We start from the raw sequence: 57,671 nt of genomic DNA on the forward strand, positions 1-57,671 counted from the left end.
CTAGTTGTTTAGGCATGGTCGGATTAGGGATAATGTAGTACTTTTACCGGTTTTATTTGGTAGCAATATACTAATGTCACTTATATCCGGTGGATTTACTGATATGACGAGGTATAATGGAGTGCATGAATAATGTGAAAGATTACACGTTATTGCTTCGGGCATTTGGGGATAAACTGCGTTATCTGAGGAAAAAACAGATGCTGACACAGGAAGAGTTGGCTGGCATGGCGGGTTTTAATCGATCGTACTATTCCGATATCGAAAACGGAAAGCGGAATATATCTTTTATAGGCATCAGTAAATTGGCGATAGCACTGAATGTGGAGATGACAGAATTATTACCTACAAAAGAGGAATATAATAAGCTGCTGGATTTGGAAGCTAGGCACAGCCAGGAAACCATTACATACATATATGACAGCACTGTTGAAAGGCAGTTTCGCAAAACCTGAGGGGCTAAAGAAGTGCCATGGTGAGGCAGTCAGTGGCAAAAAAAGAAATTTCAGGCTGTTAGATAGGGCAGTTTTTTAAAGGAGAATGGAATTGATTTTAAAAAGAAAACGCATCCAAGACATACTGATTGGTGACGTCATGGGCAGTGATATCATTCTGGCGGATAAGACAAGCGTGAATAAGGGGACAGTCATTACAGCCGCGTTGCTCGATCAGCTGAAACAGAACAAGGTTCCCTCTGTCATCGTCGAGACCGAAGAGGAAGCTGCTGCTGATCTGTTCAGCAAGTCGGATCGCCTTCAGCAGATGATCCAGAAACTGCAAGGGAAAGAAACCGATCACCAAGCCACTTATAAGCGGAGCATGGAGAAGCATTTCTATACGAATCTATCGTATATAGCATTCGAGTATCGCTACGGGAAATTGCTCTATGAAGAAGAGAGCATCCGCTTCTTGAAGGATCTTTATGTGAAAAGCTTGAAGACGATGGGGCGCAGCAGTCTCTGGCATCTTCTTGAGCAGCGGGATCCATATGCTTTCATCCATTCCTTGGATGTTTTCGTCATCGGTACGATGCTTGCTTATCATATGAATGTCGTCCAATTGGATCTTTGTGCAACAGGGTATTTATTCCATGATATCGGAAAGCTGGAAATTCCCCGCGAGATCTTGGATAAATCATCGACACTGACGAAAGAGGAATACGAAATCGTTCAGACTCATACGGTCAAAGGAGAGGCGCTGCTGAGCCAGGCGGGGGAATCTCTGCTTGGTCGCTATGCCAGAAGCCATCATGAACGGCTGAATCGCAAGGGCTATCCTGATGGTGCATACTTGCCGGAATTGGGAGTGGATCTGCAAATATTGGCGGTAGTCGATACTTTCTCAGCCCTTACGCTATCCCGGACTTATCGGGAGGTGCTGCCAGCTACGGAAGCCATTCAGCTGATGCTGGAGATGTCGGAAGCATACCCGAAAAAAATCGTTAAAAAACTGGCGCAGCTTATGCATATATTCCCAAGCGATATGAATGCAATCCGGCTGGATGATGTCATGATCGATAAGTATACGAATGAAGCGCATATGGAAATAGGATGGAAGCAGAAGCCGTAAGCGCCGTTTATGGAATTGCTGGCATGATAGCTGAATCCCAGGCATACATTAAGGTAATCGCCTTTTGTCTAACAATGCCTGGGAGGTTAATGAATGATGAATATATTGGATAAGGTACAGCAGTATCGCCAGGAACAAGAGAAGCTTCATTGGGAAGGAACGCTCGCCGATTATCTGCGTTTGTTGAAGGACCGTCCTTATCTTGCTCAATCTGCACATTCCCGTGTATATAATATGATCAAGCATAAAGGCATTGAAGAGGAAGATGGGGTAAAAAGCTACAGCTTCTTCAAGGACGCATTGTTCGGTTTGGAGGAGCCGCTTGAGAAGCTGGTGGAAGAATACTTCCACCCGGCAGCTCGGCGACTGGACGTACGGAAACGGATCCTGTTGCTCATGGGTCCTGTGAGTGGAGGGAAATCCACACTTGTCAGCTTGCTCAAACGAGGGCTGGAAGAATATACACTGACAGATGAAGGAGCCGTCTATGCAATCAAGGGCTGCCCGATGCATGAAGATCCGCTTCATTTGATCCCGGTCCATCTGCGCAAGGATTTCGAGGAAGAGTATGGTATTCGTATAGAAGGAAATCTATCACCTCTGAATCTGATGCGGCTGGAAGAAGAATATGATGGCAGAATCGAAGATGTCCTCGTCGAACGTATTTTCTTTTCCGAAGATAAACGAACTGGAATCGGGACGTTCAGCCCTTCTGATCCGAAATCGCAGGATATTGCGGATTTGACGGGTTCCATTGACTTCTCCACCATTGCGGAATATGGATCGGAATCAGATCCGAGGGCTTATCGTTTCGATGGAGAGCTGAATAAAGCCAACCGCGGATTGATGGAATTCCAGGAGATGCTCAAATGTGATGAGAAGTTCCTTTGGCATCTGCTTTCGCTGACGCAGGAAGGCAACTTCAAGGCTGGCCGTTTCGCTTTGATCAGTGCGGATGAACTCATCGTGGCTCATACAAATGAATCTGAGTATCGTTCCTTCATTTCCAATAAGAAGAACGAGGCCTTGCATTCCCGGATGATCGTCATGCCGGTTCCTTATAATCTCAAAGTGGATGAAGAAGAGAAAATCTATCAGAAGATGATTTCCGAGAGTGATATCAAGGATGTCCATATCGCCCCGCATACACTGAAGATTGCTGCAATGTTCACGATTCTTACTAGACTGAAGGAATCGAATCAAGGTGGTATCAGCCTGCTGAAGAAAATGCATCTGTATAACGGAAAGATGCTGGAAGGCTTCAGTGATGCGGATATTCAGGAGCTCAAAAAAGAACACAGTGATGAAGGTATGAGCGGAATCGACCCACGGTATGTGATCAACCGTATTTCGAGTACGATCATCAAAAAAGAAATGCGTTCCATCAATGCATTGGATGTACTCCGCTCCTTGAAGGATGGCCTCAGCAGCCATGCATCCATCTCGAAAGAAGATCGGGAACGCTACTTGAACTACATTGCAGTGGCGCGCAAGGAATACGATGAGATAGCGAAGAAGGAAGTGCAAAAAGCATTTGTCTATTCTTATGAAGAATCTGCCAAGACATTGATGGATAATTATTTGGATAATGTCGAAGCTTATTGCAATAAAACAAAGCTGCACGATCCGCTGACTGGGGATGAAATTCCTTCTGATGAAAAATTGATGCGCTCGATAGAGGAACAAATCGGAATTTCCGAAAATGCCAAAAAGGCTTTCCGTGAAGAAATTCTCATCCGAATCTCAGCTTACGCCCGAAAAGGAAAGAAATTCGATTATCAATCCCATGAGCGGCTGCGGGAAGCAATCCAGAAAAAGCTGTTTGCCGATTTGAAGGATGTAGTCAAAATTACGACGTCCACCAAAACTCCTGATGAACAGCAATTGAAGAAGATGAATGAAGTAGTCGCTACATTGATCGATGAATATGGTTATAATTCCACGTCGGCCAACGACCTTCTCCGTTATGTAGGAAGTCTGCTGAACAGATAAAACAAACCGCCGGGTAATCCCGGCGGTTTGTTTGCGTGCTTATGCGGTTAAAAGCAGAAATCCTGCAAAAATAGGGAGCAGTACCATTGCTGTCTTTAAATAGACAGGACGGACACGTTTTGTGAATTTGGCCCCTATATAGGAGCCGATCATGGTCCCGGCCACTACTTCCACAAGTAATTTGATATCAAGGAAACCAAGCTGAGCATAACCAACGCCGCCAGCTAAAGCAATCGGGATGATGATCATCATGGTTGTACCGGCAGATTGCCGGGCGGATAGGCCGAGCAGGATCAGCAGACCGATTTGAATGAATGGTGCGGAACCAATCCCGAATAATCCGGAGAGTGCCCCGGTTAGAATACCAAGCAGCGCAGCTGCAATGAAGTAAACAATGTTGTTCTTGTAAATGAATGCACTCACCGTAGTTCCTTTGTCAGTGGATTTGCCCATGAGCAGAAGGCGAATGCAAAGCACCGCACCGGATAGGACGAGCATGCCGGCTGTAAGATAGTTCAAGATATCCTCTGGGATGAGTCCGGAAAAATGGGAGCTGATGAATGCACCCAATGCACCGAAGATACCGATGATGACGCCTGCGCGCAATGTCACATTCCCCTCCCGGTAGTGACTCACTGCACCTGAGAATGAAGAGAACAACATGGATGCAAGCGCTGTTCCCAGGGCAACATGAATCGGAAAACCGAATAGCACCGTCAAGATGCTGATGATGAATCCCGATCCGCCAGCTCCGACAAAGCCGATGATAAGACCGGCTGCAATCATGATTAAAATAATTTCAATAGCCATACTAATACTTCCCTCATTTCTAGTTGTAATTATATTTAACCATAGTAAAATGCTATTGTATAATGCATAAAAATCATACAATCAATGCAGAAAGGTTATGGGTGGTTCGATGGAATGGCAGCAGCTCGTTTATTTTAAGGAAGTGGCGGAGCGTGAGCATTATCTTCAGGCGGCAAAAGCATTGGCAATATCCCAGCCGGCATTGAGCAGGTCGATCCAGAAGCTGGAGGAGCAACTGGGCGTCCAGCTTTTTGAGAAAAGAGGAAGAGGCATTGTGCGGAGCCGCTATGGGGAAGCCTTCTATGCACATGCAGTCAAAATACTGGAGGAAATGGAGAAGGCCGAGCGGCACATACGTAAAATGAAGGATCCGCAATATGGGGAGATTACACTTGGATTCATGAGATCGCAGGGACTCCAGCATATCCCGCGGCTGTTAAAGCATTTTAAAGAATGTTATCCATCAGTGGAAATTTCCCTGTATCAAGGCTCGACACAAGAACTTATCGATCAGTTGAAGGAAGGGAAGCTTGATTTGTGTATTTGTAATATGGATCAGGGGGCGGAAGGTTTGTCCTGGAGGAAATTATGGACAGACCAGCTCTATGTATTCGTCTCCGATACACATCCGCTCGCAGAAGAAAAGCAGCTGGCACTCAAGCAAATAGAAAAGGAGCCCTTCCTGCTCATCCGTCCCGGCTACAGTGCCAGGGTGATGTTTGAACAGATAGTGGAAAAGTATGGTTTGGAGCCGAAAATCGCATTTGAAAGTGAAGATATGATGACCATACTAGGCCTTGTCGCTGCCGGACAGGGTATTGCCTTGCTTCCATCACTGGAAAGCCTTCATATGCATCATGTAAAAAGCATTCCTCTGATTGAACCTACCGAAAGGCAAATCGGCGTGGCCTGGCGGGAAGGCAGTGTACGTTCACCGGCTAGCGAACACTTTATTGAACAGCTTCTTACTTATTCGACACGGTTTTAGGAAATAAACAAGCGGCATATTGTCGCTTTATTTTTTTCTGGTTAACCATTTAGCGATTTTTGTCGAAGTATTATGACAACAATTTACAGCTTCTTTATAAATCCTTAATACATAAACTCTAGAATGAATGCGGGAGAACGATTCCAATAAAAGATAGGGGGAGCTGTATGAAGCGTTCATATCGAGTGGCTGCCGGTCTCAGTGCATGTTTGCTGCTGATGCAGACAGTTGTGCCCGCATCCATTCCAGTCGCAAAGGCAGAGGAGAAACTCCAAGAGAACAAGGTTTCAATCACGGAAGTGTATGGAAGCGATAAACAAGGTGCCGAAGGTTTCTCTTTTATCGAAGTACATAATGGAACGGAAGAAGCAAAATCCTGGAAGAATCTGGAGCTTACATACACAACGGACCAGGATCAAAAGCTCGAATTCCAAGAACCGGATGAACAAATCCCGGCCGGAGGCTATGCAGTACTCGCTTTGGATAATGAGACGACAGTCGAAGCTTTCAATGGTCATTTTGGAACTGAGCTGACTGAGTCTGCATTCACTAATGTAACAGAGCCTTACATATTCCAGGATGAAGAGCAGCAGCTGTCCATCACCGATAGCGCAGCCGAGCAAACTTCTGTTTCTGTATTCCACTTTCAGGATGTGGGACAGGCAGAAAGCATCCATTTCGTTGATGATCAGAAAACACCAACCATACTTGCAGCGCCATCACCAGGATCCGAAAAGATAGAGCAAGATCAGAAAGAAGATGAACAGGAAGATACAGCGGGCAGTCCGCAGCCGGATGCCTCGGGGGATGATGTGAAGGAAGCACCTGCAGATAAGGAAGAAGAGGATGATCAGGAGACGGCTGATCAAAAGCAGGACAAGCAAGCCGAGGCAGCAGATGAACAGAAGCGAGTCGAGGAAAAAGAAGAACGATTGGCAAAAGAGCAAACCACGGAAAGTGATGGAGGGCAAGCAGATGAAAAGGATGAAGAGCAGCAAGAGGAACGGCCTTCCTTGATCCATGAAGCTATCACCAGCGCCGATGGAAGCAGCGACCTTATAATCCGCGCTTCCATTGAGAATGGCGATGCAGATTCCGCCGTCCTGACTTATATTACTGCTCCGGGCATGGCAGAACAGAAAGTGGATATGACGGATAAAGGCGATGGAACTTGGGAAGCGGTCGTTCCTAAAGAAGAGCTTTGGAGTCCTTCCTTCCAATACAGTATCGATGCGGTCAGCGAAGGTACTCCTCTGCGTTTTCCTGAAAGTGGTTTGCAGCAAATGGAAATAGCGACCGTTGAAGCCGATCCGCAGATACAGCCGCCGGTCCTCATCACGGAAATGGTTCCTGATAGTGATAATATCAGTGGTTCGGATGCGTATGAGTTTATCGAAGTGTATAACAACTCGGATCAGCCTATGGATCTCAAGGACTACAAGCTATCCTATCAGTATCCTGATGGCAGGCAGACAGATTGGGATATCGATCGCTCTGTCATGTTGGAGCCAGAAGGCACAGCGGTGATCTGGATCAAGAATGAGGCCAATCAATCGCTTGGCCTGGCTGATTTCAACAGTCATTATCAGACTGATCTGACGGAAAATCAACTTATCGAAATCCATAATGATGGGATGGCAAATGGCTCAGCCCGAACGATTGCATTCCAGGCGGACAGCGGAGCGCAGCTCGCTGCAGCGAGTTACAATGACGCAGAAGGAATCGATGACACATATCCGAATCAAGGCATCACTTACAAAGCTTCGGGTACAGCACAAATGACAAAGGTGGGGCTTCAGCTGGAAGCCTCTCCGGGCAGTTTGATCGATGGACAGGTTCCGTCGGAAACGGTGAAGGTTGAAAAGGATGAAACTCCGCCGGAAATCAAACACGAGCCTGTGAAAACAGTTTCCATTCCTGCACCGCTTCACATCGAAGCGGAAATAACCGAAGAGAGTTTCATTCAGCATGTCACACTTTACGTCAAGAAAGAAGGCGCAAGTGATTTTGAGCAATTCAGCATGCAGAAAACAGGGGACTCCTACCAAGCAGAGATTCCGACAGCTGAACTGGAAGCAGGGACGCTGGAATATTACATCGAAACATCCGATGGTTTCAATAGCTCCAAAACAGATACGTTCAAGGTGGAAGTGAAGAAGCCGGATACGGATTATACCACTCTTCCTTCCTTATTGGTGACAGAACTGGTCCCGGATTCCTCGAATGTGAATGGTGCAGATGGTTATGAATTCATCGAAGTCTATAACAACACGACAGCACCGGTCGATATGCAGGACTATGAGTTGGCGTATGTGTATCCGGATACGAGAGTGACTGCTTGGAGACCCGATGAAAGTCCAGTTATCCAGCCTGGTGAAACAGCTGTATTCTGGATTATCAACGGCTCCAATAATGATTTGACGGCAGATGATTTTAACGCGAATTACGGCACGAATCTCACACTGGGTGAAAACCTGTTCAAAGTTCAGTCAGCCGGGATGGCGAATGGCAGCCAGCGCGGGGTTGGTGTTGCCACAAAGGCAGGCAATACGATTGCCATGGCAACATATAACGAAGTTGCTGATGTGAAGGATACTGCTGCCAATATGGGAATCAACTACAAGTATCCGCTCGATGGATCGACGAATATGCTGAAGCTGAACGCCGGTTCCGTTTTTGGTACTCCGGGAAGTGTTACTCCGGATCAAGTGCCAGGTGAGCCTATACAGGTTGAAGAAGACACTGCAGCACCGGAAGTGAAGGATCTGACGGAAATAGACACCATCAACCAAACAGAAGATTTACAGCTTACGGTCGAAGCTTCTGATGATAAAGATGTAAAACGTGTTACGGTATATTACCGAACGGATGAAAACGGTGATTTCAAGCAAGTCGACCTCATCAAAAATGAGCAGACCGGCTATTATCATCACACGGTTTATACGCCAGAGCTGATAGCAAAGGACTATGTGGAATATTATGTGACGGCAACGGATGGTTTCAATGAAACAAAGACGGACACAAAACGAGTCAGTATAGAGCGTGATCAAAAGGAAACGAGTCCGCGATTGAATGTGGAGGAGGGACAGCTTCTATCTGGAACCTACAAGCTGAAAGCGACCTCCGACACGGAGCAGGAAACGACACTGCTGATCGATGGAAAAGAAGTCGATCAGACAGATAAAGCATTGGAAACGGAAGCTTATTTTGCATTTGATGTGAATGGCATCAATACGTATTTCCAAAATGCAGTTGTACAGGATGGAGAAGTGCTGCACATATTCGATGATTGGATCGATACGTATACGACCATTACCGTGCCGGTCGATCCGGATACCTTGAAGGCTGGGGAAAACACAATCAGCATCCATGCCGGAAACAAAGCTTCCCCATTCCAGCTGGAATCCCCGGAAAACCGGGATGACTTCGATGCGAAGAATGTCCGTCTTGTCCTGGGCGATGGCACTGTCTTGTACGATCCGGATTTTGCTGATCCCGATCAAGTGATTGATATTGGTGATAACGGAAATTACCGACCAGTCCAAGATTTCACTTTCACCATCGATCCGGAGAAATTCCAAGCTAGCGCCTATGATTGGGATACGACAAAAACGGATGATGGTACGCATACGATAGAAGCAAGAGGTAAAGAAGCTTCAGACAAAGTATCCGTGACTGTCGATAACACAGTACCTGTCATTGAAACGTCGATAGAGGATGGGAAATCATACAAAGGCCCATTCACGATCGAGGCAAGTGCAGAAGACGCACTGAGCGGCCTGGATAGTCTTACGGCAGAATTGGATGGGGAAGAAATCAAGCTCCCATATGAGACTTCATCTGCGGCTTTATCTGCTGGTGATCATAAGCTTATCCTGCGTGCTGCTGATAAAGCCGGGAATGAAGAAGTTCGCACAATTAATTTTTCCACACCGAAAGAGCAGCCTGCTGCGCCGGAATTGATCAAACCTGAGGATGAAGCAGGCAATGTCGGAAAGAATCCGGAGCTTGAAGTGAAAGTGACTGATCCGACTGGTGATGATATGGACGTCACTTTCTATCAAGGGCATAAATACAAAGTGAGCCAGGATAGTGAAATCAAAGCATATAAGAATGCTGCTGATTATGAGCCGCCGTCCGATTATGCGCCTGAGGGGGAAGAAGCATTCAGCAGCGAAGATATTGATAAGGTTGCAGATATTGATGATAAATATCTGATCAATGACAGCGAAACGCAGTTCCCTTATCATCGCTTCGAGGTTCCTGTATCCAAGGATGTCGACGATAAAAATGTAGTTGAAGTCAATTGGAGCGGAAACTCCCTGCCAGGCCGCAAAGTTTCCATGTATGCATGGAACCATCAAGAAGAAGATTGGCAGCTTATCGATTATAAAGTAGCGGGGGATGAGGACTTTGATTTGCAGGGTTCCGTAAGTGTCGATGCCTTTGTGAAGGATTACAAGATCAACGTCCTGATTCAGGATGAAATTGCAATCGAGGATGAAGATTATGATTATTCCTTCGTCTGGATGTCCGATACACAGTATTATTCTGAAAGCTATCCGCATATCTACAATGATCAAGTGAATTGGATCGCGGAAAACAAGGACAAGTACAATATCGACTATGTCATCCACACAGGTGATTTGGTGAACTTCTCAGATCAGCCATATCAATGGGAAGTTGCGGATAAAGCGATGCAGGTATTGGATGACGCAGGCATTCCTTACGGTGTCCTTGCCGGCAACCATGATGTGGAACAAAAGAGTAACGACTATACGGAGTACTACAAATATTTCGGTGAGGACCGTTTCGCCGATAAGCCTTGGTATGGCGGTTCCTACAAGAATAACAGGGGACATTATGATTTGATATCCTCGAATGGGAATGACTATATCATGGTCTATCTTGGCTGGGGTATCGAGGAAGAAGGAATTGCATGGGCGGATGCAGTGCTGAAAGCACACCCGGATCGAAAAGCCATCCTTAATTTCCACGAATATTTGCTGTCTTCCGGAAACCGTCATCCGGTAGGTGAACAGCTCTATCAGGAGCTTGTCCTGGATAATCCGAATGTATTTGCAGTGCTTTGCGGTCACTATCACGCTGCCGATATGCTCGTCGATGAAATCGATGATGATGGCGATGGCGTGACTGATCGCAAGGTATACCAAATGCTAGCCGATTATCAGGCGGGTCCTGAGGGTGGACAAGGTTATATGCGAATCCTGCTTTTCGATGCGGAGACAGATCAAATCAAAGTAAAGACGTATTCTCCATACATGGATGATTACAATTATTATGATGAAGATGAATTCCCTGGTGTAGACGAATTCTCCATCGGACTTGAATTGGATGCGCAGAAAAAACGCGTAGCAACCAACTATGTGGAAGTGAACGTCTTTGGTACGAAGGAAATCGGGAAAGTCGAAAATGTGAAAAGCGGAGAGAATGCATCGGTGACTTGGGATGGGCTGAAGTCCGACCATGAATATGCCTGGTATGCCGTAGCCGAGGATGCACATGGCGGAAAAATGAAATCCGATCTGTGGACCTTCACTACCGGAGGAGGAGCTCCTGCGCCTGGGGACAATGGCAATGAACCGCCGGCAGAAAACCCGACGGGCGGAGACGATAACGGACAGGAGGATCCAATCGTCGACGGAGGAGATGACCCTCCTGGCGAGGATGAGGAGAATCCGTCTATCGATAACGCAGAGGACCCACCGGCGGATAAGGGCAGTAATGGGAAGGGTGACAATGGACAGGATGATAAAACTGTTGCACCTGTGAATCAGACTGCACCTACTGCAGGCAATGCAGTCAATGTGCCTTCGGATTCCAAAAAAACGACACCATTCGGCGGAATCCTGCCTGATACGGCCAGTCAGCTGTACAACTATATCTTGGCCGGAGCTGTACTTCTGGCTATAGGTGCGGCATTATACTGGTTCAATAAAAGAAGGACAGCCAACAAATGAACATGGAGGATAATTGGAAATTATATTTCCAATTATCCTCTTTTTTAATTAAAAAAGCAAAGATTTTTTCTTCTTGAAACAAAAATGTAAAAACGCTTTCAAAATGATGATATTTATGAAATGCATTTGGATAAATCCTTATATATCAACAAAGAAAGCGTTTTAAAAATTTTCTTGTTTTAGTTGTAAGTTTTGTCTTGTTACGGTATATTGGGAGTGTGAAAACGAATCAAGCCACTTTATTTAATTTCCAATTACTAAGCCATGAGCAATTTAAAAAAGTTACTTCTATTGGGGGGAACAGTCGTGGGACAAAAGGAATCTAGTGAAAGATTCTGGGAGAACTTCCATGGACCGAATATGGGTTATGTGGAAGAGCAATACGACAAATACAGGCAAGATCCGGAATCAGTGGAAGCATCATTGAAAGAATTGTTCGATACACATGGGGAGCCGCGGCTGACACAGCGTCAAGGGGAAGACGCTCCATCTGCAGGACTTTCCGAAGTATCCATCAAAAAAATAAAAGCTGCAATCCAGCTTGTGGAAGCCATCCGCCGCCATGGGCATCTCGAAGCGGATATCTATCCGGTAGGCGGAGAGCACGCGGAGTCTGCAGTGCTCACCAAAATGGAAGATTTCCAGCTGAGTGAATCCGACCTTCGGGAGATCCCGGCAAGCTTTGTGTGGGAAGATGCTCCGGATCATGTACATACGGCATTGGATGCCGTGCAGCTATTGAAGGAGAGATATGCAGGGACGACTTCCTTCGAGTATGATCATGTTGCTGATAATGAAGAGCGTAAATGGCTCCAGGAACAAATTGAGACGGCCTCTTATATTCCTGCTTGGAGTGCAGCTGACAAAAAGGAAATTTTGAAGCGCCTTACAGATGTAGAAGGATTTGAATCCTTCCTCTCACGTACGTTCGTCGGCCAGAAACGCTTCTCCATCGAGGGTCTTGAATCGATGGTGCCGATGCTTGATGCCATCATCAAAGAAGCATGTCTTGCTGATACGGATGAAGTGATGCTTGGCATGGCGCACAGGGGGAGACTTTCCGTTCTTGCGCATGTTTTAGGCAAACCCTTCGATCTCATCTTTTCCGAGTTCAATCATACCGGTGAAAAAGAACTGCTGCCTTCCGAGGGATCTAAAGGGCTGCATGGCGGCTGGACAGGGGATGTAAAGTATCATTTCGGCGCTGTGGCGGAACATCATGAAGGACAAGAGAAGCACACGAGAATTACACTGGCAAACAATCCTTCCCATTTGGAGTTCGTGAATCCGGTTGTAGAAGGCTTTACGAGAGCGGCTCAGGATAATACCTCAAAGCCGGGTTATCCGGAACAGGATCCTTCAAAAGCACTTAGTATCCTCATTCATGGCGATGCGGCATTCATCGGGGAAGGGATTGTAGCTGAGACGCTTAACCTCGGAGATCTGCCAGGGTACAGCACAGCTGGATCGGTTCATATCATCGCAAACAATCAGGTTGGCTTCACGACGAATCGCCGTGATGGACGTTCCACCCGATATGCAAGTGATTTGGCGAAAGGCTTCGAGATTCCCATCGTGCACGTGAATGCAGATGATCCGCTGGCCTGCGTTGCAGCGGCAATGCTTGCTTTCCGATACCGCCAGCGTTTCCATAAAGACTTCTTGATCGACCTGGTCGGGTACCGCAGATATGGTCACAATGAAATGGATGAACCGCGTTCGACACAGCCGATCCTTTATCAGGACATCGATGCGCATGATACCGTAGCCAAAATCTTTTCCGGGAAGCTTGAAAAAGAGAAAGTCATCACCGGACAGGAAGGCTATGAAGTGCTGAGTGAACAAGTCGGTGAATATCTGAGGGATATCTTCCAGAATATGAAGGAAGAAGAGGCGAAAGAAAAAATGCCGAAACCGGAGCCGGAAGCATTGAAATGCGATCTGCCGGAGATAAAAACCAGTGTCCCTGCGGATACATTGTTCTCCCTCAATCGGCAGCTTCAGAAACGGCCGGAAGGATTCCAAGTCTTTAAAAAGCTGATCAAAATCCTTTCCAAGCGGCATCAGGCATTTGAAGAAGAGGGAAAAGCGGATTGGGCTGTCGGCGAAATTCTTGCATATGCGAGCATTTTACAGGAAGGCACTCCAATCAGACTGACAGGTCAGGATTCAGAGCGTGGAACATTCGCCCACAGACATGCGGTATTGCATGATATCGAGACAGATGCGACTTACTCTCCGCTGCATGGCCTGGATGAAGCGAAATCATTTGCCCTTCATAACAGTCCATTATCGGAAGCCGGGGTCATCGGCTTTGAATATGGCTACAGCGTGCACAATCCGGATGCTTTTGTCATTTGGGAGGCGCAATTCGGTGACTTCGCCAATACAGGGCAGGTGCTTTTCGATCAGTTCATTGCAGCAGGGCGTGCCAAATGGGGCGAGAAATCCAATATGGCAATTTTGCTGCCGCATGGCTACGAAGGCCAGGGACCGGAGCATTCCAGCGGCCGCGTGGAAAGATTCCTGCAGCTTGCAGCTGAGAATAACTTGATCATCGCGAATGTGACGAGTTCCGCCCAGCTCTTCCATCTACTCCGCAGACAGGCGAAACTGGGCGGAAGGGAAGAGGCAAGGCCGCTCGTGCTCATGACGCCGAAAAGCTTGATGCGAAGTGCCCGGTTGGCAAGCAAGCTGGAGGAATTTACGGAAGGAAGCTTTTCTTCCTTGCGAGTTCAGCCTAACAATGAGGCAACATCCGAAACGGCGAGAACTCTCGTATTAGGCAGCGGAAAAGTGATGGTGGATCTGGAAGAAGCGATGGAGAAAGAAACTGGTTCATTTGAAGAACTCCATATCGTCCGTCTGGAACAGCTTTATCCATTCCCTGCCCAGAAAATCAAACAGATCTTCAAGGACTATCCGTCTATCAGCGAAGTGAGATGGGTACAGGAAGAACCGCGTAATATGGGAGCATGGACATTTGTCCGCGACAGGATCGAAGCGATTCTGTCAGAGGATCAGACACTTGAATACATCGGCCGCCCGGATCGGGCATCACCGGCAGTGGGTAAGCCTGCCATCCATAAAACAGAGCAAAAGCAGATCATCAACCAAGCCTTAAAGCTGTCCAAGGGAGGAGTTAGCGTATGAAGGAACTAAAAGTACCAGAGCTGGCAGAATCAATTACAGAAGGAACAATTTCAGAATGGCTGGTCAATCCGGGCGATCATGTCGAAAAAGGGGACCCTGTCCTTGAGCTGGAGACAGATAAGGTAAATGTGGAAGTCAATGCCGAGTACAGCGGTGTGGTCAAGGAATTGCTGAAGGAAGCTGGCGATGATGTCGAAGTTGGCGATATCATCGCAACAGTTGATGAAAATGGCGCGGCGGCAGGTTCTGCTGCCGAAGAGACAAAAGCAGAAGCTGCTGCTGTAGCAGAGGCTCCGGCCCCGGCTGAAGAGAAGAAGGACGAAACGAAAGGCGAAGCCGCTGAGCCGGCCGCGTCCAACAAAAACACACTGGCTACTCCTGCTGCCCGCAAACGTGCCCGTGAGCTGGGAATCAGCCTGGATGAGATTTCATCACGTGATCCATTTGGACGGATTCGCCCTGAGGATGTCGAAGAGGCAGCTAAGCCGAAAGAGAAACCTGCCAAACAAGCAAAAGCCGAAAAACAGACGCAGCAGGAAAAAACGGAGTTTGATAAACCAATCGAGCGTGTGAAAATGACGCGCCGCCGCCAGACGATAGCTAACCGGCTGGTCGAAGCACAGCATACATCCGCCATGCTGACCACATTCAATGAAGTGGATATGACAGCTGTCATGCAGCTGCGCAGTGAACGGAAAGATAAATTCCTTGAAAAACATGACGTGAAGCTTGGGTTTATGTCCTTCTTCACAAAAGCAGTCGTCGGTGCACTGAAGGAATTCCCATACATCAATGCAGAAATTCAGGGTAATGAGATCGTATTGAAGAAATTCTACGATGTTGGTATAGCGGTATCAACTGATGATGGCCTGGTCGTACCAGTCGTCCGGGATGCTGATCGGCTGGACTTTGCCGGAATTGAAAGCGAGATAGCCCGTTTAGGCAAAAAAGCCCGCAATAAAGAGCTCAGCCTGGATGAATTGAACGGAGGTTCCTTCACCATCACAAACGGCGGTATTTTTGGATCGCTTGTTTCCACACCGATCCTGAATACACCGCAAGTCGGTATCCTGGGAATGCATGCTATCCAGAAACGCCCGATAGCAATGCCGGATGATACGATTCAGATTCGTCCGATGATGTATCTTGCCTTGTCTTACGATCATCGTATCGTCGATGGAAAGGATGCAGTCCAGTTCCTTGTACGCATCAAGCAATTGCTTGAAGATCCATATGATCTTCTTTTGGAAGGCTGAATTGATTGGAACCACCCTCAAGATGGAGGGTGGTTTTTTTGTGGTCTTTTTTCCACATATCTTTAGTGGCGCTGTGCAAACTACAGATATCCAATTACAGGAGGGGGGCGTCGTCATGGGTTTTTTTAAGCAAAGGAAGAACCAGCCGGTACAAGAGAAAGTCATACGGGAAGATAAGATGCCGCCGCATCGATCCACAGCGTCACTGGAAAAAAATATTCAATACTTGCAGAATGAATTGCGGAATTCAACTGATCTGAAAATACGCTTGCTGCCGGGAAATAAGCAGGCATTGGTTTACATAGATGACATTACGGATTCGGATAAAATGCAGCGTTATATATTCGAGCCGCTATTGAAGACGGATGGCAATATAGCGAAGGTCAAAGACCGGGAAGAAAGCGACGACCTAAATAAAGCAATAACTGCGCTCCTGGAGGGCAAGGCTGTCTATTTGGTGGAGGGAGACTCTGCTTTGTATTTTTTCAATGTCCAGCAGAATGTAGTCAGGGCAATCGATGAGCCGATGAACGAAAAGGTCATCAAGGGTTCGCATGATGGATTCAATGAAGATATCAAGCAGAATATCAATCTGATTCGGCGGCGCATCCAGCATCGCAGTCTAACGATAAAAAAACAGACGGTTGGCGACTATACCGAATCAGAAATCGCCCTGATCTATGTGGATGGAATAGCGAATCCGGAGGTGGTGGAAGAGCTGGAAAAAAGGGTGAAAAGCATCAAAATCGATGCGCTCCTGAGTGCGGGGGCATTCAGTGAATACATCGAGGATCGCAGTTATAGTATCTTTCCGCAATTCTTAAGTACGGAAAGACCGGATAAGACTGTTGCGCAGCTTATGGAGGGGAGAATTGCCATTTTATTTGCGAACAATCCTACTTGCCTGATTGCACCGGTTACATTTTATGCTTTTTATCAATCGCCGGATGATTATAATACCCGCTGGATTGTAGCAACATATATTCGTTTGATTCGCCTTTTCAGTTTCATTCTGGCCATTACGCTGCCATCCTTTTATATTGCCGTTGTCGGCTTCCATTATGAAGTCATTCCGGAAGAATTGATATCGCCAGTATTGGGGGCTATCAGGGACATTGCGTACCCGCCCATAGTCGAGGCTATATTAATGGTGATCGTCATTGAGCTTATCAGGGAATCGGGTATTCGGCTGCCGTCTCCCATTGGTTCGACCATTGGTATTGTAGGTGGTCTGGTTATCGGGGATGCGATTGTGACGGCAGGTTTAGTATCCAATTTGATGGTGATCGTCATTGCCCTCACATCCCTGGCCTCGTTTTTAGTGCCTTCGAATGAAATGAGTGATTCGCTTAGGGTGTTGACGTTCCCGTTGATCATCCTTAGTTCCATTCTCGGATTTATCGGTATCGCTTTCGGTTTGCTGATGGTGCTGATTCACCTTTGCCGGATGGAATCATTGGGGCTTAGCTACTTTACGCCGATACAATTCCGGGATCTAAAAGATACGGTAATACGTGTTCCGCAATTTTTGATGAAGCGCCGTCCAGATCAGGTGGAGTCACCGCGGCCATATATGTCCAATGAACTGGGTGATGATCATGGAGAAAAGTGATGCAAAACAAAAAATTACTTTATCCCAGCTTGGGTATATCTATATCCAGAGTCAAATTGGCGTCGATATCCTGAATTTATCCACTGTCCTGCATAAAGCGGCCGGGCCCGATGGCTGGATCCCATTGCTTATTGGCGGTTTCATTTCCATCATTTTTGTGTTGATGATGATGCATATAAGTAAATGCTATCCAGGTGAAGGTCTATTCGAGGTTCTGAAAAGCAGCTTCGGCAAAGTGTTGGGACGCGCAGCGCAAATCGGCTATTATGTTTATTTTTTGGTTGTGGCAATTTACCTTTTAACTTCTTATGGGGAACTGATCAATCAATGGCTTCTGCCTGAGACGCCGATCATTGTGCTGTATGCGTTACTGGTCATCAGTGCGCTTTATACTATATCGGGCGGTCTCACGCTTATCGCCAAAGTGTTTACCTTTTTCTCTGTCATCCTTTTCTTGCTGTCTGCGCTGTTCTTATTCGGATTCGTGGACGCGAAATTCATTTATTTACTGCCAATAGGACAGGCACCTTTTTCTGCTTATATCGAAGGGATCAGAGTCACCATCTATTCCTTGAGCAGCTATGTATTATTATTATTGTTCGTCCCTTATACAAAGGGATCCCATAAGCAAAAAATAAGGACGGTACTGGGAGCGAACCTGATTGTCAACTTTTTCTATTTATATACGGTGATCGTATCCTTCGCTCATTTCGGGTCGGATCAGATTGAACACATCTCGCAGCCGGTTCTTTATATGCTGAGGACAGCCGATTCTGTCATCATCACCAGAATCGACATTTTTGTACTTGCGATGTGGACCGTATTTGCCATGACAGCTTTCGCTTCGTATCTTTATGCTGCAGAAAGGGCTTTTGCCAATATACCAAAATCGAAGAAGAAAATGCTGATTGTCTATGCTGCTTCCTTCATTGTGATAGCAGTTTCCTATTGGGGCGGGCTTAATGAAAAGAATCTTGGGCACATTATCGATTTTCAGGATAAGATAACCGATTATTTCACCATGTACATCCCGACCTTGTTATTCCTGCTATCCTTCCTGCGCAGAAAAGATAAACCAAAGGGGGCTGCACAATGAAAAAGCTGTGTATCATCTTGCTGAGCTGTACGCTGCTTTTGTCAGGATGCTGGGATACGAGGGAATTCAAAGAAGTGAAGCTTGGGATAACGGCAGCTTACGATTTGTCGGATGATGGGGTTTATACAAATACCATCCTGATACCGAATGTCCAAAATAGTGCACAGGGGCCAGGAGAAGAATCCACGCAATTCCTTACGGCAACCGGAAGTACATCTTCCGAGGCAAGAACGAATATCGACAGACGATTATCCTCTACTTACAGCCCAGCCCAGCTTGATGTTTTACTTTTGGGGGAAAACCTTGCCCGTCAGGATATTTATCCATACGTCGATCCTTATTACCGGGATCCGAGGATGCATCTCGATGCCGTACCGGTGGTGGTGAAGGGGAATGCGCAGCAGGCGCTGAAAGTGGTCCCTGAATCCGAGATTCGTCCGAGCGAATATATAGAAGGAATAGTCGAATCGGAAGTGGAAACCACCAATGCGGTCGAAACCAGTCTGCAAGCGATAGGTTCGGAGCTTTTTGAAGAAGGAGAAGATTTTACCTTGCCGCTTCTGGAAGTCGGGGATGGCGGAAAGACAGTTTCTTATGAAGGAATGGCATTATTCCATGAATCAAGTTATAGCGGTAAGGATATCCCTTTCGATCATACGACTCTTTTTCTGCTGATGAAGCGGATAAAGGGAAAAATAGCTCGAATCACCCTTAAGATCTTTGATGGGGAGAAACAAGCCATCGATGACTATACGACGATAAATATCGAGGATTATTCGAGTGAAATCAAGTCGAAACCAGATAAACAGCATAAAGTCAGGACAGATATCACGCTGGATTTAACGGTAATGATCCAAGAATACCCGCAGGATCATCTCAGCCTGGATAAATTGCCTGAGCTTAAAAAGAATCTGGAGCAGGCATTGACTGATCAGGCCAAGGAAACGATCAGCATCATTCAAGAGGCGAATAGCGATGTATTTGGAATCGGACGCAGCATCTATGGCCATCATCCTGACTATTGGAGCAAGCTTGACTGGGACCGGGATTTCAAAAATATAAAAATTGTGCCGCATATCAATGTGAATGTACGATCGCGCGGAATTTTCAGATAATGAATCACTTTTCTGGAGTTTGTTTAATCAATGTCCGTCTTCCCGCATAAGATAGACTAATTATCTTAAGGGAGGCTGGCGAATGAGTGATTCCAATCATTTTGCAGTGTCGGAAGAAGACTGGTCCCTCCATCGAAAAGGATATGATGATCAAAAGCGGCATCAGGAGAAGGTCCAGGAAGTATTGAAGAACAAATTGCCCGATTTGATCACAGAAGAAAATATTATCATGTCAAATGGGAAGGATCTGATCAAAATACCGATCAGGTCATTGGATGAATACAAAATCCGTTATAGCCAAGACAAGAACAAACATGCCGGTCAAGGAAAAGGCGACAGCAAAGTAGGAGATGTGCTGGGCCGTGCCGGCGGTCAGCAAAAGGCACCTGGCAAGGGACAAGGTGAAGCAGGAGACCAGCCTGGTCAGGATTATTATGAAGCGGAAGTATCTTTTGAGGAACTGGAAGAGAATTTTTACAGCCAGCTGGAGCTGCCGAATCTGGAACAAAAAGATGAACAGCAGATGATCGTGACGGATATTGCCTTTCACGACATCCGCAAGACAGGACTTATCGGTAATATCGACAAAAAAAGGACGATGCTGGAAGCATTCAAGCGCAATGCGCTAAGCGGGAGTGCTTCATTTGCTCCGATTTATCCGGAAGATGTCCGCTATAAGACTTGGGACACGATTGAAAAGCCTGATTCGAAGGCTGTCGTCCTTGCTATGCTTGATACGAGCGGCAGCATGGGGAATTGGGAAAAATATGTGGCAAGAAGCTTCTTCTTTTGGATGACACGTTTCCTCCGGACCAAATATGAAACGGTGGATATTGAGTTCATAGCCCATCATACCGAGGCTAATGTCGTTGACGAAGAGTCCTTTTTCTCGAAAGGGGAAAGCGGCGGTACCATCTGCTCCTCAGCGTATAAGAAAGCATTGGAGCTGATAGATGAAAAGTACCCGCCATCGGCATATAATATTTACCCTTTCCATTTTTCGGATGGTGATAATCTCACTTCCGATAATAGCCGCTGCGTCGGTCTCATCAATCAGCTGCTTGAAAAATCAAGTATGTTCGGGTATGGGGAAGTGAATCAATATAATCGCCATTCCACATTGATGCAAATATTCCGGAAGATGGACCATCCCAAATTCAGATATTATGTCCTGCGTAAGAAAACAGATGTATTCTATGCCATGCAGCGCTTCTTCTCGAACGAGGAAACAGAAGTTTCAGTCTGAACAGCAGTGATTCCACTGTTGTTCTTTTTTGGTTTCTGGAAATAATCCTCCTTGAAAAAGCATATATTGGTCATATGCCAAAAAGCCCTTTCTTTTTTCTAAGATATCCTTTAGGATAGAGAAGGCGATACAATGTTTCGTTTATATTACAAATAAATTACAGATATATTAAATAGAGAAGTGCTTTTAATGGGAAAGGGAAGGATTTACAACATGAAGGAAAAACGGATTCTATTTACGGGGGGCGGCACGGCCGGCCATGTAATCGTGAACGTGGCCCTGATTCCTGTATTCAGACAGGAAGGGTGGAAGATCGATTACATTGGTTCAAAGAATGGAATAGAGCGTGACCTGATTGAGCCGATGGAAGGCGTGACATATCATAGCATTTCCACCGGGAAATTAAGACGTTATATGTCCAAGGAGAATTTCAAGGATCCTTTCAAAGTGATGAAAGGAACACTGCAGGCCTATCGAATCATGGGAAAAGTGAAACCGGATGTCATTTTCTCCAAAGGCGGATTCGTTTCGGTTCCGGTATTATTTGCGTCCTGGCTCCGTCATATTCCGGCTGTCATTCATGAATCGGATATTACACCTGGATTGGCGAATAAGCTTGCGATGCCATTCGCGAAGAAAATCGTGACGACATTTGCTGAAACAGTATCCCATGTCTCTGCCAAAAAAGCGGAATGGGTCGGAGCAGTCGTCCGGGATGAATTGATTCAAGGAAATCGGAGAGTGGGTTTGGAGAATCTCGGCTTTTCACCTGATAAGGCTGTTTTATTGATCATGGGAGGCAGCGGAGGATCCCAAGTAATCAATGAGGCGGTCCGCTCCAGCTTGGACACACTGCTGCAGGAATTCCAGATTATCCACATCTGCGGAAAGAATCAACTGGATGAAACAATCAAGAGAGATGGCTATGTGCAATTTGAATATGTGAACGAAGGTTTGAACGATTTGTTCGCAGCCTCTGATTTCGTCTTGTCACGTGCGGGTTCGAATGCTATCTTTGAATTTTTGGCACTCCGTAAGCCGATGCTTTTGGTGCCATTATCCCGGAAAGCAAGCCGGGGAGATCAGCTGCTTAATGCAAGCTCCTTCAAGAAACAAGGCTATGCCGATGTTTTGGAAGAAGAGGATTTGACAAGTGCTTCCTTGATTCAGCATTTACAGGATCTCAAGGAGCATAAAAACGAAATATTGCGCAGCATGAGTCATTATGAGAGCCAAGAAGCGAAACAACGAGTAATTGAAATCATAAAAGAACACGCAAAAAAAACCAACTGACAATCTGTCAGTTGGTTTTTTCGTATCCGTTACGAACGACAGTCAATTCACCAGTTGCCGGATCGATTACAAGGGCATGGACGGGTACTTGTTTTGGCAGCAAAGGATGATTCGCGATCAGCGATGCACTGTTTTCCACTGATTCCTCTACACTGTTGAATCCATCAAACCATGTATTGGCAATATCCTCACTGGATGATTGACGCAGATATGTTTCGACATCCCCGCCTTGCTGGCCGATTTGTTTCAGCATATCGGAACCATGCAGATGATGCATGCCACAGTCTTTGTGACCGATTACGAATACTTCTTCACCTTTCAAGGCGTGGATCGCCACTAAGATACTTTTCATCGCACTATCGGAAGTGTCGACGAGCATCGCACCTGCGTTTTGGATCATTTTTGCATCGCCATTTTTGAGGTTGAGCGCTTTTGGAAGCAGTTCAAGCAAGCGGGCATCCATACAAGTTAGAATGACAGCTTTCCTGGATGGGAACTTATCTGTTTCATATTTTGCGTATTCTTTATTTTCTACGAATTTTTGGTTATGAACCAAGATCTCATCTAATAACATGGATTACGATACTCCTTTTTAATTATCATCTCTAGTCTACCATATTAGTGCAAATGGTTAACAATTTCTTATTGATTAAATTGTTTGAAAATAACATTGACCTTTTTCGACCGGTATGTATATACTTATTATGCATAAAATTACAATTGGAAGGAGGGACCCAAGATGAACAACCGGAAAATAGCTTTTAACAGCCAATTTCATAGTGGGCGGCCCCTCCTTTATTCGGTATTTTAGAGGTTTGATTTTATCGGGATGGAGTAGTCGCAATTAGCTTGCTGCATACTCCCAACAACGTGTACGCCTGCGGGCGTGCGCGTTTTTTTATGCATAAATGACGGTTTGCTGATACAGGCCGGGATTCCTTTCCGGCTTCTTATCATAACAAGAAAACAAGGAGGAAGCGCTATGCCGAACACACAGACAAAAAAATGGGAGGAAGATTGGAATGATGATGGTTAGCTGAACAGTTTGGACAAATTCGTGAAAGAAGGTGGTGGATAGTATGTTTGATGTTTTGAAGAAGTTGGATTGGTTTTTCCTGAAATATTGGAAGCGATATACGATTGCAATCATCGCACTTATACTGGCCAGCTTGATCGGGCTGATCCCGCCGAAGCTGATCGGTCTCACCATTGATGAGATCAATTATAACTCGCTTACTTCAGAAAGGCTTTGGCAGGTCATCGGTCTGTTCCTGCTGCTTATCGTGCTGCACTATGTCATTTCCTATGTGTGGGATTATACCTTGTTCAGCGGATCTGCGATTCTGGAGAGATTGATGCGTTCCAAGCTGATGGGACACTTTTTCCGTATGACACCTACATTCTTCGATAAGAAAAAAGTGGGGGACCTGATGGCGCAAGGTACGAATGATTTACGTGCCATCTATATGACAAGCGGTTTCGGGGTATTGACGCTGGTGGATTCAAGTATTTTTATGCTCATGATCATTGCAATCATGGGATTTTCGATCAGCTGGGAACTGACGTTGGTCGCCCTTATCCCGATGCCCATCATGGCCATTGTCATGCATAAATATGGAGAGGCTATCAATGAACGCTTCACGGAAGCACAGGAAGCTTTCGGGAACTTGAATAATGAAGTGCTGGAATCGATCCGCGGAGTCCGGGTGACACGGGCATTCGTTCAAGAGCAGCAGGACGAACAGCGGTTTCAGGATATGACGGAGGATGTTTATCGGAAGAATATCAAGGTAGCGAAGATCGATGCATTATTCGAACCAACGATGAAAGTGCTTGTAGGGCTTTCCTACACAATCGGAATCGGCTATGGCGCCTTGCTTGTCTTCCAAAATGAAATCACCCTGGGGAATCTAGTATCGTTCAATATGTATCTTGGAATGCTTATTTGGCCGATGTTTGCTGTAGGTGAATTGATCAATGTCCTGCAGCGGGGGAATGCATCCTTGGATCGTGTCAATATGACGCTTGATTATCCGGCCGATGTAACGGATCCCGAACAGCCTGTGGATCGGCAGAAACCAGGAGATATTGTCTTCGATTCTGTAAGCTTCTGTTATCCGGGCAATGATACGGAGCGCCTCCATGACATCAGCCTCGAGATCAAGCAGGGGACGACACTTGGTGTTGTAGGTAAAACTGGTGCCGGCAAGTCGACATTGTTCAAACAGCTGCTCCGTCAATATCCGCCAGGGGAAGGTCGATTGCTGCTCGGCGGTATACCAATCGAACAGTTTTCCTTGCAGAAGACGCGCAGCTGGATTGGTTATGTACCGCAGGAACAGATCCTTTTCTCGAAAACGATCCGGGAAAATATCCGATATGGCAAACAGGATGCATCCGACGAGGAAATTTTCCGTGTCATGGAGCTCGCTCATTTCCTTACGGATATAAAGAGCCTCCCCGAAGGCCTGGATACAAAAGTGGGTGAAAGCGGGGTCACCCTTTCCGGAGGGCAGAAACAGCGTGTCGCCCTGGCGCGTGCCTTTATCAAGAATCCGGAAATATTGATCCTGGATGATTCCATGAGTGCAGTCGATGGTAAAACCGAAGCCAATATCATTGAGCATTTGAAGAAAGAGCGCCAGGATAAAACGACTATCATCGCAGCTCATCGACTTTCCGCTGTCAAGCATGCCGAACAGATCATCGTGCTGGATGATGGAAGGATCATGGAGCAAGGTACACATGAAGAGCTGCTTGAAGCGGACGGCTGGTATGCAAGCCAGTTTTATTTGCAGCAGCTTGAGGATAAGGGGGGTGTCTCCTCATGAAGAAAGAAACGACGGAACGGCGATTGTTCAATTACGCATTAAGCAATAAGAAAACGATCAATATCGGTCTCATCTGCCTGCTCATTGCTGTCGCGCTCGAGCTGGCAGGCCCGCTGATCGCAGCTCGAATAATCGATCATCACATCCTTGGAATAGAGTCCACTTGGTATGAAGTGGAAAATGAGACGGATCATACAGTCGATTATGCGGGAAAGACTTATATCCGTTCAGATGAGCTCGACTCGAAGGAAGATGCAGTCGGAGAAGCAACCGTCATGCAGATAGGCAGGCATTTTTATTTTGCGGATGGAGCCCTGCCTTTGGAAGGTTCCAAATCCTATGCAGATGGTACAATCACTGTCGATGGTCCGCAAGGGAAAGAAAAGGCAGCGGGCACGAGACTTTCAGCTGCAGAGTTATATGAATTTTTCCGGCCGCAATTCCAGCCGATCATCATCTTGCTCATTGTTTATGCAGGCCTATTATTCATTGCGGCAATATTTCAATTTTGGAAGACTTTCTTGCTGCAGCAAGCTTCCAATAAAATCGTACGCACAATGCGAAATGAAATTTTTGCCCATACACAGCGTGTGCCGATCCATTATTATGTGGACCGGCCGGCAGGGACGATTGTTGCAAGGATCACCAACGATACAGAAGCGATCCGTGATTTATATGAGCGGGTATTGGCTACATTTGTGACAAGTTTCGTTTATATGGGTGGTATCTTTGTCGCGATGTTCGTGCTGAATGCCAAACTGGCTGCCATTTGCTTACTCGTGATTCCGATTTTTTGGGCTTGGATGAAGGTATATAAGTATTTTGGCACGAAATACAATAAAGTCGTCCGAAAAACGGTCAGTGAGATTAACGGCAGTATCAATGAATCGATTCAGGGCATGCCGATCATCCAGGCGTTCAACCGGGAACATAAGACAAAAGAAGAATTCGAAGTGCTGAATACGCGGAATTTCACCTACCAGCGGAAGCTGATGAAATTAAGTGCTTTGACCTCCCATAACTTAGTGACAGTGCTCCGTAACCTGGCTTTCGTCGCATTCATCTGGTATTTCGGAGGTGCTGCTGCAACCGGTGGTTCCATCGTTACAGTGGGAGTGCTCTATGCTTTTGTCGATTACTTGAACCGTTTGTTCAATCCGGTCACGGATGCAGTGAATCAGCTGCCGCTGCTGGAGCAGGCACGGGTTGCTGCAGCTCGTGTATTCCAGCTGCTTGAAGAACCAGGGGAAGATGTGGATTCCCAGGCCAAGCGTGAGAAGAACCGAGGAGAAATCGCTTTTGAGCATGTCAGCTTTGCTTATAATGATAAAGATTATGTGCTGAAAGACCTTAGCTTCCAGATAAAAAGCGGACAGACGGCAGCTTTCGTCGGGCATACAGGTTCCGGCAAAAGCTCGATCATGAATTTATTATTCCGGTTTTATGATCATCAGAAAGGGAGAATAACGATTGATGGTGTGGATACAAAAGAAATGTCACGCCAGCAAGTCCGCAGCAGCATGGGGATTGTGCTGCAGGATCCATTCCTTTTTACAGGTACGATCCTGACGAATGTGACAATGAATAATCCGGCTATTTCGCGCGAAGCGGCCATCGAATCCCTGAAAGCAGTAGGAGCGGAGCCATTCATCTCCAAGCTTCCGAAACAATACGATGAGCCAGTCAAAGAAGGAGGAGCCACCCTTTCCATGGGGGAACGGCAGCTTGTTTCCTTCGCGAGAGCATTGGCCTTCAATCCTTCCATTTTGATATTGGATGAAGCGACTGCCAATATCGACACCGAAACAGAGGCCGTCATCCAGCGAGCTTTGGATGTACTCAAGCAGGGCAGGACAACATTGGTCATCGCCCATCGTCTTTCGACAATCATGCATGCCGATCAGATTTTTGTCCTGGATCACGGGAAGATATTGGAACAAGGCGATCACATGTCCCTACTGGAGAAACAGGGACAATATTATCAGATGTACTTGATGCAGCAGAGCGGTATAAAGCGTTCCGCCGGTTAGTGAAAAAGCCGTCCTGATTATACAGGATGGCTTTTTTATGCGCTTTATTGTTGCAGAGATTTAATTTTTTTGTAATTATTTTGAGAAGCAGCCTTTAAACCGGGTGTTGTATGATAGGCATATTGGTGAAGTATTGGAGTAAGTCATATGTCATATATAAGAATCTCAATTGATTTTAAACGAAATTTACAAATGATTTTAGTGTGTTACACCCGAAAATTACAATTATGTTACGAAAAATATAGAAGGCTGGAGGTGATAGGTCTTGTATCTACGCCAGTCTAATGATCCTAACCGCGGAAAATTAGAAGAACAGATTAAACAAGTGCAGGCCGGAAACACCGAGTTGCAAAATGAGCTGATCGAGAGTTATCAGCCTTTCATTGCAAAATCCGTGTCCGAAGTATGCCGGCGATTCATCGATCCTTCCAAGGATGAAGAATTCAGTATCGGTTTATCCGCTTTCAATGAAGCGATGCTTGCTTATGCGGATGATAAAGGGAGTTCCTTCCTTTCATTTGCCAAGCTGGTGATCAAGCGAAAGACAATCGATTATATCAGGCGGGAGCGGATCCGCCAGCCTGCTGCTTCCTTGGACGAGCTGTATGAAGATGAAAGTGAGAATCCAGGTGAAGTGCAAGCAGCCCAGACAGCTTATGTCCAGGAAACAGAAACTTGGTATCGCCGTGCTGAGATAGAGGAGTATGATAAGAAACTGAAGGAATATAAGCTGTCGTTCCAAGAGCTGATCCAAGTCGCGCCAAAGCATCGCGATGCCAGGGAATCGGCAATCGAAGCAGCAAAGATTCTCCATGCGGATCGAGAGCTTCGGGATTATGTGAATAGAAAGAAGAAAATCCCGATTAAACAGCTAGTCGAAAAGGTATCTGTGAGCAAGAAAACATTGGAAAGGAACAGGAAGTATATTCTCGCCATCTTCATCATTCTTAGCGAGGATTATATTTACCTGAAGGATTATATGAAGGGGGTGAGTTAGTGAAAAGAGGAGTCGTCGTCAAGCAAAGCCGCCGGAGCACAATCGTGCTGACCAGCGAAGGGAATTTCTTGGAGATCGTTGTGAAAGAGCAGGCAGAGATCGGACAAGAAGTCGAATTCAGTGCCCATGAACTAGTCCGTCGTACAAGAATCAGACATTGGACACCGTCCATGAAGAATTTCATGCGTGTGGCCGTATTGGTGCTTGTTTTTGTGCTGGCCTTATTCCCGGTTTATTCCTGGTACAGCGGTAATAAAGCATATGCTTATGTCAGCCTTGATTTCAATCCGAGCATTGAATTGAAGGTCAATAACCGTATGGATGTTATTTCTGCAGCGGCTTTGAATGAAGAGGCAAAAACGGTACTTGCTTCTCTGGATGATTGGGCAGGTGAGCCTGTCGAAGAGGTTGCAGCCAGTATTTTGCGGAAATCGAGTGACTTAGGTCTTTTAACTGACTCGGAAAGCATTATCATAGGTGTCAATTACATAGATACCAAACAGGATGATAAGCAATTGACCAGCATATTGGAGGGATCGGTCAATTCATTCAACAATACATTACATATCGCATCGTTCCAGGTGCCTGATAAAGTGCGCCAGACGGCTCAGGATGAGCATAAATCAATGAATGAAATCATGGCGCAGACCATTCTGGAGGGAGATACATCCTCTTCTGATTCAGCTCTTACACAATCGGATTCAGCCATTATAAAGGATTTTTATAAAGAAGATGTGAAAGAAAAAGGAGCAGAGCAGCAGGATGAGACTTCCAAAGGGTCGGATGATGGGATGGATGCAAATTCTGCCTATGCTGTCGTGAAGCAATCCGTGAAAGAGAGAGAACATACGGATGCTCATTTGGCTGATATACCTGGCGGGGAGCCGAAGGAATCCAATCAGTCGAAAGAAGCAAGAAAACAATTGAAGGAAGAAAAGAAACAAGCGAAAGAAACGGAAAAACAGGCCGGAAAAGCTGAAAAAAAGCAAGGGAAATCGGATGAGAACTCAGCGGTTAGACAAGATAAACAGGCTGCTGAAAAGAAAAGACAAGATAATAAACAAAATAATGCTAATATGAAGAACCAAAAAGAAAATAATGGGAACGGAAATAAACCTCCCGGCAAAGAAAAAGAGAAAGCAAACGGCCATGAAAAACAGGAAAAAAATAAGAAATCCACGCCTCCGGGACATCAAGACAGAAGAAATGAAAATGAAGATCATAAAGGAAAGCAGCCTTCTTCCGAAAAAAACTGAAATCACGGGATGGATTTTGTTCATAATAGGACTACTTGCACAATGGAAAGGGTAATTACAATAAAGAACTTTTCCGATAGAGAGGATAGCTGCTATGTCTGAATTAGATTTGTCGCAGTTTGAGAAAAAAGTCGTTTTACGGAATATCACCGAGTCGGATATCGATCAAATCCTGGATATGCAGAAATTATGTTTTCCTGGCATGGAGCCATGGAAGAAGAGTCACCTGAAAAGTCATATCGATATATTTCCTGAGGGACAGTTCTGCGTGGAATTGGATGGTAAAATCATTGGCAGCTGTTCCAGCTTGATTGTCAATTTTGACGAGTATGATGATCGTCACACTTGGGATGACATTACAGATGAAGGATATATCACGAACCATAATCCGGAGGGTTTCAATTTGTATGGCATCGAGGTCATGGTCCATCCGGAATACCAGGGCATGAAAATCGGGAAGCGCCTTTACGAAGCGCGGAAGGAATTGGCCGCTGAGATGAATTTGAAAAGCATCATCATCGGCGGAAGAATCCCGAATTATCATAAATACAGCCATGAACTAACGCCGCGTCAGTATGTGGAGGAAGTGGAAGCGCAGAACATCTATGATCCTGTGCTGACATTCCAAATGATGAACGGTTTCCGTGTCATGCGGATCAACCGCGATTATTTGCCTGATGATAAGCAATCAGCAACCTTTGCGACCTTGATGGAATGGAATAATATCGAATATCATGCGAAGTCGAAACGGCATTTCAAAACGGCCTATCCTGTACGGATCACGGTCATTCAATACATGATGAAACAAATTGAATCGTTTGAGGAATTCGCGAGGCAAGTGGAGTACTATGTGGACGTTGCCTATGATTTCGGATCGGATTTTGCTGTATTCCCGGAGATTTTCACGACGCAGCTCATGAGTTTCCTCGAAGAAAAAGTACCTTCCAAAGCGGTTCGGAAATTGTCTGAATTCACAGAGCAGTATATCGAATTATTCACAAATCTGGCCGTTCGCTACAATGTCAACATTGTGGGCGGTTCGCATTTTGTGGAAGAGGACGAGCATATTTATAATATCGCCTATCTATTCCGTCGTGACGGAACGATCGAGAAGCAATACAAAATCCATGTCACACCAAATGAGAAAAAGTGGTGGGGGATCCAGCCTGGTGATACGGTGAAGGTTTTCGATACGGATTGCGGGCGCATTGCAATACAGATTTGTTATGACATCGAATTCCCGGAGCTGGCCCGTCATGCCGTGGATCAAGGAGCGAATATCATTTTCGTCCCATTCTGCACAGATGACCGTCAGGGATATTTGCGTGTCAGGTATTGTGCACAGGCCCGAGCTGTGGAGAATCAGGTTTATACTGTGATAGCAGGAACGGTAGGAAACTTGACGCAGGTGGAGAATATGGATATTCAATATGCGCAGTCCGGTATTTTCACACCTTCCGATTTTGAATTCGCTCGTGATGGCATTGTCGGGGAGTGCCCGCCGAATATCGAGACGGTCGTTGTCGGAGATGTCGATTTAGAGATATTGCAGCGGCAGCGAAAAACAGGTACTGTTCGCCATCTGCATGATCGCCGTAAAGATTTATTCGAATTGAGATTCAAGAATTTGGAAAGTGAAACGCCGGAGGACCATTGAAGAAGACTCGAGCCAGTGTGCTCGAGTCTTCTTTTATACATCCAAGGCATATAAAGTTGTATGGCCCAGGGCATGATCGATATATTGGAGCAGTTCTTCGTGTGATTTCACGACAGCATGTTGTTCGGAGGGATAGTGGAATGCGTGCAGGAAAATCTCGATTCGCTTGGAAAGCAAATCATCCTTTGTGCGTACCATAAGGACTAGCAGATCGTCCCACTGGCCCCAGATTGTAAACAACAATGCTTTTTCATAATCCTGTACTTTCATCGCGGTATCCCCTCCTGTCAGGGTACGCTTAGTATTTCTCCATTCTGTAAGAACATTGCTGGCAGATATAAACACTTCTCCATCAGTTTTGAATAGGGTGGAAAAAACCGTACATACTAAGCGCAGAATGGCAAATCAAAGGAGGAAATACCAATGAAAAAATGGAAATTGATCAGCATGGCTGCCCTTGCTGCCATCACACTTACAGCGTGTCAAAACGACAATGACAATGATACTGGCATGGGCAGGGACGGCAATATAGAACCGACACGGTACAATAATACCGATAACAATCTGGTGGACCGCAATACCGATAATACGATGGATGTAGATGATCGCCAAAACAATGGCGATGACCAGCAGCCGCGTTATCAGGTTGCAGATGATGCAGCGAAAAAAGTGGAGGAAGTAAAAGGCGTTGATAATGCTTATGTATTTACAACGGATAATAATGCTTTCGTAGCGGTTGATATGAAAAATGATGATGATAACACAGGCAATAATGGCATGGGTAACACAACGACTGGCGACAACAATGATAATGAAGTGACAGACCAGATGAAGCGCGATGTGGAAAAAGCGGTGAAATCAGTCGATGAAGACATCGACAATGTATACGTATCAGCTGATCCGGATTTCTTGGAAATGGCGGAGGATTACAATAATAAAATTGATGAAGGACAGCCAGTGAAAGGCTTTTTCCTGGAATTCGGCAATATGCTGAATCGCGTCTTCCCGAATAACGAAAGATAATGAAAAGAGGCTCCTGGAACGGAGCCTCTTTTCAATTTGGCTGCTTGGCAAGTGAGGATGCAACTGCCAAAGCCTTTTTGATTGCGCCCTTGCCGACATCATAATGTGTGACAAAACGTACGCTGTATGGATCGAATGCATTTGCCAGTACTTGCTGCTCCTTAAGCAGCTGCACGTACTCATCTGCTGTCATGCCGGTACCTCTGACATCAGCCAATACAATATTCGTTTCCACTTTGTTCAGGATTTCGATTCCGTCGATTTCTGCAAGGCCCTCGGCCAATAACCTGGCGTTATCATGGTCATCTGCGAGACGTTCCACATTCTCGCGCAAGGCGACAAGACCTGGTGCCGCTAATATGCCGGCCTGACGCATTCCGCCGCCCAGGCGCTTCCTCCACTTGCGTGCCTTGCCGATGAATGCTTCAGACCCTGCAAGCACAGAACCTACAGGAGCTCCCAAGCCTTTGGAAAGACAAATCTGGACGGTATCCGTCAATTGGGCGTATTTCGCTACACTGATACCGGTAGCAACGGAGGCATTGAATAATCGCGCACCATCCATATGAATCGGAATCCGATGTTCACGGGCTATTTGGGCTATCACCATCATGTTCTCAATCGGGATGACCGCTCCGCCAGCCTTGTTATGCGTATTCTCCAGGCAAATCAAGCCTGTTTCGGGAAAATGGATATCGTCTTTGCGGATGGCAGCGGCCAGATCCTCTGGACAAATCGCACCGCGTTCTCCCTTCAATGTGCGAGTCTGCACGCCAGCAAAAATGGACGTAGCAGCCCCTTCATAAAGGAAGATATGCGATTCTTCCTCCAAGATGATTTCATTACCGGGGCTGCAATGAGAAAGTACTGCGATTTGATTCCCCTGAGTACCGCTTGGCACGAATAATGCGGCTTCCTTTCCAAGTAAATCGGCAACCGTTTCCTCTAACTCATTTACAGCTGGGTCCTCTCCATAGACATCATCTCCGACTTCTGCTTCAAAAGCAGCCCTTCGCATCGCTTCAGATGGCTTGGTGACCGTATCGCTACGCAGATCGATCATGGCGAACACTCCTCTCTCCATCCTATTATATAGTATGAATTTATAACATTTCCACTATTTTTATAGTTCTGCTGCCGCTTATTCATGAATGAAGGAAAATATAACTGACATCGGATATTTTCATTGAATAAACTAGGGTACTATGGTATTCTTCATTCATAAACTCCATAATTCTTATTCGTTTACTCGGATATTGATGGGATTATACATGAGGTGATGATATGGGCCGCGAATTTATCGATATGTTCGATGAATGGGCAGAGACGTATGATGATACGGTTACTGGTCAGGATCCGCAATATAAAGAAGTATTTGATAAATATAATGAAATCCTGCAGACGGTTGCCGATGCTGCAGAAGGATATACATTGGAATTCGGTGTCGGAACAGGTAATCTCTCCGAGAAACTGTTAGCCAAAGGACTGGATGTAACGGGTATCGAACCGTCCAAGGAGATGCGAGAGCATGCATCCCGGAAATTCCCGCAGCTGAAGCTGGTGGATGGCGATTTTCTCTCGTTCCCGGATCCAGGTCATGAGATTGATACCATCGTCAGTACATGGGCCTTCCATCATCTGACGGACGAGGAGAAGGAGCAGGCGGTCTCCGCCTATGTAAAGCTTTTATCCGATGGAGGGAAAATCATCTTTGCCGATACAGTTTTCTCCAGTGCAGAGGGACGCAGCAGACTGATCCAGGAAGAGAAGGATAAAGGCTATGACAGGCTTGTCCGCGACTTGACAACCGAATATTATACGACGATGGAAGTCCTTCGAAACATTTTCCAAACACAAGGATTTCATGTTACATTTAAGCAAATGAACCGCTTCGTTTACTTGATCACGGCAGAAAAAGCATAAGGGGAGAAACAAACATGACAAAGAAAATGAATGTAGAAAGCTTTAATCTTGATCATACGAAAGTAGCTGCGCCGTATGTCCGGTTAGTCGGTATCACAGATGGCATACATGGCGATAAAGTATACAAATATGATATCCGTTTCAAGCAGCCGAACAAAGAGCATATGGAAATGCCCGGACTTCATTCCCTGGAGCATTTGATGGCTGAGAATATCCGCAACCATATCGATAATATCCTTGATATCGGTCCGATGGGATGTCAGACGGGATTTTATGTATCCATCTTGAATAATGACAGCTATGATGAGATTCTCGAGGCTTTGGAAAAGACATTGCAAGATGTGCTGGATGCGACGGAAGTACCGGCATGCAACGAGGTGCAATGCGGCTGGGCAGCTAACCACAGTCTTGAGGGTGCACAGGAGATTGCCAAGGAAATGCTTTCCAAAAAAGATGAATGGCGTCAAGTTTTCGCTGAATAGAGGGAGAAAATGGCTGTTTATAATGCAGTACATGAACTGATAGGGAATACACCGATTGTGCAAATAACGAACTTTTCTCTGCCGGAGGGAGTTCGTTTATTTGCGAAGCTTGAGTTTTATAATCCTGGAGGCAGTGTGAAGGATCGGCTGGGAGTCAATTTGATCGATGATGCATTCCGTTCAGGTAAGCTCAAGGAAAATGGGACGATCATCGAGCCGACCGCAGGCAATACCGGTATTGGGATTGCGCTGGCAGCCTTGAAGAGGAATGTTTCCGTCATCTTTTGTGTTCCGGAGAAATTCAGCCAGGAAAAACAAGAGCTGATGAGGGCGCTTGGAGCGAAAGTGATCAATACACCGACATCTGAAGGGATGACTGGTGCAATCAAAAAGGCCAAAGAGCTGCTGGATGAAATTCCTGGCAGCTATTGCCCGCAGCAATTTGCCAACCCGGCGAATCCAGAAACTTATTATAAAACACTCGGTCCGGAAATATGGCGCGACCTTGAGGGGGATGTCGATATTTTCGTTGCCGGAGGCGGGACAGGCGGAACGTTCATGGGAACCGCGCGTTACCTGAAGGATCAAAAGCCTGATGTGAAAACGGTGATCGTCGAGCCGGAGGGTTCCATCCTGAACGGAGGCGAACCTGGATCGCACCGTACGGAAGGGATAGGCATGGAGTTTTTGCCTGATTATATGGATACTGCTTATTTTGACGCAATCCATACGATCACGGATGACGATGCATTTCATTATGTAAAGGAACTGGCTGCCAAAGAAGGGCTGCTTGTCGGGAGTTCTTCGGGATCTGCTTTTTGTGCAGCGCTTAAAGAAGCAGAAAATGCGAAGCCCGGGACGACGATTGTGACGATCTTCCCCGACAGCAGCGAACGATACCTCAGCCAGCGGATATATCAAGGAGGATTAGGATGAGAAGAAAGACGAAAATGATTCACGGCGGAATTACATCGGATGAGAAGACGGGGGCGGTAAGTGTTCCTATCTACCAAGTAAGCACATATAAACAACCCGGACCTGGTGAACATACAGGCTATGAATATTCCCGTACAGGCAACCCGACCCGTCATGCGCTGGAAGAAACCATTGCTGCTTTGGAAAACGGGAAAGCCGGTTTTGCTTTCAGTTCCGGTATGGCAGCAATAACTTCTGTGATGATGCTGTTTGAATCAGGCAGTCATATTGTCATGACGGATGATGTGTACGGAGGCAGCTACCGTCTGGCAACAAAAGTGCTCACTCGCTATCAGCTGGGTCACACGTTTGTTGACACAAGCTCACCGGAAGCTGTTGAACAAGCGATAACCCCAGAGACGAAAGCCATCTATGTCGAGACACCGACCAATCCATTATTGAAAATCACGGATATCAAAAAGATGGCAGAGATTGCGAAAAAGCATGACTTGCTGCTGATTGTCGATAATACCTTTGCAACGCCTTATTGGCAAAATCCGATCGATCTTGGTGCAGATATCGTCCTTCATAGTGCGACGAAATATATCGGTGGGCATAGCGACGTCGTATCGGGACTTGTTGTCGTCAATGATGACAAACTGGCCGAAGAGCTGCACTTCATTCAAAATTCAGCTGGTGCCGTACTCGGACCGCAGGACAGCTGGCTGCTTCTTCGCGGAATCAAGACACTTGGTATCCGCATGGAAGCAATCGAAAAGAATAGTGCCAAGCTGATCGAATTCTTGAAAGCACATCCGGGAGTGAGCACAATCTATTATCCAGGGCTGCCCGAGCATAAAGGCCACGATATTGCTGCCAGTCAAGCCGAGGGCTTTGGCGGTATGATCTCCTTTGATGTCGGCAGTGCGCAAAAGGCGGATCAAGTGCTTCGTAAGACGAAATACTTCGTTTTGGCGGAAAGCCTTGGTGCCGTTGAGAGTCTCATTTCCCTTCCTGCCAAGATGACACATGCATCCATACCGCAGGAGCGCAGGGCTGAACTCGGAATTACGGATGGTTTGATCCGAATCAGTGTCGGAATCGAAGATAGTGAAGATTTGATTGAAGATTTGAAGCAAGCGATGGAAGATTGAAGAAAGCCAGTCCCGATCATGGGGCTGGCTTTCTTCTTAGTATTTGTTCTTCTTCCGGAATCCTGAGAACTGCCCGGAAGGAACGGGGATGCTCAGCAAATTCCTTTTGTTCCAGACGGTTGATGACTGCTTTGGCAACACCTTTGACGCTGGCAGGATTTTGTCCGGTGATCACCCGGTCGTCTGCTTCCACATGCCCTTTGAATGGAATGGCGTCTTTACGATAAGTAAGGGCGCGTATTTTCAGGTTTTCCTCCAGGGAATAGGGAATTTCATGCTTGTTCAGACTGATTGCTTCTTCCCGGTCGGAATAACCAGTCACGGTTTTATCCTGCAGCAGATAAGAACCATCGGAAAGCTTGACATGGAGCAAGGCTGCCGGGCCATGGCAGACGGCAGCGACAATTCCGCCGTTTTCATAAATAGCTCCCGTAAGCTGCTGCAGCTCTTTATTTTCAGGAAAATCCCACATCGTACCGTGACCTCCGGTGAAGTAAATGGCGTCATAATCAGATGCATTCACTTCGCCCGGCGAGAGGCTGTGCTCCAGCAATCTCCTGAAACCGGGAGCCCGGTAATACTTGCGCAGCTTGTGGCTTTTGAACAAACCTATGAGGCTGCGGTGATCCAGCGGGATTTCCCCACCTTTTGGACTGATGACCGTCATGATATGACGATGCTTCAGCTTATCATAAAAATTCGTCAGCTCGCTGAACCAAAGTCCTGTTGTATGGGGTGTCTGTTTCAGGCTGTCATGGTTTGTGGCGACAATCAACACATTGCCCATCATTCTCCTCCTGACATAGCTTGATATTTCCTTTTTAGTTTCCACCAGCAAGTACAAGCTAAACAAGAAACAGTCGATTTGTGCTACACTAGTAAGAAAAGAAAGGATGGCGCTTATGACGAATCAAGTTGTCGCTTATTTACAGGAAAATCGGGAGAAATTGCTGGAGAAGCTATATGCATATCTGCGTATCCCGAGTATTAGCACAGACAGTACATATAAAGAAGATGTTGCAAGGACAGCTGCCTTCACGGCTGATTATTTGAAGGAAATCGGTTTTGATAAGGTAACCATCCAGGAGACAGAACGACACCCCATCGTAACAGGTGAATGGCTGGGGGCTGGGCCCGATAAACCGACTGCACTTTTCTATGGCCATTATGATGTACAGCCTGCAGATCCTCTTCCGCTTTGGGATAGCGAACCATTCGAACCGACGGAAAGGAATGGCCGCATTTATGCTCGCGGCGTGAGTGATGACAAGGGACAGGTATTCATGCATCTGGCCGTTTTCGAAGCGTTCATGAAAACAGAAGGAGCCTTGCCGATCAATGTGAAAGTATGCATCGAGGGCGAAGAAGAAATCGGAAGCACGAATTTGCATGCGGTATTGCATGAGCAGACCGAACAATTCCAAGCGGATTTTGCCATCATCAGTGATTCAGGGATGGTTGACGCAGGGCAGCCAACCATGCTCTATGGCTTGAAAGGTGCAGCTGCACTTGAATTCTCCGTTTACGGGCCAGATCGTGACTTGCATTCCGGTATGTATGGCGGTGCCGTCCGCAATCCCCTGCAGGCCATGGCTCATATCCTGAGTTCCTTGAAGGATGAAGAAGAAGTCGTCCAAGTGGAAGGCTTCTATGATGGCGTGGAGGAACTGCCGGAAGAAGAGCGTAATCTGATGGCACAAGCACCAGGGGAGGACTTTGCCCAGACTGTCGGTGTACCAGAAGCAGTATCCGAGAAAGGATACACCGCCAAAGAGCATACGATGGCCCGCCCGACGCTGGAGATCAACGGCATGTATGGCGGTTATCAAGGAGAAGGTACGAAAACGATCATCCCGGCTCAAGCGACTGCGAAAATCACCAGCCGCCTGGTACCTGGTCAGGATCCGGTTGATATCGTGGAAAAAATCACGGCTCATATCAAGAAGCATGCGCCTGCTGGCGTGCGGGTCGAGGTAAGGCCGGAGCCGTTCAAAGCGAAGGCATATAAAGTCGATCCGAATCATCCGCTGATCCAAAAAGCAGCCCAGAGCCTGACCCAGGCATTCGGCAAGGAAACCGTCTTCGTCCGTATGGGCGGATCTATTCCAGTTGTTGAGTGGATTGATACCGTATATGAAATGCCGGTAGTATTACTTGGCTTCGGTACACCGGAAGATCGACTCCATTCCCCGAATGAGAGCTTCCCATTGGAAAGCTTTGATAAAGGGATGGAAACACTTGTGTATTATTATCAGAAAGTAAGTGAATAAGCTTTTTGAATGAATCCGGTCTGCGGAAAAAGGGGGAATCCTTTTCCGCGGACTGGATTTTTTTATGCCTGAAGAGGAGCGGTGGCAGGGCGCCCAGCTGGATTCATAATAACCAACCTAAGGAAGTAAGAGAAAAGAAAAGAAAATGCCTATATTCCAGGACGGGATTACGGTTGCAGGCAGCAATGAAAATTGATATTCCGGAGCATCGGATCCATGTAATGAGGAATGAAAGAGCGATCATCAGGGTTTTGCATAACCTTGTATCAAACGCAATTTCCTATGGAGCTGATGGGAAACTGATTGGCCTGAGGTTGAGCAGGGAAGATGATACAGCTTTTATAGAAGTCTGTGATAAGGGCAAAGGCACAAGTGAATCCCAGCAGTATCGGGTGTTTGAACGGATGCATACGATGGAGGACTCAAGGAATAAGCATTATCAAGGAAGCGGATTGGGATGGACGATCCCGAAAAGACTGGTTGGGCAGATGGATGGATCCATTTCATTACAAAGCATTCCGTACGTAAAGACGATTTTCAGAGCCGGATTGAAATGCATGAATTAAAGACTCAGACAGTACAGCTTCTGCTGCAAAAAGGGGCGGATGAAGAGTCTTTTTTCCGTATTGCTGGCATATGTATGAGTACTATTACGTACAAAGGGGAGAAAGCCCGTGCTGCAATCCGAACATATCGCATTGGAAAGGGCTATTGGGGAAATAACGGAAATTGCCAAAGGCTTTGGTCTGGATTTCTACCCGATGCGCTACGAAATCTGTCCTGCTGACATCATTTATACATTCGGTGCTTATGGTATGCCGACAAGGTTCACGCATTGGAGCTTCGGGAAGCAATTTCATAAGATGAAGCTGCAATATGATCTGGGCTTGAGTAAGATTTACGAGCTGGTGATCAATTCCAACCCTTGCTATGCCTTTTTACTGAACTCGAACAGCCTTGTTCAAAACAAATTGATCGTTGCCCACGTGCTTGCTCATTGTGATTTCTTTAAAAACAATGTCCGGTTCCAAAATACGAATCGGAATATGGTCGATAGCATGGCGGCTACAGCCGAACGAATTGCCGCTTATGAAAAGCAATTCGGGCAGAAAGAAGTGGAAGACTTCCTTGATGCCGTCCTGGCAATACAGGAGCATATCGATCCGTCGCTATTGAGGCCGAAGCTTGGATGGGAAATTGACGAGGAAGAGACAGAAGAGAGTACGGAAAAGACAACTGAGTATGATGATTTATGGTTTGTGGATCGGGGTAGATCAAAAGAGAAGAAGGAACGAAAAAAGAAAGCATTCCCGCCGCGGCCCGAAAAAGATATCCTCTTGTTCATCGAAGAGTACAGCCGGACCTTGGAAGATTGGCAGCGGGACATCCTGACAATGATGCGGGAGGAAATGCTGTATTTTTGGCCGCAGCTGGAGACGAAGATCATGAATGAGGGATGGGCTTCCTATTGGCATGCTCGTATTCTTCGCGAGCTGGATCTGACAAGTGATGAAGCAATCGAATATGCCAAGCTTAACGCAGGTGTCGTCCAGCCTTCCCCGACCCAGATCAACCCGTATTATCTCGGCATCAAAATCTTTGAAGACATCGAGGAGCGGTTTGATAATCCGACAGAAGAAATGAAACGGTATGGTGTGAAGCCGGGCTCCGGCAGGGAAAAAATGTTCGAAGTGCGGGAAATCGAGTCCGATATCTCATTCTTGCGTAATTACCTGACAAAGGATCTCGTGCATCGGGAAGATATGTATCTGTTCCAGAAACAAGGCAATGAATATAAAATCACCGATAAGGACTGGGAAGAGGTCCGCGATCAGCTGATCACGATGCGGGTCAATGGAGGATTCCCTTATCTGACCGTCACAGACGGCGACTATATGTCCAATGGCGAGTTATACCTGAAGCATCATTATGAAGGGGTCGAGCTGGATTTGACATATCTGGAGCGGACGCTGCCTTACTTTTATCAGCTCTGGGGGAGATTCGTCCATCTGGAAACGGTCATCGAGGGCAAAAACGTCCTGTTCAGCTATGAAGGAAAGCGTGTATTGAAAAAATATCTTTAAAAAAACGGGCAAACGCCCGTTTTTTATATTGCCTTCAATTCTTTTGTGCCGAACCATTCATGTCTGTTGTCCGATACCCATTTGTAGAGGGCTTCCAAGTACGGATCAAGAAATGGCAGATGCAAGATCCAGCCCAAGACAGCCGTTAGGGGAAGCAGGGTCAATATCTTTTTGACAGTTTCATGACCTTTGTAAATATCACCTTTGAAAGACATCATATGGATACGGTCATACACATCTCCTTTGGCAAGGAAACGGAAGCGCTCGTAGTTCTCGATATTCTGTACCGGGATCCATTTTACGTTATCCAGCCAATCCAGTTTTTGGATCACTTGCTTTGCAGTGGAACAAAGGGGGCAGCTTGCGTCGAAAAATACAATATGCTTCATCACACATTCTCCTCTCGTTTACTACATAGCCCGTCCAGCATGATGTTAAACAAAGAAGTATCACCAGACTACACAGCTAAAGTTTATCATATTTCTGGGCGATTATCCCAGCGTCAGGAAGTTTGCTATACTGGTTCACAGATACTTCTGAAAAAGGAGGAGAAGCGTTGGAGCACTTTACGGAGGAAGTGATACGCATCATAAAATCAATACCAGAAGGAAAAGTCATGACCTATGGCCAAATCGGTAAAGCTGCAGGAAAAGCGCGAGCTGCCAGGCAAGTATCCAGGATACTGCATAGCATGAGCAAAAAATATGACCTGCCATGGCATCGTGTCATAAGTGCAGACGGCAGATTGAAGATAAGAGATGATGAGACAAGGAATGAACAGCAGGAGAGGCTTTATGAGGAAGGTTTGGAAATCTTGGACGGTCGTGTCGATTTGGAGGAGTATCGCTATGAACCCAAAATGGGAGAAGGAAATTCGGTTCAGTAAGGAAGTCGGGCTATGCTCAAAACAGAAGAAGATATAGTGGATGCAATCAAACAGGATGCATGGATGATGGAAGTGCTTGAAGCTGCAGCAACACTGCTTCTTCCGGATCATTGCATCAGTGCTGGTTTTGTAAGGTCAAAGGTCTGGGATGTGCAGCATGGAAATACAATTCGGACGCCGCTTGCGGATGTGGATGTCGTTTATTTTGATGCATCAGATATAGATGAAGCGACAGAAAAAAGATACGAAAACGAGCTCAGGCACATGATGCCTTCTGTACCATGGTCAGTCAAAAACCAGGCAAGGATGCATGAAATCAATGGAATGCCAGCCTTCCGGAATACGGCGCATGCAATCGCCTGTTATCCGGAAACAGCTACAAGCATTGGAGTCAGCCTGAAACAAGACAAACTATATTTGTTTGCTCCATATGGAGTGGCTGATTTGCTCGCTTGCCGTGTTGTGCCGACCCCCTTGTATGCAGCAGGGACAAGCTACCATTCTCTCTTTTTGAAAAGAGTCAGGCAGAAGGATTGGCACCAGCAATGGACGCAGGTGAAAATGGAGGGGGATGTGTTATGAACAATGTCAGAATCAGGCCGCCGAGAAAAGAGGATGGCCCCATTCTATGGAAATTGAAATACGGGGAAAGGGACCCGGAATGGAAGAAATGGGACGCACCATATTTTCCTTTGGTGCATCTGAGTAAGGAGGAATTCTTGGCAAGCTATCGATTCGGAGATGATTCACCCGAAAAATGGATGATAGAAGCAGATGGAATCATTATTGGTACAGTCAGTTATTACTGGGAGCATGAGCCTTCCAGATGGCTTGAGATGGGTATCGTAATTTATGATCCCGCCTATTGGAACGGTGGATATGGGACGGCAGCACTCAAGCATTGGATCACCCATCTGTTCGACAGCATGCCGCTGGTGCGGGTGGGCTATACGACTTGGTCCGGGAACGATCGGATGATCCGTCTCGGAGAGAAGCTGGGGATGACGATGGAGGCGCGGATGAGGAAATGCAGATATTTTGATGGGAAGTACTATGATTCGATCCGAATGGGACTGCTTCGGGAAGAGTGGGACCAAGTGAAGGACTGAACAATTTGTAGTAATTATTTCTTTACAATCTTTTTTATAAATACCCCTTTCATCCTTGTCCAAACATGTTACACTATGCTTAGTAAATTCTTTGTAAATAAATTTACCTAAACTATGTATAACACTCTATGCTGGGGGAAATGGCACTGTGAGTATGACGTTACAAACTTATTGGAATAGTCGTTTTGAAGCAGGGGACATTTGGGGAACGGAAGCAACACCATCAGCTGTGATGGCTTATCCATATTTTGCAGCGTATCAGGCAAAACAGTTGTTTGTACCAGGCTGCGGATATGGGAGGAACAGCAACTTCTTCGGGGAATATTCCTTCGAAGTGACGGCTTGTGATATTTCGGAAGTAGCAATAGAGAGGGCAAGCAGCTATGCGAAGGCTGCCGGTTTGTCCAATGTGAATCATTTTGTCGGGGATTATTTGAATTTGCCTTATCCATCGACGGAAAGATTCGACGGCATTTATCTATCGAATATACTTCATATGTATACGGAAGAAGAAAGAGAACACTTACTTCATCACTTCACTTCCTTGCTGCGCAAGGATGGATTGTTGATTTTCTCTTGTCTTTCAGCAAGGGATGAGAAACTGTATGGTGCAGGAGTCGAAATAGAAAAGGATACATTCCTCGTGCAAGACCGGATTGCGCATTTCTTCCAAGAAGAAGAATTATATGCGCTGCTTGAGGAGAAGTACCAGGTTGTCGAGATGACACTTCACAAACAGCGAGTGGATTTCGAAGCCGGTGCGGAACAGGATGCACAGCTTTGGTTCGTCGTTGCAAAGAAAAAATAAAAGCACAGTCCCGAATGAGGGGCTGTGCTTATTTTCATATCTTGGTATTCTTTTTCTTGGCACGCTGTTCCAGCTGGCTTTTCGGCTCCTGGTTGGCGGCATCCTCTGTCAATCCTTGTCTGTTTACGCTTACAGCCGCTTTTTCATTACGGCTTTTTTTTCTGCTCATTACCAATCACCTCCTGATTAGTATGGCGATAGTCCTGATTTTTATTAAAAAATTGATGTATATTGTTATTGGAAGCTAGGCTACTTTATAATTAGTATCGTACATTCAACTAGCTATCCAACAGGAGAGAAAAATATATGAAAAATAGGTATGTTGTCATCTTGGCATGTTTAGCGGCTGTATCTCTTGTTTTGGCGATTTTGACCTACCAGAATCGTTCCGATGATTTACGGGCGGAATCAGACATATCAATGAGGAAGGAAGAGATTTCCGATAAAGAGGGGGTGCCTGAAATATCCGCGGTAGAGGATGGTCCTTTGGATGTGCCGCTTCTCAATCAGATGGACGCCCCACGGCTTTATAATGGCTGTGAAGTCACCAGCTTGGCAATGATTCTGCAGTATGCAGGTTATGATGTGACGAAGAACGATTTGGCAGATATGATTGCATATGTACCGCTGAATTATGACAACGGGCAGCACGGTGATCCAAATGAGGGCTTTGTCGGGGATATGCAGAATGGACCTGGACTTGGTGTTTATCATGAGCCTGTCATGGATGTTGCCAAAGAGGTTGCAGGGGATAAGGCAGTCGATGTGACTGGAAAATCTGTCGAAGAAGCTATCTACAATCCCTTGGATGATGGCAAGCCGGTGTGGATCATTACAACTTCCAGCTTCGCCCCTGCGGGTGATATGGAATCGTGGGATACGCCTAATGGACAAGTCGATGTAACTTATAGTGTCCATAGTGTCGCGGTTACCGGCTATACAGATGATACGGTATTCCTCAATAATCCATATGGACAGAAGAACCAGGAAGTGGATCGGGAAAATTTCGAAAAAGCTTGGGAACAGCTTGGCAGCCAGGCAATCTATATAAATGATTGAGAAAAGCACATCTCACTGTGCTTTTTTTGCGTCTTTGGAAAGGGCAGGCTACAATGGTAGCAGAGCGGAGGTGCAGAAATGAATCTTGAACCGATACCGGATCATATTGACAAAGGACTGCGGCTATTGTTCATCGGCTTCAATCCAAGTGTTCGTTCAGCTGAAACCGGTCATCATTATGCAAATCGCAACAATCGTTTTTGGAATATATTGTATCAGGCGGGTATAACCGAACGGAAATTTGAAGCTTTCGAGGATCGAGATCTGCTGCAAAGAGGCATCGGGTTCACCAATATCGTAGCCAGGCCTACCAAGGCAGCAGCGGATATCACCAAGGAGGAATACATAGAAGGGGCGCGGCTGCTCCGTGATAAATTGGAATATTTTCGCCCGAAGGTGGCATGCTTTGTCGGCAAAGGTGTCTACCAGCAATACAGCAAGGTGAAACAAGCGGGCTGGGGCGTCCAGGCAGCTCCCGTAACACAAGGGGTAGTCGAATTTGTTGCACCGTCTTCCAGCGGACTTGTACGTATGCCGATGAAGGAGATAGTCGGAATCTATGCAGGGATACCAGCGATTTTACAGGAATTGGAGGAGAAAAAATGAAAACAGCAGTAGTGACTGGTGCTTCCCGAGGTTTGGGGGAGGCGATCGCGAAACGATTAATGGATAAAGGGATGCAAGTGATCGGTGTGGCGAGGGGAAATAACGAAGCCCTTGCTTCCTATGAAGGGGGAGGGGATGCAAGTTATACGTATCGATTTGGTGACTTGCAGGACACATCTGCCAGTGCGAAGCTTTTCGAGGAGATGGCAGCGGATATTTTTCCAAAAGCTGATGATACGGTCTATTTGATCAACAATGCAGGGGTAGTCGGTCCGATTGCGACCGCTGATGCTTATGGCTTGGAGGAATTGGAAACGCATATGGCCATCAACTTGACATCCCCGATCCTTGCTTGTTCGATTTTTCTCAAGTATGCCAAAAAATACGAAGTGCCACTTGTGATCGTCAATGTCACTTCAGGTGCAGCGGAACGTTCCGTGCACGGCTGGAGTGCTTACAGTACATCGAAAGCCGGCCTTAATCGCTATACGGAAACAGTGGCCCTCGAGGAAGCAGAAGCTGGTACCGGTAATATTGCCATTGCTTATAATCCCGGCATCATGGATACGGACATGCAAGCAGATATTCGTTCCAGCGAACCGGAGCAATTCCAGGATGTCCAGAAGTTCCGGGATTATGTGACAAATAAATCATTAAGAAATCCGATGTTTGTGGCAGGCGTGCTCGCGGACATCCTCACTGGGGAAAAAATCGAAAATGGTAAAAGATATGCAGTGAAGGATTATGTTTGAGCCGGAGTAGGTATTTGCCCTTTCCTTTTTGGGTTCTGCACATACACTGCAGTATCCTGTAGGAAAAGGGGGAAACAAAATGTCTAAAGGAAATGAAGGCGGCTTCGGCTTCGCATTTTTGGTTGTATTGTTCATCCTTTTGATCATTGTCGGTTCATCTTATGTAGGTGGCGATCATGGCTACGGCTATGGGCATGGCTATCACTATTAATTCATAAACGAAGAAGCTTTGCACAAATTCCGTGCAAAGCTTCTTTTCATCTGGTCAGCGTTGTACGGTCGGCTGATTTCAGTAATCGGCTGACAATGTAGAGCAAGAGAGCGATAAGCCCTCCGATGTATAACATCGTGAACAGCAGGGAGATCAGCATCTGCGTTTGAAGAACAAATAAAAGAGCAATCAGAAAACCCATGGAGCCTACAGAGAGAACGAGGGCAACCAGGCTTGCCAATCTGTTTTGGAACAGCTCCGTTTCCTCTGTCCAGCCAAGCTTTGGATACAGCAGATCACTCAGCATACCGATGATAGTCACGGCAGCATTGATAAGCAGCGCAAGGAATGCCCAAAGCAATGCTTCTCCAATATTCAACTGCAGGACGGGGATCGCTATCACGAACAGCACAGCGATCGGCAGCAGATTAATCAGGAATGCAGCCTGTAATTTGGCCAAGACGATCTGCTTCATGCTTAATGGCAGGAATAGATGGGCTTCCCAGCTTTGACCGTCTTTTGAAAAGCTGACGATACTGATTGGATTGAGGCCGATCGAAAATATATTTGCAGCTAAAATGATGACAAATAGCATACTGCCATCCATATCCTGCACCAAAGCGGCAGCATTGCTGAAATCCCCCATGAAGAAAATCACAAGCAGCAGTGCTGGCATGAGAAGTGCCCCGGCCACACATTGCAAAAAGAAAGTAGGCGTCCGGAATATGGTCTGGATTTCTTTTGTGCGATACGCATGGATGATCGATCGCTGCTTTCTGGATATCCCTTTACCGCTGAATACCTTGCCGGAGCCTGTGTTCAGCCCCAATGCTCCCTTCAGGTAGAATTTTTGGGCAGCCGCATAGAAAAGCACAGCCGCTAGAAATGCCGATAATAATACAGTGACAAAGAAAAGCAAGCGTTGCAAGGAGTCAGATGAAGTCAGTAAGTTCGTCATCAGCGTGGCAGGTGGATAGTATTGCGTCGCCACTTGAAGCAAGCCGCCTTTTTCTGAGCTGGCTGCAATCATCTGGGCAATTTTATCCGGGTCAGTCTGTAAACGCAAAACTACGTTCAGTAAGATGAGCAGAGCAAAGCCGATGATTCCGCCGATTATTTTACTGCGGTCCTTATTCGTACCTTTGTTGATAAACTGTATCGCGAACATGACAACTGCCGCTGCCAGCGCGTAAGGAATGAGCGGGATCAGCAAAAACAGCAGTATGGCATAGAAAAAATACATGAAATCCGCACTGGAAAGCAATCCATAATAAATGCTGACAGGCAAGTAGGAAGCAGCAGAAATCAAATATACATAAAGGAGCGGATTCAAGGATTTCGCGATCAGAAGCTGATACGAGTGCACCGGAAAATGAAGGAAGGAAGTGATATCTTCCGTGAAATAGAATGTGTTCATGATCAGTATCAGAGATAGGATAAACACAATGAAAAAATTCATGAGGAATAGTGCTCCCAGTATGACATCGGTGTTTCCCGATGGTTCGAGCAAAGCATACATCGTTTCGATGACCTGCAGCATGAATCCTCCGAAAGTCACACCGATGACGAGCAACCCGAATAACCCGACTATCAGGCCGATCACCACGCTTGGCTTTCTGAATACGTTGGCATATTGCATTTTCAGCTGAATACGAGTAAGTGCAATGATCGGTTTATGCATCCTGTGTCAACTCCAGGAAAATATGCTCCAAGCTATCATCAGACTGGAATCTCTCCCGCATTTCCGGTAGAGTTCCCTGGAACAGAAGCTCGCCTTTACGGATGATGGCCACCTCATCACAAAGCTGTTCCACAACCTCCAGGACATGTGAGGAGAAAAAGACGGTATGTCCGTTCGCTGCATGCTGACGCATCAGTTCCTTTAGCTGATAGGAGGATTTTGGATCCAATCCTGTCATCGGTTCATCAAGGATCCAGACAGAAGGCTGCTGGACAAGCATACCGGTTATGAACAGCTTCTGCCGCATACCATGCGAATATGTCTTGATTTGATCCCCCAATGCCTCATAAATACTGAACATTTTTGCGTACCGCTCAATTCTTTCTGTCCGTATGTCCGGTGCAATGCCATAAATATCACCAATGAAGTGAAGATAATCAAGGCCATTGAGACGCAGGAAAAGATCGGGGCTATCAGGAACATAACCGAATTCTTTTTTTGCGGCGATGGTGTCTGACGTAATATCTTTGCCATTGATGGTGATCGATCCGGATTCAATCGGCAGGATTCCGGTAATCATTTTGATCGTAGTTGATTTGCCGGCTCCATTCGGACCAAGGAAGGCAAAAATCTTTCCGCTTGGAACTGTCAGGCTGATGTCGTTCACGGCAATTTTATTTCCATATTGTTTATGTACATGGTCGATTTGTATCACTGGACAACCTCCTTGTATGTTACTTCCATTCTGGTCGTTATTTGCCAAATATTCAAGGGGGATTTATATAAAAAAGCCAATACCCTCACTGCATATAATACGCCTACTCCCAATATATTTAAGACAAGCCTGGGAGGGATGAATATGCGTGAGTTACAGAGAAGGACAGCATTCATAGCTGTGTTTCTCCAGACGATACTGAATTTTACCCTTACCATCCTCGCGATGATCCTCGTTGTTTTCCTATTGAAAAAAACAGTATTCATCTTTGATGTCCTGCTGATCCAGAATGAAGAGGTCGGTTATTTTTATCTGGCTGAAGGCATCATCGTTTATTTTCTTTATTTCGAATTTATCAGCTTGATCATCAAGTACTTTACCCATGACTATCACTTTCCGCTTCGCTATTTTATCTATATTGGGATAACGGCGATCATTCGGCTTATCATCATCGATCATGAACATCCTCACACCATCCTTCTGTATGCATCGGCAATCGTATTGCTTGTGATTGCCCTCTTGATAGCGAATCACTCCAATCTGAAAGACGACGATCAATTGGATTGAATAATCAGCGTAACGATTTAACCGGATTGGCATAATATGATACACTTTATAGTGGATAAGTAAGCTTTGTCGTCAGAAAGGAAGAGAAACGAATGATCAATCGCAAAAGTGCGCGTGAAATAGAAATGATGCGGGCTGCTGGTGAGCTGCTCGCAAATGTCCACAAGGAGATCCGCGGCATGATCAAGCCGGGTATCACAACAATGGAGATTGACCAGTTTGTCGAGGAGTACTTGGCTAAGCACGGTGCAACAGCAGAGCAAAAGGGTTACAATGGTTATGCTTATGCAACCTGTGCATCCATCAATGATGAAATCTGTCACGGATTCCCAAGGAATGAACCGCTGAAAAATGGGGACATCGTCACTATCGACATGGTCGTGAATTTGAACGGCGGATTAGCTGATTCTGCCTGGACGTATGGAGTGGGTGAAATAAGTGAAGCAGCCCAGCGTTTGCTGGATGTAACCAAGGAATCTTTGTACAAAGGGATCGAAAAAGCACAGCCAGGCGCCCGAATCGGCGATATCGGCCATGCAATCCAACAATATGCGGAAGCAGAAGGTTACTCTGTCGTACGTGATTTCACGGGACACGGAATCGGTCCAACAATCCATGAGGATCCGCATATCCCGCATTTTGGCTTGCCGAACAAAGGACCTCGCCTAAAAGAGGGTATGGTCATCACCATCGAGCCGATGATCAATATCGGGGAGTGGGGCAGCCAGATGGATGATAACAATTGGACGGCCCGTACGATTGACGGTTCTTTGTCCGCTCAATATGAACATACAATCGTCATCACCAAGGATGGCCCTGTCATCCTGACAAATCAAGATGATGAATGAAGAGAAGCCTGTACCGTATATCGGTATAGGCTTTTTTATGGTTCGATATGGATGAAGGTATGGAAGATGTCGTGCTTTTTTATGAGCAGCTTTTCCAATCTTTCGGTGATGGCGTGACTTTCTTTTACATTGAGGGAGGCATCGACCCGGATGATGACATCGACCAGGGATTGATTGCCGTGGAGCCTGGCTTTGATTTCGACGACCTCGAGTACATCCTCATCCTGCAGGATGCTTTGACGAATTTTCAATAATCTATCCACATCATATCCATCCGTCAGGGAATACGTTGCGTCATAGAAAATATCCCAAGCCGTTTTGCATATCAATATCCCGACAATGAATCCAGCCAGCGGATCCAGCCAATAATAGCCGAACTGGGCTCCCGAAATCCCGATGAAAGCACCTAAACTCACCAATCCGTCAGAACGATTGTCCTGAGCGGCAGCCATCAATGCTGAACTTTTGATGCGTTTAGCTAGGGCTGCGTTGTATCGGTGGACTGCCATCATGACAAAAGCAGCTCCCAAGGCAGTCCAGCCTGTCAGCATATCAGGCTGGACGTAGTCTGGTTCCATCAATCGCTCGAAGGTGTCGAACAGGACATGAAGTCCAACAGAAATCATGATGAATGCAGCGACAAGCGATGCGATTGTCTCCGCCCGGAAATGTCCGTATTTATGCTCGAGGTCGGGCGGCTTCCGCGATATACGCAATCCTATCAGTACAGCGACGGATGCTATGACATCCGTTGTATTATTAAGCCCGTCCGCAAACAGCGCATCGGAATCCCCGATGTAAGCGGCGAGCAGTTTGATGAAGGATAACAGCAAATAAGCTGTTATACTGAGCAAGGCTCCTTTCTCACCAGCCCGCAAATTATCATACTGGCTCATATGTAAAATTTCCTCCGATCTTATCCTGGGGCAGGAATGGTTAAAGCCTGTCCAGAATGGGTACAAGATAGTACATTATATTCTTCTGCTTGATCAATATACGAAGGGGTTGAAAAAAATGAGCCAGGAAAAGATCATCATTGAAGGCACCTTGGAAGGAATGCGTTTTTATAAGGAACTGGATATCGTGATCAGTCCCGAGGCCGAGACGCCGGAGCAAGCGATCATCCGATTCTACGGAAGCGAGGCAGAAAATTTCGAGAAGCTGGCCAGGGAGCAAGGCTGGCGCAATTGTTATTGGACTTATGCAGATACTTCGGTCCTGCTGCCGCAGGCAAATTGATCCCAGACTTAGCTGGGATTTTTTAATTTGGATAAAAACCTCGTGCCTTGCAGAAAATGAAAGTAGTTTGCGAAAGGCAGGAGACGACATATGGGTGAACAAAATAAATCGGCAGGTAAATCGCCGAAGGATATGCGCTGGTCAATTGTGTCGCTTGCATCGATCCCTTTGATCATGACACTTGGGAATTCCATGCTGCTGCCGGTGCTTCCATTGATGGAGGAGGAACTGGATATCACCAAACTCCAATCGAGCTTCATCATTACATTCTATTCGATTGTAGCCATCATATTCATTCCTATAGCCGGCTTTCTGTCTGATCGTTTCGGGCGCAAAGCTGTCATTCTTCCTTCATTGGTCATTGCCGGGGCAGGCGGACTTATAGCTGGAATTTTTGCCACCGGGAGTGAAAGTCCATACCTTTGGATTTTGATAGGGAGGATCCTGCAAGGAGTAGGGGTAGCCGGGGCAGCGCCGGTTGTCCTTCCGCTTGTCGGGGATATGTTCGATAAAGAGGAAGATGTCAGTGCCACACTCGGTATTGTCGAAACGGCCAACACCTTCGGAAAAGTATTAAGCCCTGTGCTTGGGGCGCTGCTGGCAGGTTTCCTTTGGTATCTGCCGTTTTATGCAATCCCTGTTTTTTGTGCAATTTCCTTTTTGCTTGTCCTCTTCCTTATCAAAAGGCCAAAAGACGATGAGAAAGGCAATGATTTCAAAACATTCATGAAAAACACGAAGGCGGCATTCCATGAACATGGCGGCTGGCTGTCAGCAACTTTCCTTATCGGTGCCATTCTTATGTTCCTTCTCTTTGGCATCCTTTTTTATTTGAGCACTGTACTGGAAGAAAAGTATGGTATGCATGGCATACTCAAGGGAGCGGTTTTGGCCATACCGCTGGCGGCATTATGCCTTTCTTCTTATTTGACGGGCAAATGGATCAAGAGCAATGGCAGACTGATGAAATGGATCACATTCACAGGAGCGGTCTGTGCAGGCGTCGTAACGATCGCACTCTATTTCTCGAAAGGAATTGTCTTCATGATGGCTGTCTTCCTTGTTGCGGGTGTGGGAATCGGAGCGGGACTGCCATGTCTGGACTCATTGGTCACAAGCAATATGGAAAAGGATGTGCGGGGCACGATCACGTCCTTGCTGAGCGCCATGCGTTATGTAGGTGTGGCGGCTGGTCCTCCGGCGGTTGCTATTCTGCTGAAGGCGGATCTTATCTGGCTGATTGTGACATTTGCCGGCGCAGCCCTTATTGCAGCCTTGCTCACATTAAAATTCATCAAACCTCCCGTTCCAGAGGAGCAAAGACACAATCCGGTTCCGCATTTACATTAATTTAATCAACTAATCAGAAAATTGTTGCAAAATTAATGTTTATCCAGCATAATGGAAAAAAGGAACCCAGGGGGAATCGTTCCATGAAAAAGCATAAAGTTGTCTATCGTCTGCAAAGAACGAAGGGGAAGCGTCCTTATGTGAAAGCAAAGCGGGAGATTTCGTTTGAAGTGAAGCTGGCCACAAGACTTATGCTGGATGAATTTTACTTTACCTGGAACAAGAATAGACTGGAAGCCCAGATCAATGCATGCATCGATAATAAAGATGAGGAACGATTCAGGGAATTGAGTGAAGCTTATCGCCCTTATGTTCTGGAATGATATAATGAAATTACAGGATCTGCCCTGTCATTGGACAAGGCAGGTCTTTTTACGTGCGAAAAAATTTGATAGCTATGCTATAATAGCTTCAAAAATAAGAAGTGCGAAGAGGAGATTCTAGAAATGAAGCGTTTGATGCTGTTTGCTGTGCTTGGCGCTGTATTAGTCGCAGCAGGATGTCAAAGCGAGCAAACCAGCCAGGAGCAAGATACGAATGAGAATAAGACGGCTGAGAAACAGACAGAAAATCAGCAGGCAGAGCAGGATCAGGAAAAAGAAGGAACCGAAAAGGAACAGACTGCTGATGCAAAGCCTGACCAGCATCAGGTGGAAGCTGATGATGTAGTGGGCACCATCGAAAACCCTGTGACAGTCGATAATCCTGATAGTATCGAGGTTGTCGTGAATAAAACAAGGAAGTTCCCCGATGGCTGGGAACCGAAGGATCTGGTCGAACCGGATGTACCGTTTTATTTTGATGAGCATCTGGAAAAGCGGAAGTTGCGCAAAGAGGCAGCCGAAGCATTGGAAGAGCTGTTTGCCGCTTCCAAGAAAGACGGTATGGAGCTGGTAGCAGCGAGCGGCTATAGATCGGAAGCAAGACAAAAGGAAATATACGAGAATAACGTTGCTACTCAAGGGCAGGAAGAAACGGATAAAGTATCGTCCAGGCCTGGGCGGAGTGAGCACCAGACAGGACTTGCCATCGATTTGACTTCTGCGGAGATGGCGCTTGCTCTGGAAGAAACATTCATCGACACGGATGAAGGGAAATGGCTGGCAGAGCATGCACATGAATATGGATTCATCATCCGCTATCCGGAAGGAAAGTCTGACATTACCGGTTATAGCTATGAACCATGGCATATCCGCTATGTCGGTAAGGATCTTGCAAAACAAATCTATGAAGAAGGATCGACATTGGAGGAGCATTTCCAAATGAAGTCCGATCTTAAGAGCTGAAAAAGAGCCACTGTCCAAATGGGCGGTGGCTCCAATTTATGTGATGGGAGGTCACATACATTATTAGCGGCATACTATGCCAGAGACTTACTGGTCCAAATGTGCTTACAATTGCTGCACAAGAAATTGAATAATGATTAACTCACCTTGATTCTAACATATTGTATCCAGGAAAGGTAGCCAAATTATTAAATTTTTTCAAAAATGAAAACATAGCCAACCTTCCGAAGATGAGAGCCGCAAAAAGCTTGATTATTTGTTACAATATAGGTGCCTTATCAAATGAAGATCTAGGAGAGGGGAAGTAAAATGGAATTTCGCATGGAAAAAGATACAATCGGAGAAATCCAAGTTCCTGCAGATAAGTTTTGGGGAGCACAAACGCAGCGCAGCAAGGAGAATTTTCCGATTGGTACAGAAAGAATGCCGAAGGAAATTGTATACGCTTTCGCTTTGCTGAAAAAAAGTGCTGCAAAGGCAAACCATGACTTGGGTTTGCTTGAGAAAGATAAAAGTGACGCTATCGGTTTTGCTGCCGATCGAATCATGAACGGGGAGCTGGATGAGCATTTTCCGCTGGTGGTCTGGCAGACAGGCAGCGGCACGCAATCCAATATGAATGTGAATGAAGTCATTGCTTTTGTCGGAAACAAGTGGCTGGAGGAACAAGGGAAAGAAGCGCGCCTGCATCCGAATGATGATGTGAATAAATCCCAAAGCTCAAACGATACTTACCCGACAGCTTTACATATAGCTGCTGTGACACAGCTGGAAGATACCGTGCTGCCTGCCTTGAATAAGCTCAAAACAACAATGAAGGAGAAATCCGAAGCATATCAGGACATCGTGAAAATCGGGCGCACGCACCTCCAGGATGCAACTCCGCTTACGCTTGGACAGGAAATAAGCGGCTGGCATCGCATGCTGGAAAAATCAGAGCAGATGATCAAGACAAGCCTTCCGTATGTGCAGGAATTGGCAATTGGCGGAACAGCAGTCGGGACAGGCTTGAATGCACATCCTGACTTCTCTGAAAAAGTCTGTCATGAATTGTCCGTTGCCACAGGGAAGGAATTCCGATCGGCCGCAAATAAATTCCATGCTCTGACAAGCCATGATGAAATCGTGTATGCGCATGGAGCACTGAAGGGTCTGGCAGCAGATATGATGAAAATAGCCAATGATGTGCGCTGGCTGGCGAGCGGCCCGCGCTGTGGCATCGGCGAAATCGAAATCCCTGCCAATGAACCGGGAAGCTCCATCATGCCTGGTAAAGTGAACCCTACTCAAAGCGAAGCCGTTACAATGGTAGCTGTACAGGTGATGGGGAATGATGCAGCCATCGGTTTTGCAGCCAGCCAAGGGAACTTCGAGCTGAATGTATTCAAACCGGTCATTGCATACAACTTCATTCAATCTGCCCAGCTGCTTGCGGATAGTATGATATCCTTCAATGACCGCTGTGCGATCGGGCTGGAGCCGAATCGAGAAAAAATCGCAAAAAACCTTCAGGATTCTTTGATGCTCGTAACAGCTTTGAATCCGCATATCGGTTATGAAAATGCAGCAAAGATTGCCAAGAAAGCATTCGCTGAGAATACGACCCTGAAAGAAGCTGCGGTGGCAAGCGGATTGCTGACGGAAGAACAATTCGATTCCTATATCAAGCCGGAAGAGATGACCTATCCGAAGTAATGCCATGTTTGACCAGGAGTTCCAATAAGTAATCGTGATAAAAAACACCTTCCTGCCCAAACTAAAGGCATAGGAGGTGAACAAACATGGCGAACAACAATTCAAACCAATTGGTAGTACCAGGCGTACAACAAGCAATCGATCAAATGAAATACGAAATCGCACAAGAGTTCGGAGTGACTCTAGGCGGTAACGAAACTTCTCGTGCTAACGGTTCTGTTGGTGGAGAGATCACGAAACGTCTTGTAGCTTCTGCTCAGTCTCAGCTTAGCGGCGGTCAATTCTAATTTCATATCGATGGCAAGAGAGGCACCCATTCGAGGTGCCTCTTTCTTTATGGAAGATTATGGAGCGCCCAGAAAAGGGCAAAGGCATCCTGGAATTTCCGGATGTCGAGGCCGGTTTTTTCTGTCAGCTTATCCAAGCGGTAATTCAAGCTATTGCGATGTATGTAAAGCTTCTTGGCGGTCAAGGTCAGGTTCTGGTTGCAGGCGAAATACATACGCACTGTCCGCAGCAGCTCGTCATCCTCATCCAGTCCTTGCAAAATGTGCCGCGCGATATTTTCACGATCATTGTCTGGCAGCAGCGCATGTAACAATAGAGGAACAGCTTCCTGAAAATATAGTACATGTTTGGCGGTATGGGAGGGCAATTGCTGGAATGTGGCAAGGAGCCATTCATATTGCTTGGCTGCCTCCTCCACGGAAGGCAGCCAAGGACTGATGAATAGGCGGATGGAAGCTGATAAGTCATACATAAGCATGTCGACGGCTTCTTCATAAAAAATAGGTTCTTTCTGGCGGTTTTCGATTATCACGCCAGTGTGTTTGGTGAACCAGATATAGGCAAGCGGATTATCGGTCAAGTTATCCATTGCCTCCCGGAAGGATGCTGCTTTCGTTTGGCCTTCTATGCTGAAAAAAATGAAGCGGCAGCCGTCCGCATAAAGCTGGCTTTGCATCAATCCATCTGCTTTTGCTTCCCCGTGCAGCAGCTGATACCAAGCTGTATCCGTATTGCTTTCGTTCGGTAAAGTGACGGGTGAACCGATATGATAAAGCAAAGCGAGCTCTCGTTCACTCAGCTTCTCAGCAGGCAGACCGATGGTTTCGCCATCCTCCATTCGGAACCAATGGTATCGATCTGTATCAAGGCCATCAAAACTGTTTGTTTTTACGATACCTGAAATTAGTTTTTCCAGTTCTTCAAGCATGTACATTCTCCTATCCGGACAATCTGTTTCTTTGTGATTGGTGTTATTTGTATTATACTAAAACCGAAGTAAACAGAAAGGTCGATAAAACATGAATAGTGGAGATATTTGGTTGATTTTATCCATGGCGATTATCGGGGCGCTGATTGGCGGAGCCACGAATTACTTGGCTATCAAGATGCTGTTCAAGCCTCATCGCGCCATATATATAGGAAGATGGCGGCTGCCCTTTACACCAGGATTGATCCCAAAACGCAGGAATGATTTGGCTCGTTCGCTTGGGAAGACTGTAACAGAGCATTTGCTTACCCCTCAAGGGATGCAGGCGAGGTTGATTGACGAAGGCTTCCGGATGAAGGTGAATATATGGGTGAAACGGGAAGTGCTTCGATTCATTCGTTCTGATCGTACACCAAGGCAGCTGCTTTCTGATTTAAATATAACGGTTGATATAAACGATCTGCATGAGAAGACAGCTGGTTTCTTAAGCAGACAGCTTGAAAAGCAGACTGATAAAGAGCTTGGTAGCTTATTGCCGATTGAATTGAAGGAAAAGACAGAGCTGGCAGCCGGGCGGGCTGCTTCTCATATTCAGCAGATGCTGCTTGCTTATGTTGACAGCTATGATGGCCGGCGGAAGATACAGGAGCTGGTTCAGAACTTTCTCCAAGGCAGGGGCTTTTTAGGCAGCATGCTGTCTTCTTTCATGGATCCAAACAGTGCCGTTGACAAGATTCAGCCTGTGATCATGGAATCAATCGGTGCTGAAGGTACTTATCGCTGGCTGCATCAGCTGCTTGCCGGAGAAATGGATAAACTGTTGAGCAAAAAAGTAGGTGAAGTGACCGAAGCAATCGGTGTGGATATGGTGGATGATGCAATCCATCAACTGATAAGGAAGTCGATACCA

General features: G+C 46.2%; 53 protein-coding genes (1 of these 53 running past the window's edge). 42 read left to right on the top strand and 11 right to left on the bottom strand.

Features of this window, described 5'->3' with window-relative positions:
* The first annotated feature begins 125 nt into the window (after positions 1–125).
* The 3 genes from CHH53_RS12360 (at position 126) to CHH53_RS12370 (ending at position 3,561) form a co-directional block, all read left to right on the top strand.
* Positions 126–455 carry a helix-turn-helix domain-containing protein gene (locus CHH53_RS12360; RefSeq protein WP_095216446.1) on the top strand — a complete coding sequence of 110 codons (330 nt, stop codon included), beginning with the start codon at positions 126–128 and terminating at the stop codon, positions 453–455.
* Between the two features lie 91 nt (positions 456–546).
* On the top strand, positions 547–1,569 hold the full coding sequence (locus tag CHH53_RS12365; protein WP_158221556.1) for an HD-GYP domain-containing protein: 1,023 nt from the start codon (positions 547–549) through the stop codon (positions 1,567–1,569).
* 96 nt (positions 1,570–1,665) lie between these two features.
* Complete coding sequence (locus tag CHH53_RS12370; protein WP_095216524.1) at positions 1,666–3,561, top strand: PrkA family serine protein kinase; 1,896 nt, start codon at positions 1,666–1,668, stop codon at positions 3,559–3,561.
* A 39-nt stretch (positions 3,562–3,600) separates the two neighbouring features.
* Here the strand turns inward: CHH53_RS12370 and CHH53_RS12375 are convergent, their stop codons facing one another.
* On the bottom strand, positions 3,601–4,371 hold the full coding sequence (locus CHH53_RS12375; RefSeq protein WP_095216448.1) for a sulfite exporter TauE/SafE family protein: 771 nt from the start codon (positions 4,369–4,371) through the stop codon (positions 3,601–3,603).
* Positions 4,372–4,468: 97 nt separating this feature from the next.
* Between CHH53_RS12375 and CHH53_RS12380 the strand changes: the two genes are divergently transcribed.
* The 9 genes from CHH53_RS12380 to CHH53_RS12420 all read left to right on the top strand — a co-directional run bounded on the left by CHH53_RS12380 (position 4,469) and on the right by CHH53_RS12420 (position 22,111).
* Positions 4,469–5,359 (top strand): LysR family transcriptional regulator, encoded by an 891-nt coding sequence (locus CHH53_RS12380; RefSeq protein ID WP_095216449.1) that lies wholly within the window; start codon positions 4,469–4,471, stop codon positions 5,357–5,359.
* Positions 5,360–5,526: 167 nt separating this feature from the next.
* Positions 5,527–11,340 (top strand): lamin tail domain-containing metallophosphoesterase family protein, encoded by a 5,814-nt coding sequence (locus CHH53_RS12385; protein ID WP_095216450.1) that lies wholly within the window; start codon positions 5,527–5,529, stop codon positions 11,338–11,340.
* 264 nt (positions 11,341–11,604) lie between these two features.
* Positions 11,605–14,493: a 2-oxoglutarate dehydrogenase E1 component gene (locus CHH53_RS12390; protein ID WP_095216451.1), complete on the top strand. Its 2,889-nt coding sequence runs from the start codon at positions 11,605–11,607 to the stop codon at positions 14,491–14,493.
* Positions 14,490–15,749: a 2-oxoglutarate dehydrogenase complex dihydrolipoyllysine-residue succinyltransferase gene (gene odhB / locus CHH53_RS12395; RefSeq protein ID WP_095216452.1), complete on the top strand. Its 1,260-nt coding sequence runs from the start codon at positions 14,490–14,492 to the stop codon at positions 15,747–15,749. Before CHH53_RS12390 ends, odhB begins: the two co-directional genes overlap by 4 nt.
* A 115-nt stretch (positions 15,750–15,864) precedes the next feature.
* Complete coding sequence (locus CHH53_RS12400; protein WP_158221557.1) at positions 15,865–17,361, top strand: spore germination protein; 1,497 nt, start codon at positions 15,865–15,867, stop codon at positions 17,359–17,361.
* A complete protein-coding gene (locus CHH53_RS12405) occupies positions 17,348–18,457 on the top strand; it encodes a GerAB/ArcD/ProY family transporter (protein WP_158221558.1) in 1,110 nt (369 codons plus the stop codon). Before CHH53_RS12400 ends, CHH53_RS12405 begins: the two co-directional genes overlap by 14 nt.
* Positions 18,454–19,572 carry a Ger(x)C family spore germination protein gene (locus CHH53_RS12410; protein ID WP_095216455.1) on the top strand — a complete coding sequence of 373 codons (1,119 nt, stop codon included), beginning with the start codon at positions 18,454–18,456 and terminating at the stop codon, positions 19,570–19,572. The genes CHH53_RS12405 and CHH53_RS12410 overlap by 4 nt, the downstream gene beginning before the upstream one ends.
* Before the next feature lie 82 nt (positions 19,573–19,654).
* On the top strand, positions 19,655–20,818 hold the full coding sequence (gene yhbH / locus CHH53_RS12415; RefSeq protein ID WP_095216456.1) for a sporulation protein YhbH: 1,164 nt from the start codon (positions 19,655–19,657) through the stop codon (positions 20,816–20,818).
* 213 nt (positions 20,819–21,031) lie between these two features.
* Positions 21,032–22,111, top strand: coding sequence for an undecaprenyldiphospho-muramoylpentapeptide beta-N-acetylglucosaminyltransferase (locus tag CHH53_RS12420; protein ID WP_095216525.1), 1,080 nt, complete (start codon positions 21,032–21,034; stop codon positions 22,109–22,111).
* Positions 22,112–22,118: 7 nt separating this feature from the next.
* Here the strand turns inward: CHH53_RS12420 and CHH53_RS12425 are convergent, their stop codons facing one another.
* On the bottom strand, positions 22,119–22,685 hold the full coding sequence (locus CHH53_RS12425) for a beta-class carbonic anhydrase (RefSeq protein ID WP_095216457.1): 567 nt from the start codon (positions 22,683–22,685) through the stop codon (positions 22,119–22,121).
* A gap of 505 nt (positions 22,686–23,190) precedes the next feature.
* Here CHH53_RS12425 and CHH53_RS12430 point away from each other — a divergent pair.
* The 5 genes from CHH53_RS12430 (at position 23,191) to CHH53_RS12450 (ending at position 30,882) form a co-directional block, all read left to right on the top strand.
* On the top strand, positions 23,191–24,942 hold the full coding sequence (locus tag CHH53_RS12430) for an ABC transporter ATP-binding protein (protein WP_095216458.1): 1,752 nt from the start codon (positions 23,191–23,193) through the stop codon (positions 24,940–24,942).
* Positions 24,939–26,972: an ABC transporter ATP-binding protein gene (locus CHH53_RS12435; protein WP_095216459.1), complete on the top strand. Its 2,034-nt coding sequence runs from the start codon at positions 24,939–24,941 to the stop codon at positions 26,970–26,972. The genes CHH53_RS12430 and CHH53_RS12435 overlap by 4 nt, the downstream gene beginning before the upstream one ends.
* A gap of 265 nt (positions 26,973–27,237) precedes the next feature.
* On the top strand, positions 27,238–27,969 hold the full coding sequence (gene sigI / locus CHH53_RS12440) for an RNA polymerase sigma-I factor (RefSeq protein ID WP_095216460.1): 732 nt from the start codon (positions 27,238–27,240) through the stop codon (positions 27,967–27,969).
* On the top strand, positions 27,969–29,225 hold the full coding sequence (locus CHH53_RS12445) for an anti-sigma factor domain-containing protein (protein WP_095216461.1): 1,257 nt from the start codon (positions 27,969–27,971) through the stop codon (positions 29,223–29,225). Before sigI ends, CHH53_RS12445 begins: the two co-directional genes overlap by 1 nt.
* Positions 29,226–29,319: 94 nt before the next feature.
* Entirely contained in the window at positions 29,320–30,882 is a 1,563-nt protein-coding gene (locus CHH53_RS12450) for a bifunctional GNAT family N-acetyltransferase/carbon-nitrogen hydrolase family protein (RefSeq protein ID WP_095216462.1), read from the top strand.
* Positions 30,883–30,915: 33 nt separating this feature from the next.
* Here CHH53_RS12450 and CHH53_RS12455 read toward each other — a convergent pair whose 3' ends face one another.
* The gene (locus CHH53_RS12455) at positions 30,916–31,152 is read right to left on the bottom strand and encodes a YhdB family protein (RefSeq protein WP_095216463.1); all 237 of its coding nucleotides are present in this window, start codon (positions 31,150–31,152) and stop codon (positions 30,916–30,918) included.
* Between the two features lie 153 nt (positions 31,153–31,305).
* Between CHH53_RS12455 and CHH53_RS12460 the strand changes: the two genes are divergently transcribed.
* The gene (locus CHH53_RS12460) at positions 31,306–31,905 is read left to right on the top strand and encodes a YhcN/YlaJ family sporulation lipoprotein (protein WP_095216464.1); all 600 of its coding nucleotides are present in this window, start codon (positions 31,306–31,308) and stop codon (positions 31,903–31,905) included.
* A 31-nt stretch (positions 31,906–31,936) separates the two neighbouring features.
* Here CHH53_RS12460 and ltaE read toward each other — a convergent pair whose 3' ends face one another.
* The gene (ltaE, locus tag CHH53_RS12465) at positions 31,937–32,968 is read right to left on the bottom strand and encodes a low-specificity L-threonine aldolase (RefSeq protein WP_095216465.1); all 1,032 of its coding nucleotides are present in this window, start codon (positions 32,966–32,968) and stop codon (positions 31,937–31,939) included.
* A gap of 221 nt (positions 32,969–33,189) precedes the next feature.
* Between ltaE and CHH53_RS12470 the strand changes: the two genes are divergently transcribed.
* The 4 genes from CHH53_RS12470 to CHH53_RS12485 are packed head-to-tail and all read left to right on the top strand — an operon-like array spanning position 33,190 to position 36,379.
* On the top strand, positions 33,190–33,828 hold the full coding sequence (locus tag CHH53_RS12470) for a class I SAM-dependent DNA methyltransferase (protein WP_095216466.1): 639 nt from the start codon (positions 33,190–33,192) through the stop codon (positions 33,826–33,828).
* Between the two features lie 14 nt (positions 33,829–33,842).
* Positions 33,843–34,310 (top strand): S-ribosylhomocysteine lyase, encoded by a 468-nt coding sequence (locus tag CHH53_RS12475; protein WP_095216467.1) that lies wholly within the window; start codon positions 33,843–33,845, stop codon positions 34,308–34,310.
* A gap of 9 nt (positions 34,311–34,319) precedes the next feature.
* Entirely contained in the window at positions 34,320–35,246 is a 927-nt protein-coding gene (locus CHH53_RS12480) for a PLP-dependent cysteine synthase family protein (RefSeq protein WP_095216468.1), read from the top strand.
* Positions 35,243–36,379, top strand: coding sequence for a bifunctional cystathionine gamma-lyase/homocysteine desulfhydrase (locus CHH53_RS12485; protein WP_095216469.1), 1,137 nt, complete (start codon positions 35,243–35,245; stop codon positions 36,377–36,379). The genes CHH53_RS12480 and CHH53_RS12485 overlap by 4 nt, the downstream gene beginning before the upstream one ends.
* Before the next feature lie 16 nt (positions 36,380–36,395).
* On the opposite strand, the gene CHH53_RS12490 is transcribed toward CHH53_RS12485, so the two are convergent.
* Positions 36,396–37,166, bottom strand: a complete 771-nt coding sequence (locus CHH53_RS12490) for a type 1 glutamine amidotransferase domain-containing protein (RefSeq protein WP_095216470.1) — start codon at positions 37,164–37,166, stop codon at positions 36,396–36,398.
* Between the two features lie 115 nt (positions 37,167–37,281).
* Between CHH53_RS12490 and CHH53_RS12495 the strand changes: the two genes are divergently transcribed.
* The 3 genes from CHH53_RS12495 (at position 37,282) to CHH53_RS12505 (ending at position 40,733) form a co-directional block, all read left to right on the top strand.
* The gene (locus tag CHH53_RS12495; RefSeq protein ID WP_095216471.1) at positions 37,282–38,649 is read left to right on the top strand and encodes a dipeptidase; all 1,368 of its coding nucleotides are present in this window, start codon (positions 37,282–37,284) and stop codon (positions 38,647–38,649) included.
* Positions 38,650–38,834: 185 nt separating this feature from the next.
* A complete protein-coding gene (locus CHH53_RS12500; protein WP_095216526.1) occupies positions 38,835–39,215 on the top strand; it encodes an ATP-binding protein in 381 nt (126 codons plus the stop codon).
* Positions 39,216–39,323: 108 nt separating this feature from the next.
* A complete protein-coding gene (locus CHH53_RS12505; RefSeq protein WP_095216472.1) occupies positions 39,324–40,733 on the top strand; it encodes a SpoVR family protein in 1,410 nt (469 codons plus the stop codon).
* A gap of 23 nt (positions 40,734–40,756) precedes the next feature.
* On the opposite strand, the gene CHH53_RS12510 is transcribed toward CHH53_RS12505, so the two are convergent.
* Positions 40,757–41,122, bottom strand: coding sequence for a thiol-disulfide oxidoreductase DCC family protein (locus CHH53_RS12510; RefSeq protein WP_095216473.1), 366 nt, complete (start codon positions 41,120–41,122; stop codon positions 40,757–40,759).
* 167 nt (positions 41,123–41,289) lie between these two features.
* Between CHH53_RS12510 and CHH53_RS12515 the strand changes: the two genes are divergently transcribed.
* From CHH53_RS12515 to CHH53_RS12530, 4 genes are all read left to right on the top strand, one after another.
* Positions 41,290–41,619, top strand: a complete 330-nt coding sequence (locus tag CHH53_RS12515) for an MGMT family protein (RefSeq protein WP_095216474.1) — start codon at positions 41,290–41,292, stop codon at positions 41,617–41,619.
* Between the two features lie 12 nt (positions 41,620–41,631).
* A complete protein-coding gene (locus CHH53_RS12520) occupies positions 41,632–42,201 on the top strand; it encodes a nucleotidyltransferase family protein (protein WP_095216475.1) in 570 nt (189 codons plus the stop codon).
* On the top strand, positions 42,198–42,728 hold the full coding sequence (locus CHH53_RS12525) for a GNAT family N-acetyltransferase (RefSeq protein WP_095216476.1): 531 nt from the start codon (positions 42,198–42,200) through the stop codon (positions 42,726–42,728). Before CHH53_RS12520 ends, CHH53_RS12525 begins: the two co-directional genes overlap by 4 nt.
* Positions 42,729–42,882: 154 nt before the next feature.
* On the top strand, positions 42,883–43,536 hold the full coding sequence (locus CHH53_RS12530; protein ID WP_233135097.1) for a class I SAM-dependent methyltransferase: 654 nt from the start codon (positions 42,883–42,885) through the stop codon (positions 43,534–43,536).
* 34 nt (positions 43,537–43,570) lie between these two features.
* Here CHH53_RS12530 and CHH53_RS17175 read toward each other — a convergent pair whose 3' ends face one another.
* Positions 43,571–43,705, bottom strand: a complete 135-nt coding sequence (locus CHH53_RS17175; protein ID WP_139180856.1) for a small, acid-soluble spore protein L — start codon at positions 43,703–43,705, stop codon at positions 43,571–43,573.
* Positions 43,706–43,842: 137 nt separating this feature from the next.
* Between CHH53_RS17175 and CHH53_RS12535 the strand changes: the two genes are divergently transcribed.
* From CHH53_RS12535 to CHH53_RS12550, 4 genes are all read left to right on the top strand, one after another.
* Positions 43,843–44,595: a C39 family peptidase gene (locus CHH53_RS12535; RefSeq protein WP_095216478.1), complete on the top strand. Its 753-nt coding sequence runs from the start codon at positions 43,843–43,845 to the stop codon at positions 44,593–44,595.
* Between the two features lie 78 nt (positions 44,596–44,673).
* Positions 44,674–45,201: a mismatch-specific DNA-glycosylase gene (locus tag CHH53_RS12540; protein ID WP_095216479.1), complete on the top strand. Its 528-nt coding sequence runs from the start codon at positions 44,674–44,676 to the stop codon at positions 45,199–45,201.
* Positions 45,198–45,953, top strand: coding sequence for a (S)-benzoin forming benzil reductase (locus CHH53_RS12545; protein ID WP_095216480.1), 756 nt, complete (start codon positions 45,198–45,200; stop codon positions 45,951–45,953). The genes CHH53_RS12540 and CHH53_RS12545 overlap by 4 nt, the downstream gene beginning before the upstream one ends.
* Before the next feature lie 79 nt (positions 45,954–46,032).
* Positions 46,033–46,164 (top strand): YjcZ family sporulation protein, encoded by a 132-nt coding sequence (locus tag CHH53_RS12550; protein WP_095216481.1) that lies wholly within the window; start codon positions 46,033–46,035, stop codon positions 46,162–46,164.
* Between the two features lie 46 nt (positions 46,165–46,210).
* On the opposite strand, the gene CHH53_RS12555 is transcribed toward CHH53_RS12550, so the two are convergent.
* A complete protein-coding gene (locus CHH53_RS12555) occupies positions 46,211–47,845 on the bottom strand; it encodes a putative ABC transporter permease subunit (protein ID WP_095216482.1) in 1,635 nt (544 codons plus the stop codon).
* Positions 47,838–48,560: an ABC transporter ATP-binding protein gene (locus CHH53_RS12560; protein ID WP_095216483.1), complete on the bottom strand. Its 723-nt coding sequence runs from the start codon at positions 48,558–48,560 to the stop codon at positions 47,838–47,840. The genes CHH53_RS12555 and CHH53_RS12560 overlap by 8 nt, the downstream gene beginning before the upstream one ends.
* Before the next feature lie 144 nt (positions 48,561–48,704).
* On the opposite strand from CHH53_RS12560, the gene psiE reads away from it, so the two are divergent.
* Together psiE and map are read left to right on the top strand one after the other, a co-directional pair.
* On the top strand, positions 48,705–49,127 hold the full coding sequence (gene psiE, locus CHH53_RS12565) for a phosphate-starvation-inducible protein PsiE (protein WP_095216484.1): 423 nt from the start codon (positions 48,705–48,707) through the stop codon (positions 49,125–49,127).
* A gap of 92 nt (positions 49,128–49,219) precedes the next feature.
* Positions 49,220–49,975, top strand: a complete 756-nt coding sequence (map, locus tag CHH53_RS12570; RefSeq protein ID WP_095216485.1) for a type I methionyl aminopeptidase — start codon at positions 49,220–49,222, stop codon at positions 49,973–49,975.
* A gap of 35 nt (positions 49,976–50,010) precedes the next feature.
* On the opposite strand, the gene CHH53_RS12575 is transcribed toward map, so the two are convergent.
* Positions 50,011–50,871 carry a cation diffusion facilitator family transporter gene (locus CHH53_RS12575; RefSeq protein WP_095216486.1) on the bottom strand — a complete coding sequence of 287 codons (861 nt, stop codon included), beginning with the start codon at positions 50,869–50,871 and terminating at the stop codon, positions 50,011–50,013.
* A gap of 118 nt (positions 50,872–50,989) precedes the next feature.
* Between CHH53_RS12575 and CHH53_RS12580 the strand changes: the two genes are divergently transcribed.
* The 6 genes from CHH53_RS12580 to CHH53_RS12605 all read left to right on the top strand — a co-directional run bounded on the left by CHH53_RS12580 (position 50,990) and on the right by CHH53_RS12605 (position 55,832).
* Positions 50,990–51,214 carry a hypothetical protein gene (locus tag CHH53_RS12580; RefSeq protein WP_095216487.1) on the top strand — a complete coding sequence of 75 codons (225 nt, stop codon included), beginning with the start codon at positions 50,990–50,992 and terminating at the stop codon, positions 51,212–51,214.
* 90 nt (positions 51,215–51,304) lie between these two features.
* Positions 51,305–52,564 (top strand): MFS transporter, encoded by a 1,260-nt coding sequence (locus CHH53_RS12585; RefSeq protein ID WP_095216488.1) that lies wholly within the window; start codon positions 51,305–51,307, stop codon positions 52,562–52,564.
* An 83-nt stretch (positions 52,565–52,647) separates the two neighbouring features.
* Entirely contained in the window at positions 52,648–52,887 is a 240-nt protein-coding gene (locus CHH53_RS12590; protein WP_095216489.1) for an IDEAL domain-containing protein, read from the top strand.
* A 123-nt stretch (positions 52,888–53,010) separates the two neighbouring features.
* A complete protein-coding gene (locus tag CHH53_RS12595) occupies positions 53,011–53,850 on the top strand; it encodes a M15 family metallopeptidase (RefSeq protein WP_095216490.1) in 840 nt (279 codons plus the stop codon).
* 309 nt (positions 53,851–54,159) lie between these two features.
* Positions 54,160–55,545 (top strand): class II fumarate hydratase, encoded by a 1,386-nt coding sequence (gene fumC / locus CHH53_RS12600; protein ID WP_095216491.1) that lies wholly within the window; start codon positions 54,160–54,162, stop codon positions 55,543–55,545.
* 86 nt (positions 55,546–55,631) lie between these two features.
* The gene (locus CHH53_RS12605; protein WP_095216492.1) at positions 55,632–55,832 is read left to right on the top strand and encodes an alpha/beta-type small acid-soluble spore protein; all 201 of its coding nucleotides are present in this window, start codon (positions 55,632–55,634) and stop codon (positions 55,830–55,832) included.
* Positions 55,833–55,879: 47 nt separating this feature from the next.
* Here the strand turns inward: CHH53_RS12605 and CHH53_RS12610 are convergent, their stop codons facing one another.
* Positions 55,880–56,761, bottom strand: coding sequence for a PucR family transcriptional regulator (locus CHH53_RS12610; protein ID WP_158221559.1), 882 nt, complete (start codon positions 56,759–56,761; stop codon positions 55,880–55,882).
* A gap of 112 nt (positions 56,762–56,873) precedes the next feature.
* Between CHH53_RS12610 and CHH53_RS12615 the strand changes: the two genes are divergently transcribed.
* Positions 56,874–57,671 carry the 5' portion of a DUF445 family protein gene (locus CHH53_RS12615; protein ID WP_158221560.1) on the top strand. 309 nt of this gene lie beyond the right edge of the window, so only the first 798 of its 1,107 coding nucleotides appear in the window; it begins with the start codon at positions 56,874–56,876; its stop codon lies off the right edge, out of view.

This window comes from Terribacillus sp. 7520-G (assembly GCF_002271665.1).
Taxonomy (GTDB): domain Bacteria; phylum Bacillota; class Bacilli; order Bacillales; family Amphibacillaceae; genus Terribacillus.

What these genes read in the sequence shown, in the direction of transcription:
- CHH53_RS12535 (WP_095216478.1), top strand. Translation starts at nt 43,843, where the DNA reads ATGAAAAATAGGTATGTTGTCATCTTGGCATGTTTAGCGGCTGTATCT.
- CHH53_RS12580 (WP_095216487.1), top strand. Translation starts at nt 50,990, where the DNA reads ATGAGCCAGGAAAAGATCATCATTGAAGGCACCTTGGAAGGAATGCGT.
- CHH53_RS12530 (WP_233135097.1), top strand. Translation starts at nt 42,883, where the DNA reads ATGACGTTACAAACTTATTGGAATAGTCGTTTTGAAGCAGGGGACATT.
- CHH53_RS12370 (WP_095216524.1), top strand. Translation starts at nt 1,666, where the DNA reads ATGAATATATTGGATAAGGTACAGCAGTATCGCCAGGAACAAGAGAAG.
- CHH53_RS12500 (WP_095216526.1), top strand. Translation starts at nt 38,835, where the DNA reads ATGAAAATTGATATTCCGGAGCATCGGATCCATGTAATGAGGAATGAA.
- CHH53_RS12405 (WP_158221558.1), top strand. Translation starts at nt 17,348, where the DNA reads ATGGAGAAAAGTGATGCAAAACAAAAAATTACTTTATCCCAGCTTGGG.
- CHH53_RS12490 (WP_095216470.1), bottom strand. Translation starts at nt 37,166, where the DNA reads ATGGGCAATGTGTTGATTGTCGCCACAAACCATGACAGCCTGAAACAG.
- CHH53_RS12550 (WP_095216481.1), top strand. Translation starts at nt 46,033, where the DNA reads ATGTCTAAAGGAAATGAAGGCGGCTTCGGCTTCGCATTTTTGGTTGTA.
- yhbH (WP_095216456.1), top strand. Translation starts at nt 19,655, where the DNA reads ATGAGTGATTCCAATCATTTTGCAGTGTCGGAAGAAGACTGGTCCCTC.
- psiE (WP_095216484.1), top strand. Translation starts at nt 48,705, where the DNA reads ATGCGTGAGTTACAGAGAAGGACAGCATTCATAGCTGTGTTTCTCCAG.
- CHH53_RS12590 (WP_095216489.1), top strand. Translation starts at nt 52,648, where the DNA reads ATGAAAAAGCATAAAGTTGTCTATCGTCTGCAAAGAACGAAGGGGAAG.
- CHH53_RS12410 (WP_095216455.1), top strand. Translation starts at nt 18,454, where the DNA reads ATGAAAAAGCTGTGTATCATCTTGCTGAGCTGTACGCTGCTTTTGTCA.
- fumC (WP_095216491.1), top strand. Translation starts at nt 54,160, where the DNA reads ATGGAATTTCGCATGGAAAAAGATACAATCGGAGAAATCCAAGTTCCT.
- map (WP_095216485.1), top strand. Translation starts at nt 49,220, where the DNA reads ATGATCAATCGCAAAAGTGCGCGTGAAATAGAAATGATGCGGGCTGCT.
- CHH53_RS12390 (WP_095216451.1), top strand. Translation starts at nt 11,605, where the DNA reads ATGAGCAATTTAAAAAAGTTACTTCTATTGGGGGGAACAGTCGTGGGA.
- CHH53_RS12480 (WP_095216468.1), top strand. Translation starts at nt 34,320, where the DNA reads ATGGCTGTTTATAATGCAGTACATGAACTGATAGGGAATACACCGATT.
- CHH53_RS12525 (WP_095216476.1), top strand. Translation starts at nt 42,198, where the DNA reads ATGAACAATGTCAGAATCAGGCCGCCGAGAAAAGAGGATGGCCCCATT.
- CHH53_RS12485 (WP_095216469.1), top strand. Translation starts at nt 35,243, where the DNA reads ATGAGAAGAAAGACGAAAATGATTCACGGCGGAATTACATCGGATGAG.
- CHH53_RS12610 (WP_158221559.1), bottom strand. Translation starts at nt 56,761, where the DNA reads ATGCTTGAAGAACTGGAAAAACTAATTTCAGGTATCGTAAAAACAAAC.
- CHH53_RS12450 (WP_095216462.1), top strand. Translation starts at nt 29,320, where the DNA reads ATGTCTGAATTAGATTTGTCGCAGTTTGAGAAAAAAGTCGTTTTACGG.
- CHH53_RS12510 (WP_095216473.1), bottom strand. Translation starts at nt 41,122, where the DNA reads ATGAAGCATATTGTATTTTTCGACGCAAGCTGCCCCCTTTGTTCCACT.
- CHH53_RS12460 (WP_095216464.1), top strand. Translation starts at nt 31,306, where the DNA reads ATGAAAAAATGGAAATTGATCAGCATGGCTGCCCTTGCTGCCATCACA.
- CHH53_RS12455 (WP_095216463.1), bottom strand. Translation starts at nt 31,152, where the DNA reads ATGAAAGTACAGGATTATGAAAAAGCATTGTTGTTTACAATCTGGGGC.
- CHH53_RS12495 (WP_095216471.1), top strand. Translation starts at nt 37,282, where the DNA reads ATGACGAATCAAGTTGTCGCTTATTTACAGGAAAATCGGGAGAAATTG.
- CHH53_RS12575 (WP_095216486.1), bottom strand. Translation starts at nt 50,871, where the DNA reads ATGAGCCAGTATGATAATTTGCGGGCTGGTGAGAAAGGAGCCTTGCTC.
- CHH53_RS12585 (WP_095216488.1), top strand. Translation starts at nt 51,305, where the DNA reads ATGGGTGAACAAAATAAATCGGCAGGTAAATCGCCGAAGGATATGCGC.
- CHH53_RS12555 (WP_095216482.1), bottom strand. Translation starts at nt 47,845, where the DNA reads ATGCATAAACCGATCATTGCACTTACTCGTATTCAGCTGAAAATGCAA.
- CHH53_RS12540 (WP_095216479.1), top strand. Translation starts at nt 44,674, where the DNA reads ATGAATCTTGAACCGATACCGGATCATATTGACAAAGGACTGCGGCTA.
- CHH53_RS12425 (WP_095216457.1), bottom strand. Translation starts at nt 22,685, where the DNA reads ATGTTATTAGATGAGATCTTGGTTCATAACCAAAAATTCGTAGAAAAT.
- CHH53_RS12605 (WP_095216492.1), top strand. Translation starts at nt 55,632, where the DNA reads ATGGCGAACAACAATTCAAACCAATTGGTAGTACCAGGCGTACAACAA.
- CHH53_RS12545 (WP_095216480.1), top strand. Translation starts at nt 45,198, where the DNA reads ATGAAAACAGCAGTAGTGACTGGTGCTTCCCGAGGTTTGGGGGAGGCG.
- odhB (WP_095216452.1), top strand. Translation starts at nt 14,490, where the DNA reads ATGAAGGAACTAAAAGTACCAGAGCTGGCAGAATCAATTACAGAAGGA.
- CHH53_RS12385 (WP_095216450.1), top strand. Translation starts at nt 5,527, where the DNA reads ATGAAGCGTTCATATCGAGTGGCTGCCGGTCTCAGTGCATGTTTGCTG.
- CHH53_RS12430 (WP_095216458.1), top strand. Translation starts at nt 23,191, where the DNA reads ATGTTTGATGTTTTGAAGAAGTTGGATTGGTTTTTCCTGAAATATTGG.
- CHH53_RS12470 (WP_095216466.1), top strand. Translation starts at nt 33,190, where the DNA reads ATGGGCCGCGAATTTATCGATATGTTCGATGAATGGGCAGAGACGTAT.
- CHH53_RS12380 (WP_095216449.1), top strand. Translation starts at nt 4,469, where the DNA reads ATGGGTGGTTCGATGGAATGGCAGCAGCTCGTTTATTTTAAGGAAGTG.
- CHH53_RS12435 (WP_095216459.1), top strand. Translation starts at nt 24,939, where the DNA reads ATGAAGAAAGAAACGACGGAACGGCGATTGTTCAATTACGCATTAAGC.
- CHH53_RS12595 (WP_095216490.1), top strand. Translation starts at nt 53,011, where the DNA reads ATGAAGCGTTTGATGCTGTTTGCTGTGCTTGGCGCTGTATTAGTCGCA.
- CHH53_RS12520 (WP_095216475.1), top strand. Translation starts at nt 41,632, where the DNA reads ATGCTCAAAACAGAAGAAGATATAGTGGATGCAATCAAACAGGATGCA.
- CHH53_RS12420 (WP_095216525.1), top strand. Translation starts at nt 21,032, where the DNA reads ATGAAGGAAAAACGGATTCTATTTACGGGGGGCGGCACGGCCGGCCAT.
- ltaE (WP_095216465.1), bottom strand. Translation starts at nt 32,968, where the DNA reads ATGATCGATCTGCGTAGCGATACGGTCACCAAGCCATCTGAAGCGATG.
- CHH53_RS12475 (WP_095216467.1), top strand. Translation starts at nt 33,843, where the DNA reads ATGACAAAGAAAATGAATGTAGAAAGCTTTAATCTTGATCATACGAAA.
- CHH53_RS12375 (WP_095216448.1), bottom strand. Translation starts at nt 4,371, where the DNA reads ATGGCTATTGAAATTATTTTAATCATGATTGCAGCCGGTCTTATCATC.
- CHH53_RS12360 (WP_095216446.1), top strand. Translation starts at nt 126, where the DNA reads ATGAATAATGTGAAAGATTACACGTTATTGCTTCGGGCATTTGGGGAT.
- CHH53_RS17175 (WP_139180856.1), bottom strand. Translation starts at nt 43,705, where the DNA reads ATGAGCAGAAAAAAAAGCCGTAATGAAAAAGCGGCTGTAAGCGTAAAC.
- CHH53_RS12400 (WP_158221557.1), top strand. Translation starts at nt 15,865, where the DNA reads ATGGGTTTTTTTAAGCAAAGGAAGAACCAGCCGGTACAAGAGAAAGTC.